The 52605-nt window shown below is 69.6% G+C and carries 62 protein-coding genes, 2 tRNA genes and 1 pseudogene (1 of these 65 cut by a window edge); 40 read left to right on the top strand and 25 right to left on the bottom strand.

Translation table 11 applies throughout. From position 1 onward, the window contains the following. The 4 genes from B118_RS0114565 to B118_RS0114550 all read right to left on the bottom strand — a co-directional run. A partial coding sequence (locus tag B118_RS0114565) for a S8 family serine peptidase (RefSeq protein ID WP_033669908.1) occupies nucleotides 1-653 on the bottom strand: 653 nt, incomplete at its 3' end. A gap of 291 nt (nucleotides 654-944) precedes the next feature. Continuing rightward, complete coding sequence (locus B118_RS0114560; RefSeq protein ID WP_018221844.1) at nucleotides 945-1349, bottom strand: hypothetical protein; 405 nt, start codon at nucleotides 1347-1349, stop codon at nucleotides 945-947. 256 nt (nucleotides 1350-1605) lie between these two features. Then, on the bottom strand, nucleotides 1606-1827 hold the full coding sequence (locus tag B118_RS0114555) for a DUF397 domain-containing protein (RefSeq protein WP_018812789.1): 222 nt from the start codon (nucleotides 1825-1827) through the stop codon (nucleotides 1606-1608). Next, nucleotides 1797-2678: a helix-turn-helix domain-containing protein gene (locus B118_RS0114550; protein WP_018221846.1), complete on the bottom strand. Its 882-nt coding sequence runs from the start codon at nucleotides 2676-2678 to the stop codon at nucleotides 1797-1799. The genes B118_RS0114555 and B118_RS0114550 overlap by 31 nt, the downstream gene beginning before the upstream one ends. Before the next feature lie 52 nt (nucleotides 2679-2730). On the opposite strand from B118_RS0114550, the gene B118_RS31760 reads away from it, so the two are divergent. Beyond that, nucleotides 2731-2874 carry a hypothetical protein gene (locus B118_RS31760; RefSeq protein WP_155246665.1) on the top strand — a complete coding sequence of 48 codons (144 nt, stop codon included), beginning with the start codon at nucleotides 2731-2733 and terminating at the stop codon, nucleotides 2872-2874. Between the two features lie 228 nt (nucleotides 2875-3102). Further along, a complete protein-coding gene (locus tag B118_RS0114545; protein ID WP_018221847.1) occupies nucleotides 3103-3390 on the top strand; it encodes a hypothetical protein in 288 nt (95 codons plus the stop codon). A gap of 67 nt (nucleotides 3391-3457) precedes the next feature. Here the strand turns inward: B118_RS0114545 and B118_RS0114540 are convergent, their stop codons facing one another. Further along, nucleotides 3458-4168, bottom strand: coding sequence for a PASTA domain-containing protein (locus B118_RS0114540; protein ID WP_028192959.1), 711 nt, complete (start codon nucleotides 4166-4168; stop codon nucleotides 3458-3460). Between the two features lie 212 nt (nucleotides 4169-4380). On the opposite strand from B118_RS0114540, the gene B118_RS0114535 reads away from it, so the two are divergent. Continuing rightward, entirely contained in the window at nucleotides 4381-5652 is a 1272-nt protein-coding gene (locus B118_RS0114535; protein WP_028192958.1) for a hypothetical protein, read from the top strand. Between the two features lie 95 nt (nucleotides 5653-5747). Here B118_RS0114535 and B118_RS0114530 read toward each other — a convergent pair whose 3' ends face one another. Next, nucleotides 5748-7226, bottom strand: coding sequence for a glutamate-cysteine ligase family protein (locus tag B118_RS0114530; RefSeq protein ID WP_018221850.1), 1479 nt, complete (start codon nucleotides 7224-7226; stop codon nucleotides 5748-5750). 224 nt (nucleotides 7227-7450) lie between these two features. Between B118_RS0114530 and B118_RS0114525 the strand changes: the two genes are divergently transcribed. Further along, complete coding sequence (locus B118_RS0114525; RefSeq protein WP_018221851.1) at nucleotides 7451-7948, top strand: MarR family winged helix-turn-helix transcriptional regulator; 498 nt, start codon at nucleotides 7451-7453, stop codon at nucleotides 7946-7948. Nucleotides 7949-8203: 255 nt separating this feature from the next. Here the strand turns inward: B118_RS0114525 and B118_RS0114520 are convergent, their stop codons facing one another. From B118_RS0114520 to B118_RS0114485, 7 genes are all read right to left on the bottom strand, one after another. Continuing rightward, on the bottom strand, nucleotides 8204-10765 hold the full coding sequence (locus B118_RS0114520) for an ATP-binding protein (RefSeq protein ID WP_026185552.1): 2562 nt from the start codon (nucleotides 10763-10765) through the stop codon (nucleotides 8204-8206). Between the two features lie 151 nt (nucleotides 10766-10916). Continuing rightward, a complete protein-coding gene (locus tag B118_RS0114515) occupies nucleotides 10917-12071 on the bottom strand; it encodes an acyl-CoA dehydrogenase family protein (RefSeq protein WP_018812794.1) in 1155 nt (384 codons plus the stop codon). A gap of 57 nt (nucleotides 12072-12128) precedes the next feature. Then, nucleotides 12129-13661: an acyl-CoA carboxylase subunit beta gene (locus B118_RS0114510; protein WP_018812795.1), complete on the bottom strand. Its 1533-nt coding sequence runs from the start codon at nucleotides 13659-13661 to the stop codon at nucleotides 12129-12131. Between the two features lie 285 nt (nucleotides 13662-13946). Continuing rightward, nucleotides 13947-14858, bottom strand: a complete 912-nt coding sequence (locus B118_RS0114505; RefSeq protein ID WP_026270983.1) for a hydroxymethylglutaryl-CoA lyase — start codon at nucleotides 14856-14858, stop codon at nucleotides 13947-13949. A 285-nt stretch (nucleotides 14859-15143) separates the two neighbouring features. After that, nucleotides 15144-16481 carry an acetyl-CoA carboxylase biotin carboxylase subunit gene (locus tag B118_RS0114495; RefSeq protein WP_018812797.1) on the bottom strand — a complete coding sequence of 446 codons (1338 nt, stop codon included), beginning with the start codon at nucleotides 16479-16481 and terminating at the stop codon, nucleotides 15144-15146. Nucleotides 16482-16606: 125 nt separating this feature from the next. Beyond that, nucleotides 16607-17188: a TetR/AcrR family transcriptional regulator gene (locus B118_RS0114490; RefSeq protein ID WP_018221857.1), complete on the bottom strand. Its 582-nt coding sequence runs from the start codon at nucleotides 17186-17188 to the stop codon at nucleotides 16607-16609. A 157-nt stretch (nucleotides 17189-17345) separates the two neighbouring features. Next, a complete protein-coding gene (locus B118_RS0114485; RefSeq protein WP_018221858.1) occupies nucleotides 17346-18113 on the bottom strand; it encodes an SGNH/GDSL hydrolase family protein in 768 nt (255 codons plus the stop codon). A 245-nt stretch (nucleotides 18114-18358) separates the two neighbouring features. Between B118_RS0114485 and B118_RS0114480 the strand changes: the two genes are divergently transcribed. The 3 genes from B118_RS0114480 (at nucleotide 18359) to B118_RS0114470 (ending at nucleotide 20026) form a co-directional block, all read left to right on the top strand. After that, on the top strand, nucleotides 18359-18784 hold the full coding sequence (locus B118_RS0114480) for a CBS domain-containing protein (protein ID WP_018221859.1): 426 nt from the start codon (nucleotides 18359-18361) through the stop codon (nucleotides 18782-18784). A 157-nt stretch (nucleotides 18785-18941) separates the two neighbouring features. After that, nucleotides 18942-19370 (top strand): SufE family protein, encoded by a 429-nt coding sequence (locus tag B118_RS0114475; protein ID WP_018221860.1) that lies wholly within the window; start codon nucleotides 18942-18944, stop codon nucleotides 19368-19370. Between the two features lie 20 nt (nucleotides 19371-19390). Then, nucleotides 19391-20026, top strand: coding sequence for a DsbA family oxidoreductase (locus B118_RS0114470; RefSeq protein WP_018812799.1), 636 nt, complete (start codon nucleotides 19391-19393; stop codon nucleotides 20024-20026). A 107-nt stretch (nucleotides 20027-20133) separates the two neighbouring features. Here B118_RS0114470 and B118_RS0114465 read toward each other — a convergent pair whose 3' ends face one another. Beyond that, nucleotides 20134-20328, bottom strand: a complete 195-nt coding sequence (locus tag B118_RS0114465) for a hypothetical protein (RefSeq protein WP_026185554.1) — start codon at nucleotides 20326-20328, stop codon at nucleotides 20134-20136. 134 nt (nucleotides 20329-20462) lie between these two features. Continuing rightward, nucleotides 20463-20823, bottom strand: a pseudogene (locus B118_RS0114460) (hypothetical protein). Nucleotides 20824-20940: 117 nt separating this feature from the next. Between B118_RS0114460 and B118_RS0114455 the strand changes: the two are divergent. Then, nucleotides 20941-25407, top strand: a complete 4467-nt coding sequence (locus tag B118_RS0114455; protein ID WP_027648373.1) for a cation-translocating P-type ATPase — start codon at nucleotides 20941-20943, stop codon at nucleotides 25405-25407. Between the two features lie 3 nt (nucleotides 25408-25410). Here the strand turns inward: B118_RS0114455 and B118_RS0114450 are convergent, their stop codons facing one another. Then, nucleotides 25411-26364, bottom strand: a complete 954-nt coding sequence (locus tag B118_RS0114450; RefSeq protein WP_018221865.1) for an L-threonylcarbamoyladenylate synthase — start codon at nucleotides 26362-26364, stop codon at nucleotides 25411-25413. 131 nt (nucleotides 26365-26495) lie between these two features. Here B118_RS0114450 and valS point away from each other — a divergent pair, with 131 nt between their 5' ends. Continuing rightward, on the top strand, nucleotides 26496-29039 hold the full coding sequence (gene valS, locus B118_RS0114445) for a valine--tRNA ligase (RefSeq protein WP_028192957.1): 2544 nt from the start codon (nucleotides 26496-26498) through the stop codon (nucleotides 29037-29039). 328 nt (nucleotides 29040-29367) lie between these two features. Here the strand turns inward: valS and B118_RS0114435 are convergent, their stop codons facing one another. The 9 genes from B118_RS0114435 to B118_RS30470 all read right to left on the bottom strand — a co-directional run bounded on the left by B118_RS0114435 (nucleotide 29368) and on the right by B118_RS30470 (nucleotide 34485). Next, nucleotides 29368-30228 (bottom strand): YybH family protein, encoded by an 861-nt coding sequence (locus B118_RS0114435; RefSeq protein WP_027646155.1) that lies wholly within the window; start codon nucleotides 30226-30228, stop codon nucleotides 29368-29370. Nucleotides 30229-30292: 64 nt separating this feature from the next. After that, the gene (locus tag B118_RS0114430) at nucleotides 30293-31279 is read right to left on the bottom strand and encodes a sigma-70 family RNA polymerase sigma factor (RefSeq protein ID WP_018221868.1); all 987 of its coding nucleotides are present in this window, start codon (nucleotides 31277-31279) and stop codon (nucleotides 30293-30295) included. Nucleotides 31280-31631: 352 nt separating this feature from the next. Then, nucleotides 31632-32159, bottom strand: a complete 528-nt coding sequence (locus B118_RS0114425; RefSeq protein ID WP_018812807.1) for a VOC family protein — start codon at nucleotides 32157-32159, stop codon at nucleotides 31632-31634. An 87-nt stretch (nucleotides 32160-32246) separates the two neighbouring features. Continuing rightward, the gene (locus B118_RS0114420; RefSeq protein ID WP_028192956.1) at nucleotides 32247-32912 is read right to left on the bottom strand and encodes a helix-turn-helix domain-containing protein; all 666 of its coding nucleotides are present in this window, start codon (nucleotides 32910-32912) and stop codon (nucleotides 32247-32249) included. 84 nt (nucleotides 32913-32996) lie between these two features. After that, nucleotides 32997-33069 (bottom strand) — tRNA-Ala (locus B118_RS0114415). Between the two features lie 38 nt (nucleotides 33070-33107). Next, on the bottom strand, nucleotides 33108-33236 hold the full coding sequence (locus B118_RS32900; protein WP_018221871.1) for a DLW-39 family protein: 129 nt from the start codon (nucleotides 33234-33236) through the stop codon (nucleotides 33108-33110). A 150-nt stretch (nucleotides 33237-33386) separates the two neighbouring features. Then, nucleotides 33387-33755, bottom strand: coding sequence for a VOC family protein (locus tag B118_RS0114405; protein ID WP_018221872.1), 369 nt, complete (start codon nucleotides 33753-33755; stop codon nucleotides 33387-33389). A gap of 196 nt (nucleotides 33756-33951) precedes the next feature. Beyond that, a tRNA-Ile gene (locus B118_RS31755) sits at nucleotides 33952-34056 on the bottom strand. 6 nt (nucleotides 34057-34062) lie between these two features. Next, a complete protein-coding gene (locus B118_RS30470; RefSeq protein ID WP_238323925.1) occupies nucleotides 34063-34485 on the bottom strand; it encodes a hypothetical protein in 423 nt (140 codons plus the stop codon). Nucleotides 34486-34598: 113 nt separating this feature from the next. Between B118_RS30470 and B118_RS30465 the strand changes: the two genes are divergently transcribed. The 31 genes from B118_RS30465 to B118_RS0114255 form a co-directional block, all read left to right on the top strand. Continuing rightward, on the top strand, nucleotides 34599-34844 hold the full coding sequence (locus B118_RS30465) for a helix-turn-helix domain-containing protein (RefSeq protein WP_080645101.1): 246 nt from the start codon (nucleotides 34599-34601) through the stop codon (nucleotides 34842-34844). A 402-nt stretch (nucleotides 34845-35246) separates the two neighbouring features. Continuing rightward, entirely contained in the window at nucleotides 35247-35951 is a 705-nt protein-coding gene (locus B118_RS0114400) for a hypothetical protein (protein WP_043541378.1), read from the top strand. Continuing rightward, entirely contained in the window at nucleotides 35948-36151 is a 204-nt protein-coding gene (locus B118_RS0114395; RefSeq protein WP_028192954.1) for a hypothetical protein, read from the top strand. Before B118_RS0114400 ends, B118_RS0114395 begins: the two co-directional genes overlap by 4 nt. Next, nucleotides 36148-36366 (top strand): hypothetical protein, encoded by a 219-nt coding sequence (locus B118_RS32895; RefSeq protein WP_155256555.1) that lies wholly within the window; start codon nucleotides 36148-36150, stop codon nucleotides 36364-36366. The genes B118_RS0114395 and B118_RS32895 overlap by 4 nt, the downstream gene beginning before the upstream one ends. Next, a complete protein-coding gene (locus B118_RS0114385; protein ID WP_028192953.1) occupies nucleotides 36363-36587 on the top strand; it encodes a hypothetical protein in 225 nt (74 codons plus the stop codon). Before B118_RS32895 ends, B118_RS0114385 begins: the two co-directional genes overlap by 4 nt. A gap of 1 nt (nucleotide 36588) precedes the next feature. After that, nucleotides 36589-36813, top strand: coding sequence for a hypothetical protein (locus B118_RS0114380; RefSeq protein WP_028192952.1), 225 nt, complete (start codon nucleotides 36589-36591; stop codon nucleotides 36811-36813). Beyond that, nucleotides 36810-37385 (top strand): pentapeptide repeat-containing protein, encoded by a 576-nt coding sequence (locus tag B118_RS0114375; RefSeq protein WP_018812812.1) that lies wholly within the window; start codon nucleotides 36810-36812, stop codon nucleotides 37383-37385. Before B118_RS0114380 ends, B118_RS0114375 begins: the two co-directional genes overlap by 4 nt. Beyond that, nucleotides 37382-37657: a hypothetical protein gene (locus B118_RS0114370; protein WP_028192951.1), complete on the top strand. Its 276-nt coding sequence runs from the start codon at nucleotides 37382-37384 to the stop codon at nucleotides 37655-37657. The genes B118_RS0114375 and B118_RS0114370 overlap by 4 nt, the downstream gene beginning before the upstream one ends. Next, nucleotides 37654-37833, top strand: a complete 180-nt coding sequence (locus B118_RS30460) for a hypothetical protein (RefSeq protein ID WP_033669907.1) — start codon at nucleotides 37654-37656, stop codon at nucleotides 37831-37833. Before B118_RS0114370 ends, B118_RS30460 begins: the two co-directional genes overlap by 4 nt. Before the next feature lie 196 nt (nucleotides 37834-38029). Further along, nucleotides 38030-38176, top strand: a complete 147-nt coding sequence (locus B118_RS32400; RefSeq protein ID WP_202902336.1) for a hypothetical protein — start codon at nucleotides 38030-38032, stop codon at nucleotides 38174-38176. Continuing rightward, complete coding sequence (locus B118_RS0114360; RefSeq protein WP_018812815.1) at nucleotides 38173-39042, top strand: PD-(D/E)XK nuclease-like domain-containing protein; 870 nt, start codon at nucleotides 38173-38175, stop codon at nucleotides 39040-39042. Before B118_RS32400 ends, B118_RS0114360 begins: the two co-directional genes overlap by 4 nt. Continuing rightward, on the top strand, nucleotides 39039-39956 hold the full coding sequence (locus tag B118_RS0114355; protein WP_018812816.1) for a hypothetical protein: 918 nt from the start codon (nucleotides 39039-39041) through the stop codon (nucleotides 39954-39956). The genes B118_RS0114360 and B118_RS0114355 overlap by 4 nt, the downstream gene beginning before the upstream one ends. Next, nucleotides 39953-40177, top strand: a complete 225-nt coding sequence (locus tag B118_RS0114350; RefSeq protein ID WP_018812817.1) for a hypothetical protein — start codon at nucleotides 39953-39955, stop codon at nucleotides 40175-40177. The genes B118_RS0114355 and B118_RS0114350 overlap by 4 nt, the downstream gene beginning before the upstream one ends. Further along, a complete protein-coding gene (locus B118_RS32890; protein WP_238323924.1) occupies nucleotides 40174-40563 on the top strand; it encodes a hypothetical protein in 390 nt (129 codons plus the stop codon). Before B118_RS0114350 ends, B118_RS32890 begins: the two co-directional genes overlap by 4 nt. Beyond that, nucleotides 40563-40931, top strand: coding sequence for a hypothetical protein (locus B118_RS0114335; protein WP_018812819.1), 369 nt, complete (start codon nucleotides 40563-40565; stop codon nucleotides 40929-40931). The genes B118_RS32890 and B118_RS0114335 overlap by 1 nt, the downstream gene beginning before the upstream one ends. Nucleotides 40932-41015: 84 nt before the next feature. Then, nucleotides 41016-41888 carry a hypothetical protein gene (locus B118_RS32885; RefSeq protein WP_238323923.1) on the top strand — a complete coding sequence of 291 codons (873 nt, stop codon included), beginning with the start codon at nucleotides 41016-41018 and terminating at the stop codon, nucleotides 41886-41888. Next, nucleotides 41885-42589, top strand: a complete 705-nt coding sequence (locus B118_RS0114325) for a P-loop NTPase family protein (protein ID WP_018812821.1) — start codon at nucleotides 41885-41887, stop codon at nucleotides 42587-42589. The genes B118_RS32885 and B118_RS0114325 overlap by 4 nt, the downstream gene beginning before the upstream one ends. Before the next feature lie 56 nt (nucleotides 42590-42645). After that, entirely contained in the window at nucleotides 42646-43266 is a 621-nt protein-coding gene (locus tag B118_RS0114320; RefSeq protein ID WP_028192950.1) for a hypothetical protein, read from the top strand. A 3-nt stretch (nucleotides 43267-43269) separates the two neighbouring features. After that, nucleotides 43270-43437 carry a hypothetical protein gene (locus B118_RS31745; protein ID WP_155256554.1) on the top strand — a complete coding sequence of 56 codons (168 nt, stop codon included), beginning with the start codon at nucleotides 43270-43272 and terminating at the stop codon, nucleotides 43435-43437. Nucleotides 43438-43457: 20 nt separating this feature from the next. Then, nucleotides 43458-43910 carry an XF1762 family protein gene (locus tag B118_RS0114310; RefSeq protein ID WP_028192949.1) on the top strand — a complete coding sequence of 151 codons (453 nt, stop codon included), beginning with the start codon at nucleotides 43458-43460 and terminating at the stop codon, nucleotides 43908-43910. Continuing rightward, nucleotides 43907-44554: a hypothetical protein gene (locus B118_RS0114305; RefSeq protein WP_028192948.1), complete on the top strand. Its 648-nt coding sequence runs from the start codon at nucleotides 43907-43909 to the stop codon at nucleotides 44552-44554. The genes B118_RS0114310 and B118_RS0114305 overlap by 4 nt, the downstream gene beginning before the upstream one ends. Then, the gene (locus tag B118_RS0114300) at nucleotides 44551-44760 is read left to right on the top strand and encodes a hypothetical protein (protein ID WP_028192947.1); all 210 of its coding nucleotides are present in this window, start codon (nucleotides 44551-44553) and stop codon (nucleotides 44758-44760) included. The genes B118_RS0114305 and B118_RS0114300 overlap by 4 nt, the downstream gene beginning before the upstream one ends. Before the next feature lie 202 nt (nucleotides 44761-44962). Next, nucleotides 44963-45259, top strand: a complete 297-nt coding sequence (locus B118_RS28330) for an endonuclease domain-containing protein (RefSeq protein ID WP_050592809.1) — start codon at nucleotides 44963-44965, stop codon at nucleotides 45257-45259. Nucleotides 45260-45556: 297 nt separating this feature from the next. Next, nucleotides 45557-45925, top strand: a complete 369-nt coding sequence (locus tag B118_RS0114290; protein WP_028192946.1) for a hypothetical protein — start codon at nucleotides 45557-45559, stop codon at nucleotides 45923-45925. After that, on the top strand, nucleotides 45870-47408 hold the full coding sequence (locus tag B118_RS0114285; RefSeq protein WP_238323922.1) for a hypothetical protein: 1539 nt from the start codon (nucleotides 45870-45872) through the stop codon (nucleotides 47406-47408). Before B118_RS0114290 ends, B118_RS0114285 begins: the two co-directional genes overlap by 56 nt. Before the next feature lie 14 nt (nucleotides 47409-47422). Beyond that, nucleotides 47423-48805 (top strand): phage portal protein, encoded by a 1383-nt coding sequence (locus tag B118_RS28325; protein ID WP_050592808.1) that lies wholly within the window; start codon nucleotides 47423-47425, stop codon nucleotides 48803-48805. Beyond that, nucleotides 48802-49566 (top strand): HK97 family phage prohead protease, encoded by a 765-nt coding sequence (locus B118_RS0114275; RefSeq protein ID WP_028192944.1) that lies wholly within the window; start codon nucleotides 48802-48804, stop codon nucleotides 49564-49566. Before B118_RS28325 ends, B118_RS0114275 begins: the two co-directional genes overlap by 4 nt. Next, on the top strand, nucleotides 49566-51176 hold the full coding sequence (locus B118_RS28320) for a phage major capsid protein (RefSeq protein ID WP_043541364.1): 1611 nt from the start codon (nucleotides 49566-49568) through the stop codon (nucleotides 51174-51176). Before B118_RS0114275 ends, B118_RS28320 begins: the two co-directional genes overlap by 1 nt. A gap of 81 nt (nucleotides 51177-51257) precedes the next feature. Further along, complete coding sequence (locus tag B118_RS0114265) at nucleotides 51258-51485, top strand: hypothetical protein (protein ID WP_028192943.1); 228 nt, start codon at nucleotides 51258-51260, stop codon at nucleotides 51483-51485. Next, complete coding sequence (locus B118_RS0114260) at nucleotides 51485-52252, top strand: hypothetical protein (protein ID WP_028192942.1); 768 nt, start codon at nucleotides 51485-51487, stop codon at nucleotides 52250-52252. Before B118_RS0114265 ends, B118_RS0114260 begins: the two co-directional genes overlap by 1 nt. Then, a protein-coding gene (locus B118_RS0114255; RefSeq protein ID WP_028192941.1) for a hypothetical protein crosses the window boundary here: on the top strand, nucleotides 52245-52605 show its beginning. The gene runs 527 nt beyond the window's last position; 361 of the gene's 888 nt are visible here — the first part of the coding sequence; its start codon is at nucleotides 52245-52247; its stop codon lies off the right edge, out of view. Before B118_RS0114260 ends, B118_RS0114255 begins: the two co-directional genes overlap by 8 nt.

Raw genomic sequence — 52605 nt, 5'->3', positions numbered from 1 at the left:
CCCGCGCAGTTCAGCACCTTCACCGCCACCAGGTTCGTCTCCTTGGCGATGCCGTGTGCCGTGCCACCGACGGTACCGGCAACGTGCGTGCCGTGCCCATTACAGTCGGTGTCATTACTGTCGGCGGTGTTGGTGCCCCAGGTAGCCCTACCACCGAAGTCCTGGTGAGTGGTACGGATACCGGTGTCGAGGATGTAGACAGTCACGTCACTGGCAGTGTTCGGGTAGGTGTAGGAGTTGTCCAGCGGCAAATCCCGCTGGTCAACCCGGTCCAGGCCCCAGGACGGCGGGTTGTTCTGGGTGTCAGCGATCGACACCTCGTGGTTCTGCTCGACGTAGGCCACCGCTGGGTCAGCCGCGATCCGAGCGGCGGCACCAGCGTCCACCCGCAGTTCGGCTCCGCGGAGGGCCGCGGTGTACGTCCGGGCTACCTGGCCACCATGCCGGTCCACCAAGCGATCAGCCGACCGCTCGACCGCACCACGGCCAACCGCACTGTCCTTGAAGACCACGATGTAGCTGTCGGCTACCGCCGTAGCGCCTCCCGCACTACGGATCTCACCAACCGGTTCAGCGGCCATAGCGGGGGTTGCGGACGCCATCATGGCCATCGTGGCTAGTCCGACGAACATGGACCTTCGGGATAGACCCATCTCCTCTGTCTCCCTCCGGATGGCATCAAGGTCCACCGACTCCCGGCGAGTCGATCGATAGATGCCAATCCATCAATGAGAGTAATCGGCGGGGAGATGAGAAATCAACACATCGAGTCACCGACCCACAGGTGGGTTACCCGGGAAGTCACCGATGCGACCACGGTGATACGTCCGGCTGCCAAAAGACGGAGACACCGGCGTTCGTCGCCGTGCGTGCGCGCCCGACCGGCGTCGCTGATCAGCATCGCGGACTGGCGGCCTGAGCAGCGTCCCGGTGCGATACAACCGTCAGCGGGACCGCCCCGGGCCCTGCACGTAGAGAAGTTCGAGAATGGCCCGAGTCGCCTCAAACCAGCGATCCAGCCAACCCGGCGGCGGAACACTGCCCTTCGGTGGTAGCTCCATCAGGAGACCGCGCAGCAACGGGTGATCAACCAGTGATTCAACCGGACCGGTCGGCCAGCGGTCGGCCGGAAAGCCCGGTCCGGTCGACGAATCCGGGTCGAGCGAAGTCAGGGGCTGAGGTGGAGCAGATCGCTGGGGTGGGGACCCATCCTGCCGCTCACCGGCTTCGCCGTCCGGCGACACCACCTCAGTCAGCACCGTATCCCGGCGTGTCCCGCGGTACTTGCCACCAAACCGCTCCGGCTTGCCCGGACCGTTGGTGAGGTTCTCTGACCCGATCGTCGTCATCCGTCTCGCCTACTTCGTTCGGTTGCCGATCGGTACGGCCGGCACTGACCATGCGCCGCACCGACGGGTTCAACGAGACGGAGCCGTTGTGGCGACGGGGCATTGGCAAGCCGGGTCATCCAACCCCAAAACGGGGAAATCAAGCTGGCCAACACAGGGGAAAGAAATCTTGTATCGAGCGCATCTGCTGCGTTCAACGGATGCAACCGGGCCGGTGCCCCCGCCCGAACGGGGCGGACGGGGGCACCGGTACTGGTCAGCGCGGGTCGAAGGCACCGCCCCGCGCATTGCTGACGAAGGATCGCCAGTCACCCCGGCTGAAGACCAGGGCCGGGCCGGACCGGTCCTTCGAGTCCCGCACGCCGACCGCCCCCGGCACGTACGCCACCTCAACGCAGTTGTCGCAGTTCGGCCCACTCTTCGAGCTCTTGAACCAGATCCCCTGCGTCAGGTCCACGGGGAACTCCTTGGTCGCCATTTCCACAACGGCTCCTCTGCCAGTTTCGCGATGTGTGCCATGGACTCCTCAGGACTGATGGCAGCCGCGCGGATATGATCAAAGATGAAGCTGTACTTCTGCAGTTCGTCGCTCTTTTCCAGGAAGAGCCCACCCGTGGCGTTCTCCGCGTACACAACATCCGGATCACTGGGTTCGGGGAAGCTCAGGATGCTGAAGGTCCCGTCCATGCCCGCATGCGCACCCACCTCGAAGGGCAGGATCTGCAACGTCACGTTCGGTAGTTCGGTTACCTCCAACAGCCGCTTGAGCTGACCACGCATCACCGTGTCCCCACCCACCGGTCGGCTCACCACCGCCTCATCGAGCACCACCCACAGATCGACTGAATCATCCTGAGTCAGCAACGACTGACGGCCCAGTCGGACACGGACACGTTGTGCGACTTGCTCTGCGGTGAAGTCCGGTCGCGCGGCACGGATCATGGCGCTCGCATACTCTTCGGTCTCCAGTAGACCCGGTACGACCTGCTGTTCGTAGGCACGGATGGAGCTGGCCGCCGCTTCCAGGCCGACGTACGCCCCGACCAAAACCGTGCTGTACGGGTGCCACCAGCCCTTCTGTCGGGCCTCGCGAGCGATCTGCACCAGCTCGTCGCTCTCGGCGCCCACCACGCCGTAGATCCGGAGCATGTCCCGGACATCACGGGGCGTCGCCGTGGTGTGACCGGTCTCGATCCGGGAGACCTTCGAGGCCGAGCATTCGAGCTGCTCGGCGACCGACTCGATGGTGATCCCCGCAGCCTCACGCTGCCGACGGAGTTCCGCGCCCAGCCGCCGACGGCGGATCGTCGGGCTTCGCCGCTCAGCCACGGTGCCACCCCGGACTCAATCTCGCGGTCATTGCCACCCGTCCCCCTCCACCTTGACAACTTCCCGGCTCGGCCGTCGTGCCGGGGAGGGCACGACGGTGGACGGGCTCGCAGCGGCGGATGGCGGCGGGGCGAACCCGGCCCTCAGTGTGCCGCCCGAATACGAACAGCTCAAGCATTGCATCGCGCTGGACTGACAACTCATCGGCAACAACCGACATGCAACTTGCATGTCGCACGTCACTGATGCACTCTATTCCCTATGGTGGATCACGCAGAGTCCTACTCCGCTCTCACACCGTGGTGATCCCGCGGTCAGGCACCAACAACGCCAGCCGGCGGGGCACCACCCCCGAGGCCGACAACACATGTCCCCCGACAACTCCCGCCGGCGCCTCCGCCGGCCCTCTTTCCCAGGAGCCCATGTGCTTCCCCGCACCGGTGACGTACTGCACGTGACTCGCGCGGCGAGTGTCCAGTTCCGCCGACCCATCGCCTTCCGGGTGATCCGGGTCCTCGATTGGCCGACCTACGACGGTTGGCTCTGGCTCGACGGCTACGAGTTGAACGCCTCGGGGGACGCGGTCAGCCGGCGGTCGATCTTCGTACAGCAGGAAGGACTGAACCAGATCCAGCCTGCGCCGCAACGCCACCCACACACCGTGGGGACACCGCGCCGACCGCTGGCGCGAACCCCGGCCCGCGTGGGTTGACCTGCTGCGATCGCCAGTTCCACCAGTAAGGTTGACGGCCAGCCGGTGGGTTGGCGTAAACGTTCGATCAGCCGGTGGGGGTGGGTTCGGGGGTCGGAGTGACCGTCGGCCGCTCTGACGACGGTCCGGACCTCGACACCACCAGTACCACCGCCGTCCCCTCCGGCACCAGCACACCTGCTTGCGGTTCCGTCCCGATCACGATGCCGGGCGGCTGATCCGAGGTCTGATACTGGACCTGGTACGCCAATCCGATCTGGTCCAGGAGCGCCTGGGCCGTCGCCAGCGGCAGGTCGACCACCGGGGGCATCGGGACCTCACCCGGCTCCGCTGTCGGCAACGGAGTGGTCGGTGCTGCCGAGGTCGGCGTGGTCGTGGTCGGCGCGGCGGACGTTGGCGTGGGGGATGTTGACGTCGGCGCCGCCGGTGGCGTGGTGGCCGACGGCGAGGAGTCGGGGTTGACCTGCTCGTCGTCGCCGGCGCCGAGGGCGAGCCACAGACCGGCGCCGAAGACGGCGAGCAGAAGGAGAATCACTCCCCAGAGGATCGGTGACCACCACCGTCGCCCGTTCGGCTCCGCGTACCACCCGGTCTCCTGCTGGTACTCCGGCGGACGCGGCGGCGGCACGCCCGCACGCCCGGACCATGCCGCCGGCCCTCCGGTGGGGGGCAGGGGCGCGGTCTGGCCAGCAGGCGGCAGTGGCTCGGTCTGATCCGCCGGCAGCGGGCGGGTTTCGTCGTCCGGCCCGTCAGCGGCGGGCTTTCGGTCGTCGCTCATCCCACGTCCCCCCTCGCTGCCTGACGACAACCTAGCCGGCGAGCAGGGGGTCGGCGGGAATCAGCTCACCACGGCCCGGTACGTGTCAACCCCACAACCACACCACCCCGCCGCAATTACCCTGCGTAAGAATTTGGGCTCGGTACTCCCCGCCCCGACCACAGGACGTTACGCTCGCCGGCATGGCGAGACGCGGCTGGGCAATATCGATCATGACCGCGCTTGGTACCGCCGCCGGGGCCGGCGCCGCCGCGCTGGGCTTCGGCTACGGCCTGGGCATCATCAACTGGGCCCCACCGCCCGATGAGGGTGTCGCTCTCACGGCCTGGACAGCCAGCCTGATCTGGGCCACCTGGATCGCTGCCACCTCTACTGTGGCCGGTGCGGTCTGCGCCCAACACCTCCGCCGTCGCGGCCCGGTGGAACACCCATCGACCAGCAGCCACAAGGAGTCTTCCAGAGTGGACTCGGCGGCCGACGGCCCGAGCGGCCCCGAGACCGCCGCACCGACCATCCGGGAGACGGCGAAGCGGAGCCAGGCCAACCCGAGTGAATCCGACGGGGCGCTCGGCAACCTGGCGCTCGCCGGAGCCGCCGGGTTCGGTGCCCTGATCACGGTCCTGCTGAGCGCCGTACCGGCCCGGGTGGCCGTGGTACCCGGCGTCGCCACACCCCGGGATGTCGCCGCTGGATACGCCGCCCTGGGCGTCCTGGTCGGCGTGGCCATCGCCGGATGGGCGTTGCACTCCCGCGCCGCCGCCACCAACGTGATCGTGACCGTCGGCTGGCTGTGGCTGCTCGCTGTGGTGGCCGTTGTGGATGGCGTCATCGCTGGGCGCGGACTGAACACCGCCCAGCTCGGCATCTGGCAACTCAGCTTCGGCGGGAGCGAGTTGTGGCTGCGCGACTGGTTCTACTGGCCGGGTGCGCTGCTGTCCCTCGGCTCTGCCCTTCTCATCGGCGTACTGGTCGCCCGCGGCACGGCCCGGAACCCCGACCAGCGGGTTGGTGCCACCGCCTCCGGCGCAGCCGGCCCGCTCCTCGTCGCAGTCGTCTACCTGCTCGCCGCGCCGGGGTTGGCGGACCTCGCTCCCGGCCAGGCGTCGGCACACCTCATCGCCCCGTACGCGGTCATCATCGGTTTTGGGGGCTCGGCTTTGGTCGCCACGCTCGGCCAACGGGCTGACCGCCGGGGGCAGGCAGTTCCGCCCCAGCCGGCGGAGTCTCCAGCCGATTCGCCCCCGCCGGCCGAGCCCCCGACCGCCCCACAGCCGGACGGTTCGACCAGCACGGCGGCTACCACTCGCCGCCGGGCGCGCGGATCAAGTAGCCGACGTCCCCGCACTGTGCAGGCGGACACCGCGGCCGGGGTGCCGGTTCAGCGCGGTGTGGACGATGCATCGGCAACGGACGCCGCCCCGGCCGTGCCGGAGCCGACGGAGACGGGCTCGCCCCGGCCCCGGTCTCCCCGCCGCACCAGCTGACCGTGGTGCCGAACAGCGGCCCGGGCCGGGAGTTGCCCCAAGCCATCGGCGACCATCGCCCCGACGTCTGACCGTGAGGGCGGACGACCGTCCGCCTAGTCGACCGGCCAGGTGTGCACCGGCTCGTTGCTGCGCTGGAGTTCGGCGTACCGCTGGACCATGTGGTGCAGGGCCGCCGGGCGGTCGAGCTTCCGGTGCCGCTCGGCCGCCCACACCGCTTCCGCCTGCCATACCGCGCCGTTACGCCGGGTCCGACAACGCTGCTCGATAACGCCGAGCAACCGGTCTCGCTCACCGGGAGCCACGCCGAACCGGTCGAGGCCGATCGCCGCCTGCGGCAGCAGCACGTCAAGGACCAGCTCGGCGACCGGCACCTCACCGAGCTGAGGCCAATGCACCATGGCGTCCATGCCTCGTCGGGCGGCGGAGTGGAAATTCTCCTCCGCCGAGCTGAACGGCAGCTGGCTCCAAGCCGGACGGTCCGCCTCCGCCAGCCCTCGCGCCGATCCGAAGTAGAAGGCGGCGTTGGCCAGCATGTCGATCACGGTCGGACCCGCCGGCAGGACCCGATTCTCCACCCGTAGGTGCGGACGCCCCTCGGTGATGTCGTAGACCGGCCGGTTCCAGCGGTAGACCGTCCCGTTGTGCAGACGTAGTTCGCCGAGCTTCGGCACTCCCCCGGCGTGCAGCACCTCCACCGGGTCCTCTTCCTCACAGATCGGCAACAGCGGCGGGAAGTAGCGAACGTTCTCCTCGAAGAGGTCGAAAATCGAGGTGATCCACCGCTCACCGAACCAGACCCGAGGACGGACACCCTGCGCCTTCAACTCGTCTGGCCGGGTGTCGGTCGCTTGTTGGAACAGCGCGATCCGGGTCTCCGCCCAGAGTTGTCGGCCATACAGATAGGGAGAGTTGGCCCCGATCGCTACCTGGGCGGCGGCGATCGCCTGTGAGGCGTTCCAGTAGTCGGCGAAGCTGTCCGGCGCGACCTGGAGATGGAACTGCAGGCTGGTGCAGGCTGATTCAGGAGCGATCGAGTCGGTGTGGGTCTGTAACCGCTCGACCCCACGGATGTCGAGCTCGATGTCTTCGCCACGCGCTCCAACGATCTGGTCGTTGAGCACCCGGTAGCGCTCGTTGGTGGAGAGGTTGTCAACGACCAGGTGCCCCTCGGTCAGGGTGGGCAGGATTCCCACCAGGAGGATCTGTGCGTCAGACTTGGCCGCCCGCTCGTCGGCACGGGCAAGACTGCCACGAAGGTCCTGTTCGTAGCCGGTGAAGCCGGTGCCCTCGATCAGCCGGGGCGCGGCGTTCAGCTCGAGATTGAACTGCCCCAACTCGGTCTGGAAGAGCGGGTCGGCGATGTCGGCGAGAATTTCCTCGTTCCGCATCGCCGGTTCGGCGGCGGAGTCGACGAGGTTCAGCTCAATCTCCAAGCCGGTCATTGGCCGGTCGGCGGCAAACCCGAAGTCGTCCAGCATCAAGGCGAAGACGTCCAGGCAGCGACGTACCTTGTGCCGATAGCGGATCCGATCCTCCCGGGAGAAGGCGCCCCGCGTGACATCCCTGCCCATGTATCCTCCCGGCGCCCGAGGTGACGGAGCGATGCCGCTCCGCAGCGCATTGTGAACCCTCCACGGTAAGAGTGGCCAAGGCAGCGGGCCAGAGCCGGGCACGCACGAACCCACCACACCTGGTCACGTGCACCATCCACAAAGATGCTTGTTTTGTAAATAACGCGCTTTACAAATACGCCCGCGGCAATATTTGGTTGATCAACTACTGGTAGTATCAACGGGTGGATCAGAATGTGTTCAACGACCCCCGCATCACCGCCGTCGGCCTACTTGTCGAGGCGCACGCTGGGCTGATGGCTCGGTTTACCGCCCAGTTCGAGGAGCACGGCCTCTCCCCGGTGGAATTCGAGGTGCTCACCCGGCTCGCTCGTTCACCTGACAATCAGCTCCGGATGACCGATCTCGCCGCACAGACCTCCCTCTCCACCAGCGGGACGACCCGCGTGGTGGACCGGATGGAACGCGATGGGCTCCTCGCCCGACGCGCCTGCCCCGCCGATCGACGTAGCTCCTTCGCGGTGGCGACCGAATCCGGCCGGGAGCGGCTCGAGGCCGTACTCCCGGATCACCTACGAATCATCGAGGAGTGGTTCACCGGGCAGCTCGACCCGGAGTCACTGACCCGGCTCCTCGATGGGCTACGTCGAGTGCGAGATGCGGTTCACCCCGGCGCCACCGCCGGCGCGATTGGCCCGGAGCCGGCCGGAAACAGCCACTGACGCCACCGGTGGATAGCGCCAGCTTGGCCAGGACACCGCCGGCAGCGAACACCACCGGCAGAAAGAGCGGCAGAACTACCCGGGAGCCGGATCATTATTGGGCAAATCGGTCAGCCGACGTTTCCCCGCCAACTAAGCTCCAATCAACGGGGGATGCACCCGGGGGAGGCGCGGGCGACGAGCGAGGGGTAACAGAGGGGGCTCTCGCTCGCGCCGCTCCCGGGACCTGTTAACCCGGCCCACCCCGCCCGGGGCTCAGGGCCGACGGGTAGCCGCAGCCAATGCCTCCTCCTCCGGCGGCAGCAGGCGGATCCCACTGACCCGACAGACCGCATCCAGCCGATCCAACACGGCCGGCTCGCCCGTGCTGGCGGCCAGCCCCACCAGCGCCTCCACCAGGTCACGGCGGTCCTGACTGTTGGCTCCCGCCTCGGCAGCGACGGCGAACCACTCGGCCGCCAGCTCCCGATCGCCCCGGCGCAACGCCAACGTTCCTTCGATCAGGCCACAGATCCCGTCCGTTGGAACTGAGCTCACACCCGCCGCCGGGGGTCGCAACTCGGCCAGCACCTCGGTCGCCTCCGCCACGCGATCGTCCTGTGCCAGCGCCAGCCCGACCGTGCCCAGCACCCGCCGGTGGTGCCCCGGGTCACCCAGCGCCGTCAACGCCGCCAACGTCCTCCGTCCCTGATCGACGGCGATCTCGTACCGGCCCTCAAGGCGCGTGACCTCGGCCAGATTTGCCATCGCGAGTACCCGTAGCCGCCGCTCCCCGCACTGGGCCGCGAGACGGTCGGCGGTAGCCAACCGGCGTCGAGCGGTGGCAAGGTCACCGACCCGGATCCCGTGCCAGGCCAGGTTGTTCTGTGCCACTGTCACATCCCGGATCCGCCCGTGCCGGGTGGCCAGCGCCAATACCGCCTCGGCCTGCCCCCGCGCCTCATCGTGGTCGCCGGTGCCGGTGAACAACCTACCCAGAACGGTACGGGCCTCCAGCTCACCAGCGACCTCACCGGCCGACTGGAAGGCGGCGAGTGCCGCGCGGGCAGCCGGCAGCTCCTCTGCCCCGGCGCCGTGCTCCGCGGCCAACCGGGCCACGCCCAGCAACGCCCACGCCCGCAGGACGGGGGAAGCGTCAGCGGTACGCGGATCCGCCAGCAACCGGCGCAGCCACTGCCGGCCGGCGACGTCGCGCCCCCGGAAGCGCCACCACCGGACGAGTCCAGCCGCCAGGCCCAGCGCGGTCACCGGTTCGTCGACAGCGGCATGCCCGAGTGCGGAGCTGATGTCCCCGCCGACGTCGTCCAGTCGGTGCACCGCCGCGGTCAGGTCCGCACCCACCAGATACGGAGCCGTCTCGGCGACCAGTCTGGCCATCACCCGCGCATGTTGACGCCGGGCCAGGGTGAGTTCACCCGCGCCGGCAGCCTGCTCGACGGCGAATTCCCGAACGGCGTCGAGCAGCCGGAATCGAAACGGCCCCACCCCCAGGATGCTGAGTAGACCCAGCTCCCGGAGCCGATCCAGCAGCACAACCGGGTCAACGACCAGCACCGTGCCCTCCGGTTCGGCGCCAATTCCGAGCATCTCCTCGGCCAACGTGATCGACCACCGATTCCCGAAGATGGCGAGCCGCCGCAGGGCAGCCCGCTCCTCGGGGGTGAGCAGGAGATAGCTGGTCGCAACGGCGTCCCGCAGCGTCTCGACGACCGCCGCGGGCGTCCGCTGCGTCGGGCCCGGATCAGCAGCGTTCCAGCCCGGCCGCTCGGCCGCACCGGAAACAGTCGCCAGATCAAGAACCCGATCGCCGTACCGATCGAGCAACTCGTTGAGGTCGAGGAGGTGTCCCCGCGCCGCCATCAGCTCGATCGCCAACGGAAGGCCACCGAGGCGGCGGACCAGCCGAGCCAGCGCGGGCAGCTCGGCCGCCGTCGGCGGGTTCGGTCGGACCAGTTCCAGCCGGGCGGTGAACAGCGCCACCGCCGGATACTGGGCGAGGGCCGCCGGGCCAGCCTCGTCACGGTCCGGCGGTGGCGTATCGAGCGGGGCCACCGGCCGGACCCGCTCACCGCGCAGCCCGACCGGGTGCCGACCGGTGACCAGCACCCACAGGGACGGCACCGCGGTCGCGAGCTGGTGCACGGCTTCGGCGACCGGGCCGGGAGCCCGCTCCACGGCGTCCACGAGCAGCAGCGCCGGCTGGCCGGCGAGGCGGGTGGCCAGCTCGGGGAGGCGAGCTACTCCGAAGGCCGCCGCCGAGGCGGCAAGCAGCTCCGCGACATCCGTTCCCTCCCCGGTGAGGACCCCGGCCACCCCACCCGGGAGGTGCCCGGTAGCCGCGTGGGCCACCGACAGCGCCAGCGCCGTCTTGCCGACTCCAGCCAATCCGACCAGGCTGACCAGCCGGGCGGCCGGGTCTCCGCTGAGCATCCCGACCACCTCGGCCACGTCACGCTCCCGACCGATCAGCTCGGGGGCCGGGGGCAGCGCGGTCGGCCGTGCCATGCCGTCCGGGCCGACGTAGAACACTGACTCGGACTCCGGGTACCGGGGCGTCGGCAGCTGTCGGGCGGCGGCGACGAAGGTGGACCGCGCTGCCCCGGCCAACCCAAGGGCGGTTGCGAGCAGTTCGACGGTGGTCCGCTGGGGCCGCGACGAACGGCCCCGCTCCACATCCCGCACAGTCCGGACCCCGATACCGGCCCGGTCCGCGAGTTCGGCCTGAGTCAGGCCGGCGGCGAGCCGGTGTCCGCGGAGCAGGTCGGGCAGCCCCATCGGGCCGCCGGACCACCGCGAATAGTCGTCCTCCGGGCTCATTGCCAGGAAGGGTACGGATCAACGACGATTGCCGACAGGCCCTCGTCGCCCTATTGACGTGCCCTACGGATACCCGACAGCAATGCCAGGCCTAGCTCCGGGGACGAAACCGCCCCCGGCCACAGCCCCAGCTCCGGCCACAGAGCTCCCGCTACAGCCCCAGCTCCCGAGCGATGATCATGCGCTGCACCTCGGAGGTACCCTCACCGATCTCCAGGATCTTGGCGTCCCGCCAGAATCGGGCCACCGGAAACTCGTTCATGAAGCCGTACCCGCCGTGGATCTGGGTGGCGTCCCGAGCGTTGTCCACCGCGATGGTGCTGGCGTGCAGCTTGGCGATGGCCGCCTGGCGCTTGAACGGTTCTCCGGCGAGCATCCGCGCCGCGGCGTCGTAATAGGCCAGCCGGGCGGTGTGCACCCGCAGCTCCATGTCCGAAACCTTGAATTGAATCGCCTGGTTGGCCCCGATCGGACGGCCGAAGGCGTGCCGTTCCTTTGCATACCGGACCGACTCGTCCACACAGCCCTGGGCCAGGCCGACGGCGAGGGCGGCGATCGCGATTCGCCCCTCGTCGAGAATCCGTAGGAACTGCGCGAAGCCTCGGCCCCGCTCGCCAAGCAGGTTTCCCGCCGGCACCCGGCAGTCATCGAAGGTCAGCTCGTGCGTGTCGGAGGCCGTCCAGCCCACCTTGGAGTATCCCGGCGCCACGGTGAAGCCCGGGGTTCCGGTCGGCACGATGATTGTGGACAGCTCCTTCGAGCCGTCCGGCCTGGTACCGGTGACCGCCGCGACGGTGACCAGCTCGGTGATGTCGGTCCCGGAGTTGGTGATGAACGCCTTCGACCCGTTGATCACCCACTCGTCCGTCGACTCATCGAGTACCGCCCGGGTCTGGGTTCCCCCGGCGTCCGAGCCAAAGCCCGGTTCAGTCAACCCAAACGCGGCCAGTGCCGTGCCGTTGAGTAGCCGCGGCAGCCACCGTGCCCGCTGCTCATCCGTGCCGAACCGATAGATGGGCATCGCACCGAGCGAGACCGCCGCCTCAAGCGTGATCGCCACGCTGGAGTCGATCCGAGCAAGTTCCTCCAGCACCAGGCAGAGCGCGAAGTAATCACCCCCCATGCCACCGTGCTCCTCCGGAAAGGGAAGGCCGAACAGGCCCATCTCCCCCATCTTGCGAATGACCTCGTACGGGAAGGTGTGCTGCTCGTAGTGGTCGGCGATGACCGGAGCGACCACCTCGCGGGCGAAGTCGCGGACACTCGTCCGCAGCGCCTCGTGCTCCTCGGCGAGCCGAAAGTCCATGGTTTCCTCCTGGTGGGGGATGGGCCACCCGACGCTCGTGACGCCGGGGCGGCCGGGTCAGACAGGGGTGACGCCGTGCCGGCGGGTGGCGAAGTGGCGATCCTTGCCGCGGGCGGCGGCGAACCGGCGAATCAGCTCGCCACGCAGTTCGGGTGGTTCCACGATCGCGTCGACCACCAGTTCGCTGCCGAGCCGGACGATGTCGATGTCCTGCTCGTACTCCTCGCGCCGGGCGGCGACGAAGGCAGCCCGTTCGCCCTCGTCCTCGATGGCCCCGATCTTGTTGGCGTAGACCGCGTTCACCGCCGCCTCCGCACCCATCACGGCGATCTTCGCGGTCGGCAGGGCGATCGTGGCGTCCGGCTCGAACCCGGGGCCGGCCATCGCGTAGAGGCCGGCGCCGTAGGCCTTGCGCACCACCACGCAGATCTTGGGTACGGTCGCCTCCGAGATCGCGGTGATCATTTTTGCACCGTGCCGAATGATGCCCTGCTTCTCCACCGCGCTGCCGACCATGAACCCGGGCACGTCGGAGAGGAACAGCAGCGGCACGTTGAACGCGTCACAGAGCTGCACGAACCGCGTCGCCTTGTCTGCCGAGTCAACGAAGAGCACGCCCCCCTTGAACATCGAGTTGTTGCCGACCACGCCAACGACCTCGCCGTTGAGCCGACCAAAACCGATCGTCAGCTCCTTGGCCCACAGCGCCTGGATCTCGAAGAAACTCCCCTGGTCGAGCAGCCCCTTCGCGTACCGACGCATGTCGAACGCCTGCCGCTCGCTGGCTGGCACCAGTGCCGCCAGATCGATCTTCGCCGGCGCATCGACGGCGGACGCCGACGGCGGCTCCTGCGTCCAGTTTGTCGGCAGGTACGACAGGTAGCGTCGCACGACGTCAAGCGCGTCGGCCTCGCTCTGGCAGAGGAAGTGCCCGACGCCGGACTCGGCGCAGTGCACCCGGGCCCCGCCCATCGCCTCCAGCGTGGTCTGCTCCCCGGTGACCATCTCGACCATGCGGTCCGAACCCAGGTACATGCTGGCGTTTCCCTCGACCATCGCGACCACGTCGCAGAAGGCCGGAATGTACGCCCCACCGGCCGCGCTCGGGCCGAAGAGCGCGCAGACCTGGGGGATCGAGCCAGACGCGCGGACCTGGTTCCAGAAGATCTTTCCGGCGCCACGCCGGCCGGGGAATAGATCCACCTGATCGGTGATCCGGGCACCGGCCGAGTCGACCAGGTAGACCATCGGAACCTTGGTCGCGTAGGCCCGCTCGATGATCCGGATGATCTTTTCGACGGTCCGGGCTCCCCAACTGCCCGCCTTGACCGTGGAGTCGTTGGCCAGCACACAGACCGGGCGGCCGTCGATGGTGGCGGTTCCGGTGATCACGCCGTCGGCGGGCAGCCCTTCGGCCAGCGCGTTGGCATAGAGCCCGTCCTCGACCAACGACCCCTCGTCAACCAGGAACGCGACCCGTTCCCGGGCGAAGAGCTTGCCCTTCGCGGCATTCGCCGCGTGGTATTTGTCCGCGCCACCGGCCCGGGCCCGCTTCCGTAGCTGTTCCAGCGCCTCACCATCGAGCGTCACGCCGACTCCTCCTGTGCCGCCGCTCCCGGTCCGGCGCGCACTCGCGCGCACCACCGAGCCTACCTGAACGATCGTTAGGGTAGCGCACGCGCCCACCATTTGCCTGCCCGCTCCGAACGGATTCGGACACCATCCGTCCGGCTCCACGGCAACGTCCGGCCCAGGGGCGATGCCCGGTCCGGCCCAGGGGCAACGTCCGGGCCATGGCAGCGACCACCGTGCGGCCGGGACCAACCGCGCGGTGGTGAGAGCCAGCCAGGCCAGGGGTTTGTCAGGCCGGGGGCGTCAGACAGGCGAGGGAGTCAGCCGGGTCCGCGGACCGGCCCGGAGCACGCCGCTGGGCAGGCTTCGGCCGACCAACTCCTCGGCCAGTTCGGCGACCTCGATCAGGGCGGCCAGGTCGATACCGGTGTCGATCCCCATGTCATGCAGCAGGTGCACGGCCTCCTCGGTGGCCAGGTTGCCGCTGGCCCCGGGCGCGTACGGGCACCCACCCAGCCCCCCGACGCTCGCGTCGAACTCGGTGACGCCCAACTCGAGGGCGGTCAACAGGTTCGCCAGGGCAGTGCCTCGGGTGTTATGGAAGTGCAGCAGCAGTGGCGTGCGTGCGTCGCGATCACGTACGGCCGTAACCAACTCACGGACCCGGCGGGGCGTCGCCATGCCGGTGGTGTCGCCGAACGCCACCCGGTCGGCGCCGTCGCGCACCACCCGGTCCACGATCCCGGCCACTCGAACGGGGTCGATGTCCCCCTCGTACGGGCAGCCGAAGCTGGTCGCGACGATGACCTCCGCCCGAGCACCGGCGTTGTGGAGCAGCTCGATCAACTCGGCGATGTCGTCCAGCGACTCGTCGGTGGAGCGGTTGACGTTGCGCCGGTTGTGGGTGTCGCTGGCGGATACCACCACCTCGATCTCGGTGAAGCCGGCCGCCAACGCGCGGCGGGCACCCCGGGTGTTCGGCACCAGCGCGGAGTAGCGCACCCCTTCGGTCCGCTCCGCCCGCCGCCACACCTCGTCGGCGTCGGCCATCTGTGGGATCGCCTTTGGGTGCACAAAGGACACCGCTTCGATCCGCCCAACCCCGGTCCGGGAGAGCGCGTCGAGCAGTCGTACCTTCGCCTCGGTCGGAATCGGCTCCTCGTTCTGGAGACCGTCCCGCGGCCCAACCTCCCGAATAGCCACGAATCCCGGCATATCACCCATGGGCCACCTCACTGTGACGCGCTCTGGTCCGACTCCCCCAGCATGTCACCCACACCATCAACCGAATCGATCGTGTGCTCTCGACCGCCGACGCTGCGCGACAACCGATCAGCCCGCACCCCCGGGGGCAGCGCCCCAAGCCGCGCCACCTCCATCGCCCCGCGCCGACAGCCCGGGCCAACCCGACACCAGATCAACCGCCTGGCCCCGGGGGCAGTACCTCGACCCCGGGAGCACCCGCCCAACGCGGACACGTCAGGGCGTACAAGCAGGTGGTCAGCGCATGCGGGAGACGATGCCGGTGTCGTAGTCACCGGAGAGGAACTCCGGGTTGTCCAACAGCTCGGCGAAGAAGGGCAGATTGTTCTTCGGCCCAGCCAGCTGGAACTGCGCCACCGCGGCCCGCGCGCGACTGATCGCTTCGGCGCGGTCCGCGCCACTGACGATCAGCTTGGCCATCAGGCTGTCGTAGAACGGGGTCACCGTGTTGCCGGCGACATACCCCGAATCGACGCGGACACCCTCGCCGGCCGGCTCGGTCCAGGTGGTGATCGCCCCCGGCCCGGGCAGGAAGCGCTTCGGGTCCTCGGCGTTGATCCGCAGCTCGATCGCGTGCCCCCTCGGCGTCAGGGTATCCGGGTCGAACGTCGGCGGCAGCCCGGCGGCCACCCGCAACTGCTCCTCGACCAGGTCAACCCCGTAGACCAGCTCGGTAACCGGGTGCTCGACCTGCAGTCGCGTGTTCATCTCCAGGAAGAAGAACTCGCCGGTGGTGGGGTCGAGCAGGCATTCGACCGTGCCGGCGTTGCGGTAGCCGACCGCCTCGCCCGCCCGCACCGCCGCGGCCAGAAAACGGGACCGAAGCTCCGAGGTGACCGCCGGGGAGGGGGACTCCTCGACCAACTTCTGGTTCCGTCGCTGCACCGAGCACTCGCGCTCGCCGAGCGCCACCACCCGGCCGTCAGCCAAGCCGAGAATCTGCACCTCGACGTGGCGCACCCGGGGGAAATACCGTTCGATCAGGACAGACCCGTCCCCGAACATCCGCTCGGCGAACGCACGAACCTTGTCGTACTCGGTGCGGAGCGCGGTCTCGTCGTCCGCGATTCCCATGCCCATGCCGCCCCCACCAGCGGCGGCCTTGACCATCACCGGGTAGCCGATCTCTGCCGCCGCGTTCACCGCCGCGGCGAGGTCCGCCGCCGGTTCCGTGGTGCCCGGCGCGACCGGCACCCCGGCCGCCGCCATCAGATTTCGAGCGTTGATCTTGTCGCCCATCGCGGTGATCGCGTCCGGACCAGGCCCGACCCAGAGCAGACCACTCGCCGCGACGGCCTGGGCGAAGTCGGCGTTCTCCGACAGGAAACCGTAGCCAGGGTGGATCGCCTGCACGCCGGTCGACTTGGCGGCGGCGAGGACAGCCTCGACGTTCCGGTAACTCTGCGCCGGATTCGCCGGACCAACACAGACCGCCTGGTCGGCCTCGGTCACAAACGGCAGGCCGGCGTCCGCCTCCGAGTGCACCGCCACCGCCCGGACCCCGAGCCGCTTCGCGGTCCGGATGATCCGGCGGGCGATCTCGCCCCGATTGACGACCAGCAGTGACTCGATCATGTTTCCTCCAGCGTCCCGGGGTCGAACGGAAGCTAGGGAACCATGCCGCCCCGGTTACTGACGAGTCAGTGTGCGGCACAGCCCCTCGATCCAGCCTGGGGCAGGTTCGGGCTTGGGGCCAGTGCTCAGCGTGCTGTCGGCGCCAACAGCGCAGCCAGTGTCGCGCCTCGGAGCAGCTCGGCTCGGCGCTGCCGGTCCACCACGCCTCCGAGGAACGGGGTCGAGTTCATCAGGCCAAAGGCGGCGTGTGCCAGCACCCGCGCCTCGTTGTCGGGCAGGCCCGGGTGCGACGCGGTCAGCACGCTCACCCACTCCTCGACGTACAGCCGCTGGAGCCGGCGGATGCGGCGACGCGGTTGGTCAGGTAACCGGTCCAGCTCGTGCAGGTGCAGGGCGATCACCGCCGGTTGGGCCAGCGCGAAGTCGACATGGAAGTCGATCAGCGACTCCAACGCGGCGCGAGGGTCGTCGGGATGGTCCGCCGCCCGCTCCCGGCCGCCGGTGAGCAGCCCCTCGCTTACCGGGATCAACGCGGCGACCAGCATCGCCTCCTTGCCAGCGAAGTGGTGGTAGAGCGCCGGACCGGTGACCCCGGCGGCAGCGCCGATGTCATCCATCGACACACCGTGGTAGCCCCGGGCGGCAAACAGCCCGACCGCGATCTCAAGGATCTCGTCCTTACGGGACCGACGCCGGCCACTGCCCATATCGCCGTTCGCCGCTCTGGGCGACTGCTGCACCGTCACGGGGAAAGCGTAGTCCGCGGACTCCACCACGTGCAGCGGTCGGGGCCGTGCCCCGGATTCCCGAAGCACGGCCGAGACCGAGCCCAGGCGTGGTGGGCCCTGGGCAGAGCGGAGCCGATCAGCCCTTCAACGGGGTCAGATCGGGGCGTTTGGCGGTGACCGTGTCGCCAGAGCTGCGACCGGTGAGGCGACGGGTCAGCCAGGGTGCCAGGTACTGGGTGGCCCAGCGGAGGTCGTCGGTACGGGCCGTCAGCCATGGCCGGGGCAGCGGACGTTCGGGGGCCAGCAACCATTCCTCGGCACAGCTGACTCCCAGCGCGGTCAGCACCTGGGCAGCCACCCGCCGGTGCCCGGCCGAGGAGAGGTGCAACCGGTCGGTGCTCCACAGCATCGGATTCAGGTACGTGTCGTCGGCGTACAGGTCGACCAGGATCGCGCCATGCCGTTCCGCCGTGTCACCGACCGCCTGGTTGAGCAGCTGCACTCGAGGGGCGACCAGCCGCTGCCCGGGCAGGCGGGCCATGACGTCGGCGAAGCGGAACAGGACCACGTCGGCCCCGCCGGCGCGCAGCCGCCCCACCACGTCGTTGAAGCGCGCGATCAGGCCATCCGGGTCGAAGCTTCGCCGCAGCACATCGTTCCCACCCGCCGCGAAACTGATCAAATCCGGCTGCATCGCCAACGCGGCGGGAACCTGCTCGTCCACCACCCGAGGAAAGAGCCGGCCGCGAACAGCGAGGTTCGCGTACCGGAACTCAGACCCGGCTTCCGCGGCGAGCCGGGTGGCCACCAGGTCGGCCCAGCCCCGAAAGCCGCCATCCGGGTACGTGTCGTCAAGGCCCTCGGTGAAGCTGTCCCCGACCGCCACAAAACTGCGCCAGCCCACTACACCCTCCAGGGTAGGGAAGGACCCGTGTCTCCGCCTCCGGTAGCGGCAAGCCCCGCCTGAGAAGCGATAGTTTCTCACCAATGATGCTTCTCTTGGTGCCCCCGGGGTCGAACCGGGTGGCATCGAGGCGGTGCGGAGTCCGAAAGCCTCTGGCCGAAGGGGTGACCGCAGAGGTAGGTGTAGTAAGGGGGGAATCGGGGAACCGCGTCCCGATCGGGCTGAATCGCTGCCAAAGGAGTCCCATGACCAGTTTCCGGGTCAGTGACGTGATGACGAAGCAGGTCATCTACCTGCCGTTGGAGACCACTCTGGACGAAGCGGCACGGGTGATGAAAGAGGCCGACATCGGAGACGTGGTCGCTACCGACGGCGCCACGCTCGCCGGGGTACTCACCGACCGGGACATCGTGGTTCGGGCCGTCGCCCAGCGGAGCGACCCGGCCCGGACCACCATTGGTTCGATCATCACCCGTGAGGTGGTGATGATCGAACAGAACTGCACCGCGGGCGAGGCGGCGGCCCTCATGCGGGAACGGGGCGTACGGCGGGTACTGGTCTGCGACAACGAGCGAAAGCTGGTCGGCATCGTCTCCCTCGGTGACCTCGCCCTGCGGCTCGACCCCCAGTCGGCGCTCGGCCAGCTCACCGGACAGGCCCCGACGCCGTGACGTGAACGCGCCCCGCTGCCATGGCACGAGCGCGCCCCGCTGCCGTGCGGTGGACGCGCCCCGACGTCCGGCGGAGGCATGCCGCACCGCCGGGAGACGGGCGCGCTCCGCCGTCACACGTCCCGATCCGGCTTCCGGGCGACGGTAGCCTGGCGGGATGCCCGAGATGCCTCCCCGGCTGGTCGAGATCGTGGACGAGTTCGCCACGGCGCCCCGTGACATCGTGCTGGAACTGCTATTGGAGTATGCCGACGCCATCGGGACGTTGCCGTCCGGCCACCCCGACCGCGCGGAGCTGGAGCCGGTCCCGGAGTGCCAGACGGCGCTCTTCCTACGCGCACGTGTGACTCCGGAGGGCAGTGTCGAGACCGTTTTCGACTGCCCACCCGAGGCCGCCACCACCCGCGCCTTCGCGGGCATCCTCGCCGAGGGGCTCGCCGGCGCTCGGCCGGAGCAGGTGCTGGCCGTCCCCGACGACCTGTACCAGCGGATGGGCCTGACCCAGGCAGTCAGTCCGCTGCGGATCCGGGGCGGCACCGCGGTCCTGGCCCGACTCAAACGTCAGGTCCGGGAACAGACGAGCTGACCCCCGGGTTGCCCTCGGTTATGGAGATCGAAATCTACAGCGACCTGGTCTGCCCCTGGTGCTATCTCGGCAAGCGCCGGTTGGAGCGGGCGCTCGCGTCCTACGACGGCGCCGTGACCGTCAGCTATCGACCATTTCAGATCGACCCGGCGCCGGTACCCGAGCCGCTGCCGCTACTGGACGCGCTGGGCGCGAAGTTCGGCGGCCGGGAGCGCGCGCGGCAGATGGCGGACCAGGTCACGCGGGCCGCCGCCGGAGACGGCATCGAGTTCGACTTCGATCGTGCGCTCGACGCGAACACCTTCGACGCGCATCGGCTGGTCGCCTGGGCGACCGAGCGGGACCGGGCCGCCGAGACGGTCGAGGCGCTACACCGGGCCCACTTCCGCGACGGCGTCGACATCGGCTCCCGACCGGCTCTGGCCACGATCGCCGGCGAGGTCGGCCTGGACGCCCCGGCAGCCCACACCTTCCTCGATTCCGACGGGCAGGTAGCCGAGGTCCGGGCCCGGTTGGCCGCCGCGCGGGAACTCGGCATCACGAGCGTGCCGACCTACGTTCTCGCCGGCCGGTACGCGGTGCGCGGCGCGCAGGATTCGTCAGCCCTACTCGCCGCCCTGACCGAGGCCCAGCGGCACCTGGCGACCGGGGGCTGATGGAGCACCTCGGGCGGCGGCCCCGAACATCGACCACCCCGATGTTTCACGTGTAACAACATTGACAGACCCCGCTACCTGATAGCGCGGGCGCCGCTACCACCAGGTCAACTCCCGGCGAGATAGCCCTTCCCCTCCAACAGGGTCCGATCACGGTGGGCAGCCAACTCCTCGGCCCGCTGGGCCTCGATCCGCCGTACCTCCGCCTCCTCCAGGGAGTGCCGGATCGCGAGGCGAATCACGCCGTACAGGAAGATGAACCCTCCGACGTACAGAACCACGGTGGTGACCAGGACCAACATGAAGCCACCGTAGGTCTGTCCGAGCCGGGTCAGGCGGTGGCCGCAGACGGGTTCCCCCGTTCGTGTCCAGCGCCCACCCACCCCGACCCGGCCCGGGAACACCGAGGATCGCCGGGTGCACCCCGCCAGGGTGGTCAGGCGGTCTCCATCGCCTCCCCAAGCCCCTTGGCCAGCCCGGACAGATGCTGGTCGGCGAGCACGTGACCAGCGGTTACCACCAACGCCACCGGCCACTCGATGACCTGCAACAGGGTGAGCAGACCCACCCCCGCGTAGTACGCCAGCTTGTCCGGGGGCGGGATGGCCACCTCCCCCAGTACCGGCACCTCCACTCGGCGGGTGAACGTCCGAACCATGTCCCGACTCCCACTGAGATCCCGGGTCAACATACTCATCTCGACCTCCCCAGAAACGGCGGTGACCGCTCTGGTCTTCCACCGTCGGCGCCCGCCATGCCGGCCTGACCGGTAGAACTTCGCCGTTGGTCAGGGGCATAACGGACGGCCGGGCGGGAAGTCAGACCGCCGGGACACACGGCGTGGGAGGCGGGATGGCGTACGGGAAGAGCGACACCGGGGAATCGCGCCGATACGAGTACCGCCCTACGCCTCGATGATCCCGCTGGGACGCGTCGCTGGCAGCGTGCGCGTACCGGCCGTGCCAGAGCTGATGGGGCAGACGGCCCGCGGCCTCGGGTCGGCCGCTGCCCGGGCCGCGCGGCTCACCGGGCTGGCCCGCCGCCGGGTCTGGTCCCGCCACAGCCGACACCACATCGAGGTGCACGGTGTCTGTCAGGACGGCGGGGACCGGCTCGCCCGGCAGGTCGAAGCGGCGCTGGAACGCGTACCCGGCGTGAGCTGGGCCCGGGTGAACGCCCCCTCGGGGCGGGTGGTGGTCGCCGTCGGTTCCCCCGAGCCACGGCTGCGCGATCTGATCGCCACCGTGGCCCGTGCCGAACGCGTCAGCCCGCACGAACCGGACCCGGAGATCCCACCGCCGCACCCGCCGGAGGAGGGCCCCCGCACCCCCCGTACGCTCGGCGCCCTCGCCTCCGACGCGCTCGGTCTGACGCTCTCCGCCGCCACCCGAATCCTGCCCTTCACCCCGGTGCCGGGGGAGGTCGCCGGCCTCCTCAACGCGATTGACCTACACCCGAGGCTGCACGCCCTCGCCGACCGGGGAGTGCGCGCCGACCCGCGTGCCGACCTCCTCTTCCCGCTGGCCGAGGCGGTGGCGCAGGGCCTCGCGGGCGGCTGGACCGGCATCGTCCTGGACAGCCTCCAGCGGGTGGTGCAGTGGGGCGAGGCACGGGCCCAACTCGCCGCGTGGACAGCAGCCGAGCCCCGGCTCACCGGCGCCCCGGGCCGGGCCGCTGCCCCCGTCCTGCCCGCCGAACGACCCTGCCCGAAGCCGGATGGACCGGCCGAGAAGTACGTGCTCCGGATGCTCCACACCGGCGCGGCAGCCGCCGCCGCCGCAACCCCGGTGGCCGGTCCGAAACGCGCCGCCGCACTCGGCCTCGCCACGCTGCCGAAGGCCAGCGGCGCCGGCCGGGAGGGGTACGCCGCACAGCTCGGTAGCGTGCTCGCGCGGCGCGGCGTCATCGCCATGGACCGCCGCGCGCTCCGCGAACTCGACCGAATCGACACGCTGGTGCTGGACGCCACGGCCCTCGGCTCCGACCGCGGCCTCCTCAGCGACCTGGCGCCACTGGGTGACGCGGAGCTGGGCGAGGTGGGTGCTCGAGCATTTGCCCTCTTCGACCCGGATCAGCCGGCGGCGGTCCAGCACGGCGACGGCTGGAGTATCGGCCCGCTGGACCGCCTGGACGCGGCGAACCCGGGCGACACCCTGCACAGCGACCGGCTTCGCGCCTCCGGTGGCCAACTCCTCGGCCTGGCCCACGGCGGTCGGCTCGTCGCGCTGCTGCGGGTCGAGGCCGAGCCGGCCCCCGGCGTGGACCTTCTGCCGGCCGCCGCCCGACGCGCGGGGTTGCGGCTGGTCGTCGCCGACGACGACCCGGGCCGGTACGACTTCGCCGACATCGTCCTCGCCGGCGGTGCCCAGCTCACCGAAACCGTACGCCAGCTGCAACGCGACGGCGCGGTCGTGATGCTGCTCTCCGGTGACCGGGGGGCGCTCGCGGCAGCCGACTGCGGCCTCGGCCTGACCATCGACGAGGAGCTGCCGCCCTGGGGTGCGCACCTGCTGGTCGGCACCGACCTCGAGGCCGCCGCGCTGGTGGTCGAGGCAGCTGGGGTGGCCCGCCGGATGACGAGGCAGAACATCCGGCTGGGGCTCGGGGGCGCCGGTCTCGGGACACTGTCCGCACTCACCGCCGCCCGGGAGCAGCTCCCGGACCGGACCCAGGCCGCGGTCAACGGGACGGCAGCGCTGGCGTTCGCCCACGGCGTGTGGCGAGCCCACCACCTGCCCAAACCGACCGAGGCCCCGGCCGGGCGGACGGCGGTCCCGTGGCACCTGATGCCGGTGGGAACCGTCCTCAACGAGCTGGGCAGCAGCTTCGACGGGTTGGATCCGACGGAGGCCGACCGCCGACACTCCAACCAGGTCACCGACGGCGGCCCGACTCCGACCCTGCTCCGCGCCTTCCTGGACGAGCTGGCCAACCCGCTGACCCCGGTCCTCGCCGCCGGGGCGGTGCTGTCCGCGTCGTTCGGCTCCCTGGTCGACGCCGCCCTGGTCAGCGGGGTGGTAGGCGGATCCGCCCTGGTCGGGGCGGTACACCAACGCAACACCGAACGGTCACTGGCCGAGTTACTGTCCCGTACCGCGGTCACCGCCCGGGTTCGGCGGAGCGGCGCCGAGCAGCAGCTACCCGCCGACAACCTGGTCCCCGGCGACGTGATCATCCTGGAACCCGGTGACGCCGTACCGGCCGACTGCCGGATCCTTGAGGCCACGGGGCTGGAGGCAGACGAGTCCTCGCTCACCGGCGAGTCGCTGCCGGTTGGCAAGACCGACCGACCGGTGGCCGCGTCCGACATCGCCGATCGCCATTCGATGCTGTATGAAGGCACCACCGTCGCCGCCGGTCACGGTCGAGGGGTGGTCGTCGCCACCGGCACCGACACGGAGGCCGGGCGCAGCCTCAGTCTCGCCCGGCAGTCCCGACCCAGCGGCGGCGTCGAAGCGCGACTCGGCGGGCTCACCGGCTCGGCGATACCGCTCGCGCTCGGATCCGCCGTCGCGGTCGCCGGTGCCGGCGTCGCGCGCGGCGTACCGCTGGCGGAGACCGCCTCGACCGCCGCGAACCTGGCCGTCGCGTCGGTGCCCGAGGGGTTGCCGTTCCTGGTCAGCGCCGCGCAGCTGGCGGCGGCCCGGCGTCTGGCCGAACGCGGCGCCCTGGTGCGTAACCCCCGCACGATCGAGGCGTTGGGGCGCGTGGACGTGCTCTGCTTCGACAAGACCGGCACCCTGACCGAGGGGCGGCTCGTGCTCTCCGGAGTCGGCGACGGCACTCGATTCGCCACTGTTGACCGGCTCGACGACCACCTCCGCATGATCCTCGCGGTCGCGCTGCGCGCCACTCCGGACGCCGAGGACCCGGATCAGCTTCCCGAACAGGCCGACCGGGCGATCCGCCGGGCGGCCCAGGAGACCAACACGGTGGAGCAGACCGGTGCGGAGGACTGGCGTCCCGCCGGCGAGCTTCCCTTCGAACCGTCCCGTGGCTACCACGCCACCGTCGGCACCTGCGATGCCGGCCTGGTCCTCAGCGTCAAGGGTGCCCCGGAGACCGTCCTGCCTCGCTGCCGGAGTCGGCGGACCGAGGCCGGGGTGGTGCCGTTGGACGACGCGACCCGAGAGACGGTCCAGCAGGAGTTGCTCCGGCATGCCGGAGCCGGCCAGCGCGTGCTGGCCCTCGCCGAACGGATTATGTCCGACGAGTCGGTCACCGACCACGATGTCCAAGGCCTGACCTTCGTCGGCATCCTCGCGTTGGCCGACGGAATCCGGGCCAGCGCCGCCCCGGCGGTGGAGAGCATCCGCCGGGCGGGGGTGCACACGATCATGATCACCGGTGACCACCCGGCCACCGCCGAGGCGATCGGCTCGGTGATCAGCCCCGGTGATGGGCAGCGGGTCGCGACCGCCAACGACCTCGTGGACCTCGACGACGAGGCGCTGGCAGCCCGCCTGGTCACCACCGACATCGTGGCCCGGTGCACCCCAGCCCACAAGGTACGGATAATCCAGGCGCTCCGGACCTGCGGTCGTACTGTGGCGATGACCGGCGACGGCGCCAACGACGCACCCGCCATCCGCCTCGCCGACGTCGGCATCGCCCTTGGACAGCGCGGCACCCCCGCGGCTCGCGCGGCGGCCGACCTGGTGGTGCTGGACGACCGGCTGGAGACCATCATCGCCACCCTCGCCGAGGGGCGGGCCATGTGGTCGTCGGTCCGGCACGCGCTGAGCATCCTGTTCGGCGGCAACCTCGGCGAGATCGCGTTCAGCATCGTCACCGCCGCCGTTGACGGCCACTCCGCGCTCAACGGCCGACAACTGCTACTCGTCAACCTGCTCACCGACCTGGCCCCCGCCCTGGCCGTGGCGGTCCGGCCGCCCCCGCCGGAACAGAGCGAAAACCTGCTCCGGGAAGGGCCAGACACCTCCCTCGGCGCCACCCTCAACCGGGAACTCGGCGTCCGCGCCACCTCCACCGCGCTCGGTGCCACCGCCGGCTGGGTGCTGGCCCGGTGGGTGGCGGCGTCACCCCGCCGGGCCGGTACCGTCGCCCTGGTGTCGCTGATCGGAACCCAACTCGGCCAGACCCTGCTGGCCGGCGGCACCACCCGCGGCGTCCTGCTCTCCACCGCCGGCTCGGTGGGGGTACTCGTACTGGTCGTGCAGACTCCCGGCCTCAGCCACTTTTTCGGCTGCACCCCGCTCGGCCCGATCGGCTGGACGATCGCCACCGGATCCGCGGCCGGCGCCGCCCTCGCCAACGGCACGGTCGCCCGCCTGGTGGAGCAGCTACCAGCCCCACCCCGTCCCGGGGTGGACCTGCCCGACCTGCTCGCCCGCCTCCGCCACCGGGGGCACGGCGGCTAGCGGCTACGTCCAGGTAGCGGCGGCGCGGCGCAACCGGTCGTTGATCGCCCGGCCCACTCCCTCCTCGGGCACCGGTTCCACCAGGATCTCGTCCACACCGGCCCCATCCAGTCGATGTAGCGCGTCGAACAACCGGGCCGCCGCCTCGGTCAGGTCGCCCTTGCCGGACAGCACCTCCACCGCCGCCCAGTCCCCCACCGGAGCGCCGCGGAAGCCCAGAAACCCCCGCCGGGAGACGCCGCCGTCCGCCGGCTCGACGTCGGTGACCAACCGCAGCCGCGTACGCGGGGCGTAGTGTGCCGCCAGCGTCCCCGGTGCCACCGGTTGCCCCGAACTACCCGGCCGGACCAGCACCGGACCGACCACCTCCTGCAGCGACTCCACCGGCAACGCGCCCAACCGCAGCACCACCGGACGGTCGCCTCGCGCGTCCACGATCGTCGACTCGATCCCACACCGGGTCGGTCCACCGTCGAGCACCACATCAACGGCGGCCCCCAGCCCCGCAACCACGTGCTCGGCCCGGGTCGGGCTGAGCTGACCGAACCGGTTCGCGCTCGGTGCCGCCACCGGCACCCCGGCCACCGCGATCAACTCGCGCGTCGCCGCGTGGTCCGGCACCCGCACCGCCATCGTCTCCAGCCCGGAGGTGACGATCGGCGGGATCACCGCCGGTCGGTCCACGATCAGCGTCAGCGGCCCGGGCCAGAATCGCTCGGCCAGCACCGCCACCGCCGCCGGCACCGTACCCACCAGCTTCTCCAACTCCGCCGCCTCAGCCAGGTGACTGATCAGCGGGTCGAAGCTCGGTCGGGCCTTAGCCGCGAAGATCCGCGCCACCGCCGGGGCGTCCAGTGCGTTCGCGCCCAGGCCGTACACCGTCTCGGTGGGCAGGGCCACCAGACCACCGGATCGCAGGACGCCAGCGGCCTCGGCGACACCGCTGTCAGCGGGCAATACTCGCGGCGTGCTCACACCTCGACGCTAGCCTGCCGGACCCGCTCCCCCGCCGCCGACCCGATCAGCGTGCAGAAATCACTGGACCAGCGGCATATAGTCCGACAGTGACCGAGAACACCAGGAAGCGGATAGCTGTGCCGGCGTCCCTCGAGGGCATCGAGAAGGTCTGGTCACAGGTATGGGAGCAGAACGGCACCTATCGCTTCGACCGCTCGGTAACCCGCGACGAGGTCTACTCGATTGACACCCCGCCGCCAACGGTCAGCGGGGCGCTGCACGTCGGTCACGTCTTCTCCTACACCCACGCCGACGCCGTCGCGAGATTCCAGCGGATGCGGGGTCGGGCGGTGTTCTACCCGATGGGGTGGGACGACAACGGTCTACCCACCGAGCGGCGGGTGCAGAACTACTACGGGGTGCGGTGCGACCCCTCCCTGCCCTACGACCCGGGCTACACGCTACCGGCCGAGCCACCGAGCCGGCCGCAACCGATCTCCCGGCGTAACTTCGTCGAGCTGTGCCGGAACCTCACCGAGCTTGACGAGCAGGCGTTCGAGGCCCTGTGGCGACACCTGGGCCTCTCCGTCGACTGGTCCCTGACGTACGCGACGATCGACGACCGGAGTCGGGCGATCTCCCAGCGGGCCTTCCTCCGTAATCTGGCCCGGGGTGAGGCGTACCTGGCGGACGCCCCGACCCTCTGGGACGTCACCTTCCGCACGGCCGTCGCGCAGGCCGAGTTGGAGGATCGCGAGCGCCAGGGCAACTACTACCGGCTCACCTTCCACTCGGCGACCGGAGACAAGATCTACGTCGAGACCACCCGGCCCGAGTTGCTGCCGGCCTGCGTCGCGCTCGTCGCCCACCCGGATGACGCGCGGTACCAACATCTGTTCGGCAGCACCGCCGTCACGCCGCTCTTCGGTGTCCCGGTGCCGGTCAGGGCGCACCCGCTGGCTCAGCCGGACAAGGGCTCCGGAATCGCGATGATCTGCACCTTCGGCGACCTGACGGACGTGCTGTGGTGGCGGGAGTTGGCCCTACCGACCCGGCCGGTGATGGGTCGCGACGGCCGCCTGCTCTCCGAGCCACCACCCGGGGTCGTCAGCGCCGACGCGGTGGCGGCGTACCGGATGCTCGCCGGCCTGACCGCATTCTCCGCGAAGGCGAAGATCGTGGAGCTGCTACGCGCCGCCGGGGAGCTCGAAACCGAGCCTCGCCCCACCACCCAGGCAGTCAAGTTCTACGAGAAGGGTGACAAGCCACTCGAGATCGTCACCACCCGTCAGTGGTACGTCCGTAACGGTGGTCGGGACACCGAGCTGCGGGCCGCGCTGGTCCGCCGGGGGCGCGAACTGACCTGGTCCCCCGAGTTCATGCACAGCCGGTACGAAAACTGGGTCGAGGGTCTCTCCGGAGACTGGATCATCAGTCGACAGCGCTTCTTCGGTGTGCCGATCCCGGTCTGGTACCCGCTCGACGACTCGGGCGAGCCTGACCACGAGCACCCCATCCTGCCGGAGGACACGGCGCTGCCGGTTGACCCCAGCAGCGACGCCCCGCCCGGTTACCAGGAGAGCCAGCGCAACCAACCTGGCGGTTTCATGGCGGACCCGGATGTGATGGACACCTGGGCCACCTCCTCGCTCACCCCGGAGATCGCCGGCGGGTGGTCGGTCGACGACGACCTCTTCGCCCGAGTTTTCCCCATGGACCTCCGTCCGCAGGCGCACGAGATCATCCGGACCTGGTTGTTCGCCACCGTGCTCCGGTCACACCAGGAGTTCAGCCGTCTGCCCTGGAACACCGCACTGCTGTCGGGCTGGATCCTGGACCCGGACCGTAAGAAGATGTCGAAGTCCAAAGGGAACACGGTCACGCCGATGGCTCTCCTGGAGGAGTACGGCTCCGACGCCGTCCGGTACTGGGCGGTCAGCGGCCGGCCGGGCACCGACACGGCCTTCGACACCGGGCAGATGAAGATCGGTCGCCGGCTCGCCATCAAGATCCTGAACGCCACCAAATTCGTGCTGCGGTTCGGCTCCCCAACGCTGTTGGCGCCCCAGGTGGCGCAGGTGACCGAACCACTCGACCGTTCGATGCTGGCCCGCCTGGCCTCCGTCGTCGGCTCCGCCACCGCCGGGTTCACCCAGTACGACTACACCCGGTCCCTCGAGTGCACGGAGCAGTTCTTCTGGTCGTTCTGCGACGACTACCTGGAGCTGGTCAAGGAGCGCGCGTACGGGGAACCGGACGATCCCGCCGTCCGTTCGGCCCACACCGCGCTCGCGCTGGCGCTGCACACGCTGCTGCGCCTCTTCGCGCCGTTGCTGCCGTTCGTCACCGAGGAAGCCTGGTCGTGGTGGCAGGAGGGTTCGGTGCACCGGGCGGCGTGGCCGACCCGGCAGGAGCTCGCCAGCACCGACGATTCCGCCGAGTCCGGGGAGTTACTCGGGCTCGCCGCCGACCTGCTCGCCGCCATCCGCCGGGCGAAGTCCGAGGCGAAGCAGTCGATGCGGGTGCCGGTAGCCCAGCTCACCCTCCGTGGGCGCGCCCCCGACCTCGCCACCTTCGCCCTGGTCAGCCGGGATGTTCGGGCCGCGGGGGTGGTGCGGGAGGTCAACACCGCCGAGGCGGACACGCCATTGACGCCGGAGATCACACTCGGCTGACCCGCCTGATGCCTCATGGAGGCATCAGCCAGCCCTGCTTCGGCGCCGCTCCAGCTCGGCGCGGGCTTCATCGTCGGAGAGCAAATCCAGCGTTTCCCGCATCGACTCGTACTCGGCTACCGAGATCAGCATGACGTTCGGCGCGGCCGTTCCGAGTGATTGTGCTCTTGGGCGACCCTGGTCAGCAAGTTCGGCGATCCGAGCCTTAGCTTCGGTGATCGGTACGGCTTCTATAACAGCCCACTATAGCGACCGGTCAGAATAATGACCGGTCGCTATAGTCTTGCCCGCTGAACTCGGGCCCGCCGTGCTGGACGCGCCGTTCCCGTTACGGCCGTAGGTCGGTCTTGGCGTCGCCAGTGACCGGGTCGAAGGGGTAGGAGAGGTGCTGGTGGGTCATCAGCCAGGCGCCGTCTCTGCGTTGGAAGATGCGGGTCCCGCGGGACCAGGTGTCTACTGACTGGCGGCCAGCGGACACCTCGACGTGGTTAAGCCCCCAGGCGACGGCGAGATCACCGTTGACCAGGATTTTCAGGTCGGGAACATGCCAGATGACGCTGCTGTCACCAGCCCCGTCGAGCCCGGCCTTGCAGACCTCGCGGACGGCGTCGACCCCGATGCACTGCAGCGCCTGGTCATGCTCGTAGGAGACGACGTCGTCGGCGATAGGGGCCATCAGGCCGTCGAGGTCTTTGGCCGCTGTGCTGGCGAACCAGCGTTGGTGTAGCCGGCGCAGGTCCTGCTCAGCGGCAGCGCGGTCCTGATCCGGAGCGGGATCGGCCGCGGTGGACCCGTCGGTAAGCGTAAATGAGTGATGCTCATGGGCGATGACCCACCGGCCGGCCTGCTTGCGCAGACCGAATGTCAGCCGCAGCCGGTTGTCGGGATTGTCGGCGAAGTCGCGCTCAGTGCCGCAACGCAGCAGGGCGTACGCGAAGGCGACATCCTCCCCCGCGGTAACCTCCAACGACTCGATGTCGAACGAAGCCCCCTGGGCCTGCCACTGGAAAAACGGTGGCCAGGTCTCGCGGTAGGCATCGAGACCCCGCACCCCCTGCTGCGGCGGCGGCACGTCGAACATCACGATGTCCTCCGTGTGGTCGGCAAGGACTCCGGTGAGATCACCGTGGTGGACCGCTTTGGCCCAGCCCTCGATCAGGGTGCGGATCTGCTCCTCGTTGCTAGCCATGGTCGGCCTGGTCCTTCCGGGTTGATGGGTCCGTCAGGACTACAACCCGGGCCAGTCCGCAAATTCATCGCGCACCGGGAAGATTCTCTTCCCACAGTCGGGCCGGCAGGCCAAAGGTCGAGAAGTCGGCGTCCAGGAACGAGACCACCTCGGCCACCTGCCGCCCGCGCAGCGTCAGCACATCCAGACCCGCCGGGACGTACGCGCCCCGCCCGTCACTCCACAGGTAGGTGCCGAACGCGAGCTGCCCGTTCGCCCGCGCCGGCACGAACCGCCAGCGATGCCCCAGCACCGCCTCGGCCAGGAACCCACGAACGTCTGCGGGGCCGGCATACCACCTTGTCAGCGGCGGCATCGAGTACCGTGCGTCCTCGGTCAACATCGCCACGATGGCGTCAACGTCACCAGCCTCCCAGGCGGTCACGTACTGCCGGGCCACCTTCCGTTGTTCCGCGTCACCGAGCGTCCGCAGGGTCTGCTGTTGGCTGCGTTCAGGGCACAGCTTCCCGACGACCTTGCGGGCCCGCTGCAGAGCGCTGTTGACCGCGGCCACCGTGGTGTCCAACACCTCAGCGACCTCACCGGCGGTGTAGCCGAGCACGTCGCGCAGCAACAGCACCGCTCGCTGTGACGCCGACAGATATTGCAAGGCGGCGACGAACGCCAACTCCACGCTCTCCCGCGCCACGATGCGGGCTTCGGGATTCAGCCGCGCCGTCCAACCCATGAGCCGATCGGGATACGGCTCCAGCCACGCCGCCTCGGTCAGCGGCGCACCGCCCGGACTCAGATCCGTGGGCAACTCGCGCCGACCCCGTCGCTCAATAATCGTCAACGACCGGTTCGTCGCGATCTTGTACAGCCACGGCCGAATTGACCCGTGATCGTCGAAGCGCTCCAGGCTGCGCCACGCCCGGTCCAGGGTCTCCTGGACCGCATCCTCCGCGTCATGGACCGACCCCAGCATCCGGTAGCAGTGGACGCGGAGCTCATCCCGCAACGGCTCCACCAAACGGCCGAAGGCATTGCCGTCACCGGCCCGCGCCGCCACCAACTGCGTCGCGGCAGCCTCACGTGCCCGACTCGAACTGCTCCCGCGATCTTCGGCATCGCTCACCGGCGCCAGGTTACCTCGACGAGCGGGGGGTGAACCTCATTACGGGCACGTGTTCGCGATGCGGCGAAACGTGCGTCTACCGCAGCCGACCACGGCCCAGGAAAGAGCACCCCACAAGCACCTCCAGGCATTGCGAACGGATGGAGTCCCGAGCGTCAACGAGTGTTGGCGGTAAAGTCTGTCGATGACTGCGACCTGCTCCGTACCGCTGGCGCAGGTCTCGGGGATGCTGGGCATGTCGTCACCGAGCCGTCGACCTGTCGCTGACGCGTCAATGGAGACGGGCTTAACGCTCGCCGCTGGGCTCGGTGTCCAGCTGCGGCATCGCCTCCACGAGGGTTCGATGGATGTAGGCGAGGTCGGGGTCGGACCATTCCGTGAGGCCCGCGTCGCTGCCACCACCGCCGTCCCAGTCCAGCTCCGGGGCCTCGGCGTGCTGGTACACCCACCACAGGTTGCCCCACGGGTCACGCATCCGAGAAAAGATCGTGCCGAAAAAGTCGGTCGGCCGGGTGACGATCCGCGCGCCACGCCGCACGGCCCGCGCGAGCACGCTGTCCACGCTATCGACGTAGATCTGGGTCAGTTGCGGCAGGAACGGCCAGCCCGGCTTCCGCTCGCCGAGCAACAGCGTCGTACCGCCAATCTCGAGCTCGGCATGCAACAAAAGACCGTCGATGTCTACAGTGCGGGCCTCGGGGTGCTCCGCTCCCCCGAACACCTCCCGCAGGAAGGTCATCAGCCCGTCAGCATCGTGGACGACGAAGAACGGATTCAGGGTGGAGAACCCGGTCGGGGTGGTGATGGCGTTCATGTGTCGTCCTCCTGCGCAAGGTCGGCTGATCAGTGTCCCCACCCTCGCTGACCGACCGTCCGGAGGTCTTGAACAAAAGCGCCAACGTCAGGCAGTCTTCGCCGAGCGGATGCGAGCCGGCGTCTCACCCCGGATACGCCTCAGCTCTCGGGTGAGATGCGCCTGATCGGCATACTCCAGGGCGAGAGCGACCTCGGGCGGCGGCACTCCCTCGCTGAGCAGATGGCAGGCACGACGCGCACGGTCGAGCCGCTCGATTTCCTTGCGGCGCAGGCCCGTGATCGACCAGAACCGCCGCTGCCAGCTCCGTCGCGACAGCCCACGGTCGTCGCCGTTGAGCGCCCGCCGGATGTCGGCATCCGCCACCAACACCCCGTCGGCCACAAGCCGCGCGACGAAGGACTCGAGTTCCTCCCACCCAGGAACGCGACAGCGGCAGCCCCCGAGCGCTACCTGCCCGTCGACGACCAGCAGCTCAGCAATCGCACCGCGCAGCAACGCCTTGTCCACGCCGGGGATCACCACGTCAGCGGCGAGCTCGACGCCCCAGTAGGACTCCCCGGCATGTGCGCAGATCGGCAGGCTCGTGATCCGCGGACCTGCCAGCTCAGCCGCCAGCGATCCATCGGGGCGACGGATGAACGACAGGCCCCAGTGCTCGCTCGCTTCGTCGATGTAATCGGCGGCCTCCTCGACGTAGGCACGCCAGACTGTCCGGATCTCGGGAATGGGCGAAGCCCGCTGCTCCCACACGCACCGAGGGTAGGTCAATCATGCTGGAGGGAGACCTACGTGCGCTCCAGAAACCACGTCATTCCTGGTCACAGGCGTAAAAAGTGGAGCCCAGGGGACTTGAACCCCTAACCCCTGCCTTGCAAAGGCAGTGCTCTGCCAGTTGAGCTAGGGCCCCGGAAGCGGTCCGTGCCGCCGAACGCTGACCAGTACGAGTCAGCGCAGGTCGGGCGCGTTGGTGGCCTCGTGCCAGAGGGCGCGCTCGTCGTTGGTCTCCTTGACCCGCTTGGCCACGACTGCCGCCACACCGACGATACCGACGAGGATCAGCAGCTTCTTGAACATTAGGGCAACCCCTCACGCTCGACAGTGCCGTCGGACCTACCCAAGGACCGTATCAGCCGGAGGCAAGGGGCGGTAAACGGGCCCACCGACGCAGTGCCCCCGGGACGACTCAGCACCGCGTCCCGCCCCCGGCCGACGTTGCGGGATCGATCACTCCGGCCGATGACAGACCGCCTCGACGTTGTTGCCATCGGGATCACGGACGAAAGCCCCGAAGTAGGTCGGGTGATATTCCGGCCAGACCCGGGGCGCGTGCAGCACCTCCACTCCGAGTGCCACCGCGGCGTCATGAAACGCCTGCACCGCAGCCCGGTCCGGCGCGGTGAAGGCGATGTGCGCCTCAACACCCTCGGCCGCACCGCCCAGCGGGCTGAGCCAGAAGTCAGGAGTGCTGCTGCCATAGCCGACCGCCTCCGGGAACTCCATCAGGCGGCGCCCATCAAGTGGGGCCAGGACAGCATCATAGAAGGCGAGACTGGCATCGAAATCACGCACCTGAATGCCAAGGTGGTTAAGCACCGGACCTCCTCGAAGACGAACCGACCCAGGGAAACCGGGCGGGACAGCGCATCGAACGGCGCCAGCCTAGGAGCGGGGTATGACACTTCCGCCACGCATGCTGCGGTGCTGGCGTCTCGCCGCTGGCACGGCGGGGACACGGTAATCGGCGCTACGAAAAAGCTCGGCCCCCAGAATGTGAGGACCGAGCGGTAGGTGGGGCTAGCTGGAATCGAACCAGCGACCTCAGAGTTATCAGCTCTGCCGGTCCCAGCATCGTTCGATCTCGCGTCCCCTGGGTGCCACTGACCTACACAACACCGATACCTTACTGCTGTCTCGAAGCTGGTGTTACACCGCCGCTTTCCTCCTCTGCAGCTTCCTCGTAGACCGAGATGAGCGCCTCGATCATTCGCCGCCTGGCGGTAGCGGAGATCTTGAGGTTGCGAATGCGATCCACCTCCTCAGCAAGTTCATCACCACTCGACGGAGCGGCGGGCTGTGGCCGGGTTCGGGTGCGGGGGGTTGGGTCGTCACCGCTCAAGATCGCAGCGACGCTACCCGGCTCCCAGTCGAGCGCCAGCTCGATGCCAGGCCAGACGTGCTCAGACGTACGGACTGTGGCCTTTTCCGCACCTGACCACGTGTTACGTGCAATCTGCGCCAGCTTTGCGGCCTCGCGCTCGGTGCGGCGAAGTGCTAGGCGTCGCTGCCGGATCGCGGCTCCTAGTGCGGCGCGTCGGTCTTCCATACGCGCCATCATGGCAGCTCACTCCGGCTCAATCTAGCTCACAAGTCATTCATTCATCTCAATCTTGAACTTGTGGGTGGCTCATTCTGGCTCAGTCTGGTAGCTTCGCCGGCATGACCCAGGCAACACCGAACTACGCACCCAGCGGGGTGGAGATCGACGGGGCAGCCCTACGGGAGCGCCGAAAGCTCGCCGGACTGACGTTGACCATGCTTGCGGAGCGTGCTGGCCTCAGCCTTGGTTACCTGAGCCAGATTGAGCGTGGAGTTAAGCCAACCATCTCCCCACCCCTATTTCGACGCCTTGCCGGCGCACTTGACCTCGAGGCTGACCCGTCACAGCTCCGTCGGGCCGCCTAATGGCCAGTCCGGCTCAGCGGCAGCTCGCTGCATCTATCGGCAGCCTGACGCGCTGGTCACGCATCACCAGCGCGGAGGCACGGAAGGCCGCCCTTGCTCCAGCGCGGATAGCACGGCTGAGGCAGTGGGAGCGGCAGGCCGACCCGCAGGGCGTCCTACCGCCCGACGAACTCGCCGCAGCCGTGCAGCGGCTCAAGACGGCGCACTACCGGCGTATGGCCCTGGCCAGCGCCAAGAAGCGCGCCGCACCGCCGCCTAGGCAGAACACAGCCGTTGCGGACGCATGAGCTGACGGCGCTGATCGGCCTGTCCACCGCCCAGCAGTAAGTGAGCCCCCCGCCGACCGCAGATCGGCGAAGGGCTCGACCGCACCAACCAACCATCAGAAAGAGAGAAGTGCAGATGCAAGACCAGACGGTACCCGAAACCACCGAGCGGCAGATGTGCGCCGCCGCCCAGGCCGACGTTTACTGCTCGCCGCGCTGTTTCGGTAGCCGGGGCCGGGACTGCGAGAACCCGCTGCCCACGCCGGCAGCAGAGCCCGCGTCGCCGGCCTACTCCTGCGACGGCTGCGGCCGTACCTTCCCGGAGCCCCCGCAGATGTGGCGCGACCGGTGCGGCTGGTGCCGGTGGGGTACCCCGGACGGATTGCCGCCCACCTGCAGGCACTGCGGACTGGCGACCGGCACCACGGACCCGTGTTGCTCCGCCTCGCTCGGTCTTTCCGACGATACCGAGGCCGCTGAGCCGGACTACTGGCTGTCCCTCGCCGCTGACCTGCGTCGTGTGGCTGACCGGATCGCCTCTCTCGCCGGCACGCCGGCCCCCGACATCTACCCGACCTTGTCCGTGCATGTCGGTCTGTACGTGGCGGCCGGGCATGAGGAGCGTCGGCCCATGGTGGACGCGATCGCCGCGGCGCTTGACGCCCCACCCGCTGATGTGATGTCCGGGCCATTCTGGGAGCGCCGTGCACGCGGGCAGCTCGGTGCGCTGCGCGTCACCGCCTCGACCCGGATCCCCGCGCCGGAGGACGCGGAGCTGGTGACGCTGCGGGCCGAGGTGGCCGCGCTGCGCGCCCAGCTCGCCGAGGGCGGTGCCCGATGACCGGCCTCAACCCCATCGACCCGGTCGACGCGGTGGTCCTGCGGCATCTCGCCTGGGATCTCGACCGGGCCGCCGATGCCGAGGTTGCCGACCGCGCCGCCGAGTACGCGGCTCTCCCGCCGAGCCTGGTCGGCGACGGGCTGCGGCATCTGGCCGAGTGCGCCCAGGAGCAGCACCGCATCACTGGCGGTGCCCGATGAGCGCCCCGGAGTGCGACGCCTGTCTACGAAACGCCCTGTGGCGGATCCATCCCGCCTGCTCGTGTGTCCTGCCCCCGCGCGGCGGAACGGATCGGCACTGGTATTACGCCTGCACTCATCACATCGGAATGGTGACCCGGCTCTTCACCGAAGGTCACCGGCGGCACGTGGGCCAGACCGCGTCCGAGGTGGTCATGTCGGAGGTGCCCAAATGAGCGCCCCGACCTGGCCACTCATGGCCGCCGCCGATCCGATCACCGTCCCGGACCTCGGTTGCGGGCACCTGCCGGGGGAGAGCTGCGACGGCTCCTGCGGCTACTGGCGGGGTGTAGCGGCCGGCGAGTACCCGCCGCCGCCGGAGATGCCGGTGGCGCTGCCGCCGCACTGCCCCGGCCTGCTGCCGCTGACTGATCCGGCGCTGCGGGAGGTGGCCTGACATGGCACGCCACCTGCAGACCCACTCCGGTCCCGGGGTGTGCCCCGGCTGCCTAACCGTTCCCGGCCGCACCCATGGCCCGGCGTGTCCGGCGGTGGAGGGCCCCCACCACGCCGCCGACTCCGTCCCGGAGTCCGTCCGTATCGCACTCGGCCTGCTTGTCGGGCTGCTCATCGGCGTCGGCCTGTGGGCTGTAGCCGCCGCCATCGTTTGGAGCCTGACGTGAAAGACCTGCTTGATGTGCTGACTGCCGACCGGGGCTTGCTGGCCGGCTGCGACCGGTGGGGTATCCGTACCGTGCATCCCGATCTGCGCTCACAGCGCGGCTACCGGTGGCCTGGGCCCGGCCTGTGGGCGTACGCGCCGGGGCCGATCGACACCGACAACACCAGCTCATGCCCGATCGAGGTCGGGGACGGGATTTGTCTGGCGCGGACGTGGGCCGCTATGGCGTCCGCCGGTGTGCCAGCGGTGACCCTGCTGCTATGTGCGTGGTCCTCATTCGACCTGCTCTCCGACGCCCGCGGGGATAAGTGGCGGCTGCGGCGAGCGTACGTAGCCGACATCGTGGACGGCGCGCGTCTGGTCCGTGATTACGGACGCGACGCGGACCTGCGGAGCGCAAACCTCGAGGGTGCAGACCTGAGGCGCGCGGACCTGCGGGGCGCAGACCTGGAGGACGCGAACCTGAGGCGCGTGAACCTGTGGGACGCGGACCTGCGGGGCGCGAACCTGAGGCGCGCGGACCTGCGGGGCGCAGACCTGGAGGACGCGAACCTGAAGGGCGCGGCCCGGTGACCGGCGACATGGTGCGGGAACTGGCCGCCGCCCTCGACGCGGCCGACCGCGAGCGGGCCCGCCTCCAGGACGCACTGGACGTGACCACGGCCGCCTACCAGCGGCGGACCCGGCAGGCCCGCCAGTGGCGGGACCTGGCCCGCGGGCTGTCCGACGACCTGCGGCAGGCACGGGCCGCCCGGGACCAGGCGATCAGCACCTCCCAGCGGCTGCGGGTGGGCCTGGTGGCCGCGCGGGAGCGGCTCGCCGGACGTGAGGGGGCGGGGCGGTGATCCCGATCATCTGGCGGGGTTGGCTGCCCGCCCCGCGCGCCCTGCCCCTGGCCCGGCCGGTCCAGGCCGAGATTCGGACGGCTGGCCGGCACCGGCGCACGCCGGGGGATCTGCCCCGGGTGCCGCGAGTACGGACCGTCTGGCGGCACCGCTGGCCGACGGCGAGGCCGCGGTGAGGGCCGGGCGGTGGGCGGATGTCGCCGCCGCGACCCAGGCCGCGATCACCGGCGGGCGGCCGTGTGCTGGCGGGTGCCGGTGGCCGGTGCATCCCGCCGCCACGGCCGGGCCTGGTGGGGAGCCAGGCGTCTACGACCGGCATCCGGGGTGTGAACCCGGCGGCCAGCAGCTACGCGCAGTTCCGGGAAGGCGGTCATGACTGGCTGTGTCACCTGTGGCCTGCCCGAGAACCGGTGGGATCCGGCTGACCGGCTGTACCTGTGCGGCGGGGCCCAGTGCCCCGACTGCATCCGCGTCGACCTTGACGATGAGCGGCGGCTCGACCACCAGGAGGCGGCATGACTACCGCCGGCCTGGTCGTCACCGATCCGGGGGTGTACGCCGGCATCCGCGACACCGTCTACCACGCGGACCCGGTCCCGCAGGGCTCCTTGTCCAGTTCCGGCGCGCGCAGGCTGATCCCGCCATCGTGTCCGGCCATCTACAAGCACTGGCGCGACAGCGGGCAGAACCCGAAGCGGGACTTCGACCTCGGCCAGGCTGCTCACAGCCTCGTGCTCGGCGCCGGCCCGGAAATCGTCGAGGTCACGCACGACAACTGGCGGACCAACGCTGCGAAGGACGCGGCGGGTGAAGCCCGTCAGGCCGGCAAGGTTCCGCTGCTGACGAAGGACTACGAGGTTGTGCAGGCCATGGCCGCGAAGCTGCGCGAGCATCCGACGGCCGCCGCGCTGCTGCGCCCGGAGGGCGGGCGGCCGGAACTGTCGATGTTCTGGGTCGACCCGGAAACCCGCATCTGGTGCCGGGCCCGTACCGACTGGCTGGACGTGTCTCGGCCCGGCCGGCTGATCGTGCCCGACTACAAGACGTGCGTCTCGGCAGCCCCGGACGACCTTCAGCGGGTTATCTGGGACCACGGCTACCACCAGCAGGCCGACTGGTACCTCGGCGGTCTACGTGCCCTCGGGGTGGCCTCCGACGACTCGCAGTTCGTCTTCATCTTCCAAGAAAAGCGCCCCCCGTACCTGGTGACGGTGGCGCAGCCGGACCCGTTCGCGTTGCGCGTCGGCTCGCACCTGAACCGGCAGGCCCGGCACCTGTACCGCGAGTGCGTCACGTCCGGCCGGTGGCCGGGCTACACCGACGACGTTGCCCTCATCTCTCTACCCGGCTGGGTGGAGAACCGCTACGCCAAGGAGCTGTCGTGACCAACCGTATGCCCGAACGCGTCGCCGGCCCGGCGACACCTACGCACCTGGGCCAGGCGACCGCTGTCGAGCAGTCCCGCGCTGTCGCCGAGGTTCAGGCCGCGGTCGTCGTCGCCCAGCAGTGCCCACGCAGTATCGCCGCCGCGGTCGCCGCGATGCGTGAGTCGTGCGCCCAGAGGGGACTGGCCGAGCGGGCGTTCTACCGGTTTCCCCGGGCTGGGCAGACCGTGTCCGGCCCGTCCGTGCACCTCGCCCGGGAGCTGGCCCGTTGCTGGGGCAACGTGCAGTACGGCATCGAGGAACTGCGCCGTGATGACGCGGGCGGCTATTCGGAGATGCAGGCGTGGGCCTGGGATGTGCAGACGAACACCCGCTCTCGGTCCGTGTTCGTGGTGCCGCACAAGCGGGACACCCGCGACGGGGTTAAGGAACTCGTCGACATGCGCGACATCTACGAGAACAACGCGAACAACGGGTCGCGGCGGCTACGGGAGGCGATTTTCTCGATTCTACCGCCGTGGTTTGTGGAAGACGCGAAGGACCGCTGTTCGGTGACGCTGCGCGACGGGGGCGGAAAGCCCTTAGCGCAGCGCATCGCGGACGCGATCAAGCTTTTCGCCGACCGCTACGGGGTGACGCAGGACCAGCTTGAGCAGAAGCTGGGCCGCACGTCGGACCGGTGGACCGAACACGACGTCGCGCAGTTGACGGTGACGTTTCGGTCCCTGGAGCGGGGCGAGGTGTCCTCAGACGACGAGTTCCCGCCGCAGCGCGTGACAGCAGAGGAGATTGCCGCGCAGGCCGCCGCGGTCCCGGCGCCGTCGACCACGCCACCTACGGCAGGTCTAACCACTACCGGCGGGCATGCCGAGCAGGAGTGGCCAGACGCGGCGCAGCCCGGCGGTGACCAGTGAGCCACGCAGATCCGTACTACGGCAACGCCGCCGAGGTGGAGCACGTGTGGGCTCGACCGCCGTCGCCTGACTGCGACGCCTGCGGATGCTGCACCGCTGCGCTGTGCGCTACCGCCGCCGAGCGGGAGCTGCCGTGCTGGGCGCTGGTGTCCGCCGGGCCGGCGGTGATGGATGTCAGCGGGTGCCCGTGCGCCCCGGTGGCGGGGCAGGGCCGGCCGTGATCCGCGACCGCGACGCCGCCCTCGGCGGGCCGGTGCGGGAGCCGGGCTGGTGCGTGTGCGGGCACCTGGAGCCGCTACACACACTGCGGGCAGGCCGCCGGGGCGGCTGCTCCACCTCGACGTGCGGATGCGGCGGCTACGAGCCCGGGGCCGGTGTCATGCCGGCCCCGGCCGGGCCGCCGCATCTCCTGCCGGACCTGGACGCCATGGCCAGCCGGTACGCCGTGTACGCCGACGCCCGAGACGGCGGCCGGCAGCCAGATGCCGCCCTGCTCGCCCGTGCCGTGGCCGATGACGTACCCGCCTGGCGCGCCGAGGTGCACCGCCTGGAGGCACTACGGCGGGAGTTGGCCGCCGAGCTGGACCGGCTTCAGGGCGGCGCGTGATGGACAGCAGCACCTACGTAGACCGGCTCGCCGCCGTCGCCGCCGAACTGGTCGTGCGGGTCCGCGACGACGACCCGCAGGCCAACGCGCGGTGGCTCGCCGCGATGCTGCCCGACCCGGGCGACCGGGAACGGCTGCTGTACGTCCTCGCCGCTGCCGTCCCGGACGACCGGCCGTGGCTGCACCTGACCGCTTGGACAGTCACACCACGGCCGGCCCGCGGTCCACAGCCGTGTGGGACGCCGGCCGCCGCGAAGCGGCACCGAGAACGCGACGAAAAGCCGTGCGAACCGTGCGAGACCGCCGAGCGGGAGGACTGGAGGCTCCGCAAACGCGACCAGCGCGCCCGCCACAAGACCACCCCCTGACCGGTTGGGCCGGCCCGGGAGGGGCGGGGCCGGCCCAACCACCCCCGAACAGACCAGCACCACCCGTACATAGAAAGGCACGACGTGGCCCGGATCCGCTCCATCAAGCCCGAGTTCTTTACGTCGCTGACCGTGGCGAGTCTGCCCGTCGAAACACGGCTGACGTTCATCGGCTTGTGGACCCACGTGGACGACGAGGGCCGCTGTGTCGACGACGCCCGGCTTATCAAGGCCGCGGTCTGGCCGCTGGACGACCGGCTCTCCACCGACGTCGAACTCGACCTAAAGCGACTCAGTGAGTCCTCACTGATCCTTCGTTACAAGGTGGGCGAGCGCTCATACCTTGCCGTCCGAGGATGGGGTGAGCACCAACGGATCAACCGTCCGACAAAGAGCAAGCTCCCCCCACCGCCGGAAGCCCCCGAACCCCCACCGACCAGTGAAACGACACCCCTTCCCCCTGCGGAAACCCCTGGTCAGAGCGCCCCTGAACCGTCGCACAGTGAGCCCTCACCGCAACCTCACACACAACTCACTGAGGACTCACCGGCGGAAAGGAACAGGGAACAGGGAACAGGGAACAGGGAGAAACCCTTTGCGTCGCCAACGGCGCCGCCCAAAACGAAGCGCGGAACCCGACTCCCCGACGCCTTCACCGTCACCGAACCGATGAAGGAGTGGTTCCGGATCAACTGCCCCGGCATCAACGGCGCACGAGAGACCGAGAAGTTCTGCAACCACTTCCGATCAGCACCCGGACAGAAGGGCGTAAAGCTCGACTGGGTCGCGACCTGGCGCAACTGGATGCTCACCGCCGCCGAGCGGAACGGCATCCCGGTCACCGGACGCGCCACCGGCGCGAACCGGCACCTAAACCAGGGCCGCGACGACAACCCCTTCCGCACCGGCGCCGCATCCGCCACCTACGCCAGCCACACCCCCGGAGCAGACCAATGACCACCCCCATCCGCGCCACCCTCGGAGACTGGCCCACCCGCGCCGCCAGCAACACCACCCCGACCACCAACAGCCCCACCCTCGCCGAACTCCAAGCCGACGCCGACCGCCGCGAAATGGACGCCATCCGCGCCCGCCAAGCCGCCAACCGCGCCATCGTCTACACCCGCCGCCGCCCCACCCGCTACGCCAACGCCACCTACAACCAACTCACACCCGCCCAAAACCCCGCCGGGAAGATCACCCGCTGGTGGGACCACGGCCCCCGCGCACTCGTCCTCGCCGGCCCCGCCCGCACCGGCAAAACCACCGCCGCATACGCCATCGCCAACGACGTGCACAACCGCGACACCTGGGTGACCGTCTGGACCGCCGCCGACCTATCCGCCGCCCTCAAACCCGACTCCACCGAGCCCTTCGCCTACGACTACGCCACCACCTGCCCCCTACTCGTCCTCGACGACCTCGGCCGCGAACGCGTCACCGACTGGTGGCTCGAACAACTCCAACGCATCGTCGATGCCCGCTGCGCACACCAGCGCCGCCTTATCGTCACCACCAACAGCGGACCCAACGCCGACGCCGCCTACGACGAACTCGCCACCCGCTACGGCCACCCCGTCGTGGAACGGCTCATCGACGACGGCGGCGTCCTCGTCCTCGACGGGCCAGCCGTACGCCGGGTCGTGAACCAGTGGTGACCCACACCGCCGGCCACGGCCGACCCCAACCCACCACCGCCCGAGGAGGGGCCACCATGACCACACCCGCCCACCGCCTGCCCATCCACGGCGAATGCCACCACGACCACGACGTCGCCACCATCACCGTCGAGCGCGACGCCGCCCTCGACCGGCTCGCCGAGGTGTGGGCCGCCCTCGGCCGGGCCGGCTGCCACAGCCCCCTCGCCACCGCCGCCGAGCTGATCGACCAACTCGCCGCGCAGCGGCACCGCGCACGCGCCACCCTCGCCGACGCCCGCGACCTGATCACCACCCTCGACGACGTCGTGTCGCAGCTCGACGCCGTACAGGCGCGGTACGCCACCCGCCCCGGTTCCCCGGCCGGCGGCGCGCAGGATGCCGCCAAGCCCGCTGAGAGCCACGCACAGGCCCGTATAGGCCCCGGGTGGGACCGCGGCACCACATACCCCCCAATCGACATGCAGCAGTTCCTCGACTACTCCACAGCGGAGTTCGCCGCCGCGCGCACCGACGACGAACGCGTGGAGGTCATCCGTGACCTCCTGGAGGGCTGGCATGACCGCTGGGATGCCTACTACGCCACCGCCGTCACCGACGAGTACGCCGGCATCGCCCGCCACCTTGTCACCCTCATCGCCGCCGCTGAAGCCCACGCGGCCGACAGGGAGGGCTGACCCGTGCACTGCGACGTCTGCCGCCTGCACGACCTCCACCAGGGCCGAGATGACCGGATCGGGTCCGTGCTCTGCACCTGTGAGCCGGACGACGATCCGGGGCCGGGTGACCTCGACTGGGTCACCGAACCCGCCGAACGCGAGCCAGACGACGACTGGACCAGCCGATGACCGCGCTCCGAGGAGCACTCGTGCCGCCGCTCCGTCTTGTCCCCCTCAGCCTGGTCGACGCCTGCGCTTTCGTCGCCGACTGGCACCGCCACCACGGCCCACCAGTCGGGCACAAATTCTCCATGGGCGTAGCAGCCGACTCAGTCCTCGTAGGGGTCGCCATCATCGGCCGTCCCGTCGCCCGACACCTCGACACGGGCACCACACTCGAGGTCACACGGGTGGCCACGGACGGCACCCCCAACGCCGGCTCGATGCTCTACGCCGCCGCCTGGCGCGCATCCCGGGCGCTGGGCTACCGCCGGCTGATCACTTACACCCAGACCGGAGAGAGCGGGGCCAGCCTCCGCGCGGCCCGATGGCGGATCGTCGCCGAACGGCCACCCCGACCCGGCTGGACCACGCCGAGCAGGCCACGTCGACTCCGCGGCAACGAACACGTCCAGCGCTATCTGTGGGAGGCCGCGCCGTGACACCGCACCACCTGCACGCCACCGCCGCCGCCTGGTCCATCCACACCGGCAGACAGCGTCTAGACGTACTCGCCTCCGCCGAGGCCGAGCGGCGAGGCGACACCCTCACCGCCGCCGCCCCCATCCTGCGTAGCCCCATCCACGGCACCATCCACCCGATCGGCGGACACGCCGACCCTGTGGCCACGCTGACCACCGACCGGCCCCCACCGCGCACCCAAACGTGGGCGCAGCGGATCCAACGCCTCCACGGCCGACTGACCTGGCTCGCCGGCATGTACCGACTCCCGGCCGGGCGCGACCCGCTGGAACGCATCCTCACCGCCCTACCCGCCCTCACCCTGCCGCCCCGCGCCCTCACCCTCCTCGCCTCGCACCTCGCCGACGAGGACGAGTTGGTCCGCGGCTGGCTCAACCAGCCGCCCTACCGCACGCGGATACCCGGCGACTGCCCCGGATGCCGGCGCCGCAGCCTGGAGGCGACCACCGTCGGGCCCGCCGCCGCCCGCAGCGTCGTATGCTCCGCCGACTGCTGGCACACCCCCGGCTGCCGATGCCCCGGCGGCCTGGAGGGCGTGCGGCACATCTGGCCCCGAGACACCGCACTCGGCGTGGTCGGGCGCGAGGCTGGACGCGCGGCGTGATCCGTGACCCGCGCACCGGCCGCGAGTGGGGCACCGCCACCCAACTCGCCGCCGCCCTCGGCGACGACGTCACCCCCGCGATGGTCCGCCGCTGGCGTGACCGCGACGGACTCACCACCCGCGCCGGCTACTCACCCCTGGACGAGGCAGCGCGCATCGAGGCCGCCAAGCGCCTCTCACCACGCGGTCGGCCACGCCCGACTTGACCTTGCGATAGCGCGTCCGGCATGATTTGTTCATCAACTCCGCTAGGCGGAGTGTGCCCAAAGCCCGGTCGACCACTCAGTGGCGCCGGGCTTTCGCGTACCCAGGACCGGGACGCACGAGGGGAAGCGGGCAGGTCGCAGGCTGGGACGGCCTGCCCGCACACCACAAACCGGGGCGCTCACAACAGGGGGTGGGCTGTCAATGACACGGGGGCTCACCACCACCCAGCGGGGCTACGGCTGGGTGCACCAGCAGGCGCGCACGAAAGCCCTGGCGGAGCTGCGTGACGGTCAGTCCTGCGCACGATGCGGCCAACCAATGTGGCGGGCCGAGGCCGCGCTGTTGGACCTGGACCACGACGACGACCGGACCACCTACCGAGGGCTGGCCCACCGTGGATGCAACCGGTCCGCAGGGCAGGCCACCGCCCAGCAGCACATGCGCGCACGACGCCAACGCAACCCCGACAACGTGGTGGTCAACTCCCGTAGGTGGTGACCCAGGGTGCAGGCCGGGGGCGGGGTCGTCACGGACAGTTGCCTTTGCTGACCCAGCGCCTTTCGTCAGGCGTCTCTCCCCCCGCGCCATTGACCTGCACGGAACGTGATCGATAGGACGGCTGTGGCTACCTCGACGGAACGGTCCCGCCGGCTGCGTAAGCACAGGTCAGGTGATCATTCGCTGTGTCTGCCGGAGCGGGGTTGCAACGCAACTGGTGCGACGGCAACGCCGCACGCAACGCCTGTTGCGCAGGAGGGGCCGCGGGCGCCTCGTCTGCGGGCGCGTGGTCGGCGGATGTGGGATCAGCTTGTCGGCGACGGCGACCCGGTTGGGGTGGTGGTGCTGGTGGAGGAGATCTGCCGGTGCGCGGACCGGCTGGACCGGTTGGACGCGATCGTGAACGGCCGTGACCGGGCGTGGTTGACGTTGGAGGTCGACGACGTGGGTGAGGTGACCGTGGTTGTGGACAAGGTGCTTACCGAGGCCCGGCAGCAGCAGACCACGTTCAAGGCGTTGCTGGCGGAGCTGCGGGCGAGCCGGGCCGGTGGTGGCAAGCAGCTGGCTGGTGGGCGTCAGTCGAAGGCGAGCACGGGAGGCGACGGGGCTGGTGGAATCACGGACCTCACCGCTCGGATTGCTCGGCGCGCGCAGCCCGCGGGTTGACACTCAGCCTGAGTCGGTTGATTCGTTCGGGCCGGAGGCCATCGAGTTGATGCGGCGGGCCGGGATGCCGTTGGACGTCTGGCAGGAGGACTCGATTACGGCGATGCTGGCCGTGAAGGCGGACGGCAGGTGGGCGTGCTTCGAGTTCTGCGAATGGGTGTCTCGGCAGAACGGCAAGGGTTGCCTGCTGGAGGCGCGGGCGTTGACGGGGCTGCTGCTGATCGGTGAGCGGCTGATCATGTGGTCGGCGCACGAATACAAGACTGCTATGGAGTCGTTCCGTCGCGTGATCTGGCTGGTGGGTCAACTCGGCGTGAAGCTCAACGACAACCTGTACGACGTCGACGGCGTGCTCCTCAAGGTGATCAACACAAACGGTGAAGAGTCCATCGAGCGGTTGGACACAGGGGCACGGATCAAGTTCGTGGCCCGCTCGAAGGGATCCGGCCGGGGTTTCTCCGGCGACGTGAACTTAGTCGATGAGACGTTCGCGTACACGTTCGTGCAGCAGTCGGCGCTGATGCCGACGATGAGTGCTCGGCCGAACCCGCAGATCGTGTACACCAGCTCGCCCCCGTTGACCGGTGATACCGGCGAGGTGATGTACCAGTTGCGGCAGCGCGGAGACCCGTCGGTGCCACGCGGCGCGGATGATCCGCCCTGGCAGCAGGATCCGGGGCTGGGCTATCGAAACTGGGGGCTGGGCGGAAGCCTGGAGTTCCTCGAGGGCGTCGACCTGGACGACCTGGCGGCCTGGGCGGCGGCGAATCCGTCGCTGGGTATCCGGATCAGCGTTGAGCATGTGCGCCGGGAACGCCGCTCGATGCCGGCTGAGGACTTCGCTCGGGAACGGCTGGGGATATGGCCGCGGCGGGCCGGCGCGGAAAGCGGATGGCGGGTCATTTCCGAGGCCGCGTGGCTGGCGCGGCGCAACCCGGACTCGCAGCTCGACGGGCGGCCGGCGTTCGGCGTGTACGTGCCGCCGGACAGGTCCTACACCGCGATCGGCGCGGCCGGGACGTCGACTTTCGGGGGCCGGCACATCGAGGTGACCGGCCGTGATGGGGCGCTCGACTACCGCCCGGGTACCGGGTGGGTGGTGGCCCGGCTCCGAGAGTTGGAGCGGCATCGACCGTCCGTGGTGGTGATTGATGACAAGGCCCTCGCTGATGAGGCGGAGGCGGCTGGGCTGACCGTGCACCGCGCCACACCGGGTGATGTGGTCACCGGCTGCCAGTTGTTCTACGACGGGGTAGCCGGCCCGGACGTGCAGGCCCGCGACATCTGGCACATCGACCAAAAAGAGGCCGATGACGCCGTTGAGGGCGCGGTGAAGCGTGATGTGGGCGGTTCGTGGGCGTGGGCGCGGCGGGACCTGGCGGTGGATGTGACCCCGCTGGCCGCGGTCAGCCTGGCCCTGTTTGGGCATTGCACGCCGCGGGTGCACCGGCCGAGTCAAGACCTGATGTTCTTCTACGCCTGAAGGGCGGTGCACCGGTGGGCGCGTGGTCCCGGTTGTTGTCGTGGCTGCGGCCCGAGCAGGTGCAGCGCAGCACCAATCTGAGCCTTGACGAGTTTCAGCGGCTGCTGGCTGACGCGGCCGAGTTGGGTATCGCGCAGACCGCCTCGTCGTGGGGTAGGGAGGAGCATCTACCCAGCGAGTTCGAGTCGGTCGTGCAGCAGGCGTACAAGCGCTCGGGGGTGGTGTGGGCGTGCGAGTTGGCCCGCATGATGGTGTTCGGCCAGGCCCGTTTCTCGTATCAGCGGTTCCGGCGTGGCCGGCCCGACGAGTACTTCCGTACCGGGGAGTTGGCGAGGCTGGAGCGGCCGAGGCGGGGTGAGACGACCCGGCAGTTGCTGGTGCGGATGCTGCTGGACGCGGACCTGTCCGGTACGGGGATTGTGGCTCGGCGCCCGTCGGGGGATCTGCGGCGGGTGCGGCCGGACTGGTGCACGCTGGTGGTTGGGTCGCCGAATGATCCGATGATGGTCGGTGACGACCTGGACGCCGAGTTGGTCGGCGTGATGTATGAGCCGCCGAACGCCCGGCACGAGTTGCTGCTGGCTGAGGATGTCGCGTTGTTCACGCCGACGCCGGACCCGGTCGGCTGGTTTCGTGGTGTGCCGTGGTTGACGCCGATCCTGCGGGAGATGCAGTCGGATCTCGCCGCCACGGAGCACAAGTTGGCGTTCTTCCGTAACGGGGCGACGCCGAATCTGGTGATCTCGTTCGAGCCGACGATGACCACGGAGCAGGTGTTCGCGTTCAAGGAACGGCTGGAGGCCGAGCATCGAGGCTCCCGCAACGCGTACAAGACGCTGTACCTGTTGGGTGCGAAGGCCACCCCGGTCGGGGCGGATTTCCAGGCGATGGACTTCAAGCAGATTTCCGGGCTGTCGGAGACCCGTATTGCCGCCGCGGCGGGTGTGCACCCGGTGATCCTTGGGCTGTCTGAGGGTTTACAGGGGTCCAGCTTGAACGCGGGGAACTACGGGCAGGTGCGGCGGCGGTTCGCTGACATGACCATCGCTCCGTTGTGGGAAGAGGCAGCGAGCACGCTGGAGCACCTGGTTCCGCCGCCGGATGAGACGTCGCGGTTGTGGTACGACGCCCGGGACGTGCCGTTTCTGCGGGAGGACCGGGCGGACGTGGCGCAGATCCAGCAGGGGCAGGCCGCGGCGGTGCGGCAGCTCGTCGACGCCGGTTACACGCCCGACAGTGTGGTGGCGGCGATCGACGGTGAGGATCTGACGATGCTGGAGCACTCCGGGCTGTACAGCGTGCAGCTACAACCACCGGGGCCGGACCAACCGAGTACCGCGGTGCAGGCCACGCGGCCCGTCGCCCAGAAGCCGGAGGAGCCGGAGGAGCGGGCATGAACACCTACCTGCGCACGTGGGCGCTGGACGACATCAGCATCTCCCGGTCCGGTGACGGCCGGACGGTCGAGGCATACGCGGCGATCTTCGACAGCCCGTATGAGGTGCGAGACCAGTACGGCCACTATATGGAGGTCATCGACCGGGCAGCGTTCAATCGGACGCTGAACAACGGTGGGCCCCGGGCGGTCTGCCTGTTCAACCATGGGTTGACTGTGCTGGGCACGCCATCGGATGTGTACAGCGTGCCGATCGGCACCCCGCTGGAGATCCGGGCGGACGCGAAGGGCCTGTTCACCGTTACCCGATACAACGCCGGGGCGGACGCCGATCGCATTCTGGAGGCCATCCGTAACCGCGCCATCCGGGCCCAGTCGTTTCGGGGCCGTATCTACCGCAGCACCCCGGATCGGGTGCCGACGGTGCGGGCCGGCCAGCCCCTACCCACCGTGACCCGCCTTGAGTTGGGGTTGGCGGACTACGGACCCACTCCGGTCCCGGTCAACGCGGGCGCGGAGATCCTCGCCGTGCGGTCACTGACCGCACTGGCCACAGACCTGGCCGGGTTGTCCGCTGACGAACGCACGCAACTGGCCGAGATCATCGCGTCCACCACTTCCGAAGGGAACCCGGAGACGCCAACCGCCACCCCCGATGGTTCGGGGTCCGGCGCCGAGGACCCGCACCCGTCGGTGCACTCCGGTCGGCAGTCCGACATCACGCGGCGCATCCACGCCGCAAGGATCACGAGAGGTATGTGATGGACCGACTGACGCAGATCCAGCAGCGGCAGGCAGAGATTCAGGCCCGGCTCGCTGAGATCGAGGCCATGCCCGAGCCGGACGGCGACGACGCCGTGCGCTCCCAGGCCCTGGCCGAGCGCAACACCGAGGTTGACGGGCTGCTCGCCGAGTGGGACCAGCTGGCCGCCGAAGAGAAGCCGCTTGCCGCGCGGGCCGCCCGCATGGACGCGGTCCGGGCAGCAGCGCTCAACCAGGGCAACCGGGAAGGCATCGGACGAGGCGAGCCGCGTGGCCCACAGATCGTGCGCCGCTCCGACTCCCCGCGCGGTGACCGGTCCCTGGACGAGCTGTTCTGGGCTACCGATGAAGCCGTGACCGCGGGCAGTCTCGACAAGGCCGGCGTGTTCAGGGCCAACGCCTACGGCGCCCGTAACCCGGTCGAGCAGGTGATGATCCGGTCCGAGTCCGGCCTGGCCGCACAGGCGCCGCGGATCACCGAGTTCCGGCCCGAGCATCACGGCCTGCTGCGATCGTTTCAGGGCACCGTCGCCGACATGATCCTGTTCGGTCTGCTCGTCGACAAGCGGGCGAAAAGCTCCCGCGACGGGTTCGAGGTGGCACGGGCGCACAGGCTGTTCCGCGACCGCTGGGCCAGCCTGATGCGGGCGATGGACGTTGACACCGCCGCCGAGGGCGGCGTGTGGGTGCCGACCGGAATCGGCGCGAACCTGCACGAAAAGGTTCGCGCCTCGGGGAAAGTCGCCCCCCTGTTCTCCCGGATCGACCTGCCGACGAATCCGTGGAAGTGGCCGGTGGAAGGCGCCGACGCTACCGCCTACCGGGTCGCGGAGCCGGCCAGCGATACCGAGACCAAGATGGCCGCGTCGACGCCGGGCACGGTGACGCCGACGTTCGACGCGGAGATCTTCGGCGCGAGAGCGCTGTTCAGTCGGTCGCTGGAGGCCGACAGCGCGCTGGCGATCCTGCCGTATGCGCGCCGCAAGCTCGTGCAGGCATTCGTCGACGCCGAGGAAAAGGCCGTCCTGGACGGCGACTCGGACGGCACCCACCAGGACTCCGACGTGACCGGCACCGTAGATGCCCGCACCGCGTGGGACGGGCTACGCAAGCGGGGACTCGCCAACGCCGGTCAGGCCGCCACGGCGATCAGCTCGGCGAACATCGCCGCCGTGCGTAAAGACATGGGCAAGTGGGGTCTGAACCCGGCTGACCTGGCGATCATCGTTGGTGTCTCGAACTACCACACACTGCTACCCGACGCGAACCTGATCACCGTCGACAAGATGGGGGCGCAGGCCACCATCCTCAACGGCCAGATCGGCTCGGTGTGGGGTGTGCCGGTCATCGCCTCCGAGCATGTCCGCGAGGACCTCAACGCCGCCGGTGTCCATGACGGTGTGACCGCCACGAAAACCTACTTCCTGCTGGTCAACCGGATGGAGTGGGCGTTCGGTCAGCGGATGGCCCTGGACGTGGAGGTCGACGACTCGATCTACCGCGAGACGTTCCAGCGGGTCCTGGTCGGGTTCATGCGCGAGGACTTCCAAAACATCGGCGACGCGACATCGAACGACGACACCGCGATCGGCTACAACACCACCCCGTAACCGGCACAGACACCGACCCCCGACAACCCTCTCGTTCAGAGACGTCGGGGGTCGGTGCCTGACCAGCAGAGGAGCCATCCTGTGGGCCTTACCCCACCTGCGGCCGGACTCAAACGGCTGCGGCACAACGCGATCAGCCCGACACGCGTCGAAGTCACCGTTCCCGCCGGCGACGAACTCGAAGTATCCGACGCGGTTGCCGCGCAACTACGCGCAGCCGATCCCCACTTCCAGCCCGCCGACAAGCCAGCCGCGGACACGTCGACAGCCCCGGCGGACAAGCCTCGCGCCCGCAAGGCGCAGAAGTAGTGGCGAGCCTCGTTAACAGCTTCGAGGGCGGCCTCGACGGACTCGGCATCACCACCGGCAACTCCGGGGGCGGGTCCGGTGACGCGTGGACGCTGGCCGCCGACACCGCCGACGGCACGTGCACCTACTCGTCCACGGGTGCGGCGCACGGGTCGCTGTGCATGTCTGTCACCCTCGGCGCCACCACCGGCCCGCAGCGGCGCGGATGGGCGGTCAACGACGGCAACGCCACCAGCGTCCAGCACTTCCGCTTCTACCTCGACCCCGCGTCCATCAGCGGCGGCGCGGTGTCCGTGCTGCGGGGCATGAACGCCGGGTCGACCGGTCAGCGGTTCCGGGTGCAGGTCAGCGATTCCGGCGTCCTGACGCTACGCAACAACATCAGCTCGGTGGTATGGACGTCGACGGCCCTCTCCGCTGGCACACAGTGGCGGGTGGAGGTGTCGGCCGCGGGATCGACCTCAGGTGTCGGCCGGGTACGGGTCTACGCCGGTGACTCGACCAGCACCACCCAGGACTCGGGAGACCTGACCGCCCTGAACCTCGGCGGCCCGATCCGGGAGGTGTGGTTCGGCCAAACCTCCGCCACCGCGGGCGTGTCGGTGCGCCTGGACGACTGTGGCTGGTCAGACACGGCGCTACTCGGCCCGGCGTCCGACCCGGTGGCCGTCAATGCCACATCCGTGTCGGCGGCAGCGGCTACATACGGCTCCACTCCCACGGCCGCCGCTACCTACTCGTCGACACCGGAGGTGGCCGATGGCTGAGCTGTTCTACGCCAACACCGCCGAACTGGCCACGCTGACGAACACGTTTGCCGTGTCGGGGACGCCGACGGATCCGACCACGATCAGTCTGGTCATCACCGACCCGACGGGCACCGCCACCACCTACACCTACGCCGCCGCGCAGATCACCCGATCGGGCACCGGCGTATACACCAAGGACATCCCGTGCTCGGCGGCGGGTGTGTGGACGTACGTGTGGATCGGCACCGGCGCCGCGTCCGACGTGACCGCCGGCACCTGGACTGTCCAATCCACCTCCCTCAACAGGCTGTACTGCACACCGGAGGAGCTGAAGTCGCGGGTAGGGATCGCTGACAGCATCTCTGACCTGG

Origin of the sequence: Salinispora pacifica CNR114 (genome assembly GCF_000514775.1) — a bacterium.
Taxonomy (GTDB): domain Bacteria; phylum Actinomycetota; class Actinomycetes; order Mycobacteriales; family Micromonosporaceae; genus Micromonospora; species Micromonospora pacifica.
The sequence above is the reverse complement of the archived record's forward strand: the minus strand, read 5'-3'. Positions and strand labels throughout refer to the sequence as shown.

What these genes read in the sequence shown, in the direction of transcription:
- B118_RS0114275 (WP_028192944.1), top strand. Translation starts at nt 48,802, where the DNA reads ATGAACACCTACCTGCGCACGTGGGCGCTGGACGACATCAGCATCTCC.
- B118_RS0114360 (WP_018812815.1), top strand. Translation starts at nt 38,173, where the DNA reads ATGACTACCGCCGGCCTGGTCGTCACCGATCCGGGGGTGTACGCCGGC.
- B118_RS0114290 (WP_028192946.1), top strand. Translation starts at nt 45,557, where the DNA reads ATGTGGGATCAGCTTGTCGGCGACGGCGACCCGGTTGGGGTGGTGGTG.
- B118_RS0114530 (WP_018221850.1), bottom strand. Translation starts at nt 7,226, where the DNA reads ATGGGCAGGGATGTCACGCGGGGCGCCTTCTCCCGGGAGGATCGGATC.
- B118_RS30470 (WP_238323925.1), bottom strand. Translation starts at nt 34,485, where the DNA reads ATGGAAGACCGACGCGCCGCACTAGGAGCCGCGATCCGGCAGCGACGC.
- B118_RS0114520 (WP_026185552.1), bottom strand. Translation starts at nt 10,765, where the DNA reads ATGAGCCCGGAGGACGACTATTCGCGGTGGTCCGGCGGCCCGATGGGG.
- B118_RS0114560 (WP_018221844.1), bottom strand. Translation starts at nt 1,349, where the DNA reads ATGACGACGATCGGGTCAGAGAACCTCACCAACGGTCCGGGCAAGCCG.
- B118_RS0114540 (WP_028192959.1), bottom strand. Translation starts at nt 4,168, where the DNA reads ATGAGCGACGACCGAAAGCCCGCCGCTGACGGGCCGGACGACGAAACC.
- B118_RS0114385 (WP_028192953.1), top strand. Translation starts at nt 36,363, where the DNA reads ATGAGCGCCCCGACCTGGCCACTCATGGCCGCCGCCGATCCGATCACC.
- B118_RS32895 (WP_155256555.1), top strand. Translation starts at nt 36,148, where the DNA reads ATGAGCGCCCCGGAGTGCGACGCCTGTCTACGAAACGCCCTGTGGCGG.
- B118_RS0114425 (WP_018812807.1), bottom strand. Translation starts at nt 32,159, where the DNA reads ATGAACGCCATCACCACCCCGACCGGGTTCTCCACCCTGAATCCGTTC.
- B118_RS0114505 (WP_026270983.1), bottom strand. Translation starts at nt 14,858, where the DNA reads ATGCCGGGATTCGTGGCTATTCGGGAGGTTGGGCCGCGGGACGGTCTC.
- B118_RS0114475 (WP_018221860.1), top strand. Translation starts at nt 18,942, where the DNA reads ATGCCCGAGATGCCTCCCCGGCTGGTCGAGATCGTGGACGAGTTCGCC.
- B118_RS0114490 (WP_018221857.1), bottom strand. Translation starts at nt 17,188, where the DNA reads ATGGGCAGTGGCCGGCGTCGGTCCCGTAAGGACGAGATCCTTGAGATC.
- B118_RS0114435 (WP_027646155.1), bottom strand. Translation starts at nt 30,228, where the DNA reads ATGGCTAGCAACGAGGAGCAGATCCGCACCCTGATCGAGGGCTGGGCC.
- B118_RS0114535 (WP_028192958.1), top strand. Translation starts at nt 4,381, where the DNA reads ATGACCGCGCTTGGTACCGCCGCCGGGGCCGGCGCCGCCGCGCTGGGC.
- B118_RS0114380 (WP_028192952.1), top strand. Translation starts at nt 36,589, where the DNA reads ATGGCACGCCACCTGCAGACCCACTCCGGTCCCGGGGTGTGCCCCGGC.
- B118_RS0114470 (WP_018812799.1), top strand. Translation starts at nt 19,391, where the DNA reads ATGGAGATCGAAATCTACAGCGACCTGGTCTGCCCCTGGTGCTATCTC.
- B118_RS0114325 (WP_018812821.1), top strand. Translation starts at nt 41,885, where the DNA reads ATGACCACCCCCATCCGCGCCACCCTCGGAGACTGGCCCACCCGCGCC.
- B118_RS0114480 (WP_018221859.1), top strand. Translation starts at nt 18,359, where the DNA reads ATGACCAGTTTCCGGGTCAGTGACGTGATGACGAAGCAGGTCATCTAC.
- B118_RS0114335 (WP_018812819.1), top strand. Translation starts at nt 40,563, where the DNA reads ATGGACAGCAGCACCTACGTAGACCGGCTCGCCGCCGTCGCCGCCGAA.
- B118_RS0114455 (WP_027648373.1), top strand. Translation starts at nt 20,941, where the DNA reads ATGATCCCGCTGGGACGCGTCGCTGGCAGCGTGCGCGTACCGGCCGTG.
- B118_RS32400 (WP_202902336.1), top strand. Translation starts at nt 38,030, where the DNA reads ATGACTGGCTGTGTCACCTGTGGCCTGCCCGAGAACCGGTGGGATCCG.
- B118_RS0114395 (WP_028192954.1), top strand. Translation starts at nt 35,948, where the DNA reads ATGACCGGCCTCAACCCCATCGACCCGGTCGACGCGGTGGTCCTGCGG.
- B118_RS0114495 (WP_018812797.1), bottom strand. Translation starts at nt 16,481, where the DNA reads ATGATCGAGTCACTGCTGGTCGTCAATCGGGGCGAGATCGCCCGCCGG.
- B118_RS30465 (WP_080645101.1), top strand. Translation starts at nt 34,599, where the DNA reads ATGACCCAGGCAACACCGAACTACGCACCCAGCGGGGTGGAGATCGAC.
- B118_RS0114320 (WP_028192950.1), top strand. Translation starts at nt 42,646, where the DNA reads ATGACCACACCCGCCCACCGCCTGCCCATCCACGGCGAATGCCACCAC.
- B118_RS0114555 (WP_018812789.1), bottom strand. Translation starts at nt 1,827, where the DNA reads ATGGCGACCAAGGAGTTCCCCGTGGACCTGACGCAGGGGATCTGGTTC.
- B118_RS0114465 (WP_026185554.1), bottom strand. Translation starts at nt 20,328, where the DNA reads ATGTTGGTCCTGGTCACCACCGTGGTTCTGTACGTCGGAGGGTTCATC.
- B118_RS32900 (WP_018221871.1), bottom strand. Translation starts at nt 33,236, where the DNA reads ATGTTCAAGAAGCTGCTGATCCTCGTCGGTATCGTCGGTGTGGCGGCA.
- B118_RS28330 (WP_050592809.1), top strand. Translation starts at nt 44,963, where the DNA reads ATGACACGGGGGCTCACCACCACCCAGCGGGGCTACGGCTGGGTGCAC.
- B118_RS0114400 (WP_043541378.1), top strand. Translation starts at nt 35,247, where the DNA reads ATGCAAGACCAGACGGTACCCGAAACCACCGAGCGGCAGATGTGCGCC.
- B118_RS0114515 (WP_018812794.1), bottom strand. Translation starts at nt 12,071, where the DNA reads ATGGACTTTCGGCTCGCCGAGGAGCACGAGGCGCTGCGGACGAGTGTC.
- B118_RS28320 (WP_043541364.1), top strand. Translation starts at nt 49,566, where the DNA reads ATGGACCGACTGACGCAGATCCAGCAGCGGCAGGCAGAGATTCAGGCC.